Here is a 57671-nt window from a genome sequence, read left to right as displayed (position 1 = left end):
CCAGGGATCTGGCTGATGCGATGGCAGGCCTGGTTCAGCATCTGCCGAACACTGCCATGATCGCTGTCGCACAGCTCTATAATAGCCTGACCCTCAGCGATCAGGGTTTCAGCATTAGCCAGCCTTTGCTGCTCCTCTTCCAGCTGCTGTAGCTCCTGTTCTTCCAGTGCCAGCTGTTCCAGTTCTTCAACCTGATAGCGCAGAAGCTCCAGTCGAGACTGTTGTTCGCTGTCCTGGTTTTTCAGCTGCTCCAGCTGGCGACGGCATTTCTGCCACTGACGAAACAGTTCTGTTTGCTGGGCGACAGGTTTTTGCAGGCGGGCAAATTCATCCAGTAGAGTCAGATGAGTTTCCCGGCGAAGCAGGGACTGGTGTTCATGCTGGCCATGAATATCAATCAGATGGCTGCTGAGCTGTTTCAGTTGCTGCACAGAGCAGGGCTGACCATTAATCCAGGCTTTAGAGCGGCCATTACTATGAATGACCCGGCGCAGAATACATTCACTGCTGTCATCGGTATTCAGCTCATTCTTTATCAGCCACTGGCGGGCCACTTTAAGTGCAGACACATCAAAGTGGGCGTGTATCTCGGCCTTTGGGGTGCCATGACGTACGCTGTCAGCATCGGCCCTGTCTCCCAGAGCCAGTCCCATAGCATCCAGCAGAATGGATTTACCGGCTCCGGTTTCCCCGGTGATGACTGTCATGCCTGCCGGAAGATCCAGTTCCAGTTGCTCTACAATTGCAAGGTTGTTAATTGCCAGATAGGTCAGCATCAGGGCTTCCTCTTACCGGTCTGCTCAGAATTGATGTGGGTATTTATACAGTATTTTGTCGTATGGGCAATAACGGTGACCGTTTTTTTACATAAAAGTTTAATGACAGAACATGGCAGGGGTTGAAAAAAAAATCAGGGAACCAATATAGGCAAGCAGTTGGTGATAAACACTTCTTACGTGAGAGAAACATAAGCTATGACGACAGAAGAGCAGAAAAATACCGGGCAGGCTGAACTGGATCAGGAAGCGCAGGCTGCATCAGCTGTAGAAACTGAAGCAGAGCAGCAGGCAACCGAAGGTCAGGAGACCGTAGATTTTGCTGCCAGTCTGGCTGAGCTTCAGGAACAACTGGAACAGGCGAAAGATCAGGCACTGCGTGCTCATGCTGATGCTCAGAATGCCCGTCGCCGTGCAGAGAAAGATGTTGAGAATGCTCATAAGTTCGCACTGGAAAAATTCTCGAAAGAGCTGTTGCCGGTTGTAGATAGTCTTGAGCGTGCGCTGGAAACCTTTGCGCAGCATGATGTGGCTGACGCGGTAAAAGAAGGGGTCGAGATGACCCTGAATATGTTTATCAGCACGCTGAATAAATTTAATGTGGAACAGATTGATCCCGTAGGGACGCCATTTGACCCACAGTTCCATGAAGCGATGTCAATGGTGCCGAACCCGGATGTTGAGCCGAATACCGTGATTGCCGTGATGCAGAAGGGTTATCTGCTGAATGGTCGTCTGGTGCGCCCGGCCATGGTGATGGTGGCAAAAGCACCTTAACAGGCTGTTTTTAAAGCCTTGTCTGAATGCGCTGAAAAAAAGCGTAAAAAAATTCAGAAGCAGGCCTTGAAAGAAAAACTGAAGGCCTCATATAGCAGTTAAATGCAAAGAAAAGCGGCGAAAGATAAGACAACGTCGCTAAAAAGACAGAATTCAAGATTTAGAAATCGGAGATAGTTATGGGTCGCATTATCGGTATCGATCTGGGTACAACCAACTCTTGTGTTGCAGTAATGGACGGTGATAAGGCTAAGGTGATTGAGAACGCTGAAGGCGATCGCACCACCCCGTCTATCATTGCTTTCACTGACGATAACGAAACTCTGGTTGGTCAGTCTGCAAAGCGTCAGGCTGTGACGAACCCGAATAATACTCTGTTCGCTGTTAAGCGTCTGATTGGTCGTCGGTTTGAAGACGATGTTGTTCAGAAAGACATCAAAATGGTGCCTTACAAAATAGTTAAAGCGGACAATGGTGATGCCTGGGTTGAGGTAAAAGGCGAGAAGAAAGCGCCACCTCAGATCTCAGCAGAAGTTCTGAAGAAAATGAAGAAAACAGCTGAAGATTACCTGGGTGAACCAGTAACAGAAGCTGTGATTACTGTACCAGCCTACTTTAACGATTCTCAGCGTCAGGCGACAAAAGATGCGGGTAAAATCGCGGGTCTGGAAGTAAAACGTATCATCAATGAGCCAACAGCTGCGGCACTGGCTTATGGTATGGATAAGGCGCGTGGTGACCGTACTGCAGCAGTTTACGATCTGGGTGGCGGTACTTTCGATATTTCTATCATCGAAATTGCTGAAGTAGATGGTGAGCATCAGTTTGAAGTGCTGGCAACTAATGGTGACACCTTCCTGGGTGGTGAAGATTTTGATCTGGCGCTGATTAACTACCTGGCTGATGAGTTTAAGAACGAGTCCGGTATTGATCTGCACAATGATCCACTGGCGCTGCAGCGTCTGAAGGAAGCAGCAGAAAAAGCTAAAATTGAGCTGTCCAGCAGCCAGCAGACGGATGTGAATCTGCCTTATATTACAGCTGATGCGACAGGTCCTAAGCACCTGAATGTTAAGGTCACCCGTGCTAAGCTGGAGTCTCTGGTGGAAGAGCTGGTGAGACGTTCTCTTGAGCCTTGTGCCACTGCTCTGAAAGACGCGGGTCTGTCTGCATCTGAAATTGATGATGTGATCCTGGTGGGTGGTCAGACCCGTATGCCTATGGTTCAGGCCAAAGTAGCTGAATTCTTTGGTAAAGAGCCTCGTAAAGATGTTAACCCGGACGAGGCGGTTGCTATCGGCGCTTCTATCCAGGGTGGTGTACTGGCCGGTGACGTAAAAGACGTACTACTGCTGGACGTAAGTCCTCTGACGTTGGGTATCGAGACTATGGGTGGTGTTGCTACACCGCTGATCGATAAGAACACTACGATTCCGACTAAGAAGTCTCAGGTGTTCTCAACAGCTGATGATAACCAGACTGCAGTAACCATTCACGTGGTACAGGGTGAGCGTAAGCAAGCGCAGCAGAATAAATCTCTGGGTCGTTTCGATCTGGCAGATATTCCTCCTGCACCACGAGGCGTGCCTCAGATTGAAGTAACGTTCGATATTGATGCCAACGGCATTCTGAACGTATCAGCTAAAGACAAAGCGACAGGCAAAGAGCAGTCGATTGTGATTAAAGCGTCTTCTGGTCTGAGCGATGATGAAATCGATCAGATGGTAGCGGATGCGGAAGCGAACGCTGAAGAAGATAAGAAGTTTGAAGAGATGGTGCAGGTGCGTAACCAGGGTGACAGCATGCTGCACGCCACTAAGAAGACGTTAGAAGAAGCAGGCGACAAAGCGACGGCTGAAGAGAAAGATAAGATTGAATCAGCAATCAGTGCCCTGGAAGAAGCACTGAAAGGTGATGACGTCGAAGACATTAAAGCGAAAACCAATGCACTGACAGAAGCCTCTGGTGAGTTGGCTCAGAAACTGTATGCTGAGCAGGCGCAGCAAGGTCAGGCTGGCCCAGGTGCAGCAGGCGCTGCCGGTGGCGAGCAGGCGTCTGCAAAAGCAGATGATGTGGTTGACGCTGAGTTCGAAGAAGTGAAAGACGACAAGAAATAAGATTGTCTTCTGATCAGGACAATCCATGCGCGGGATAGCCAGGCTGTCCCGCGTTCTTGTATAAGCAGGCTGTTTTCATAATTTTCTTCTTTCAGACCAGATGGTTAGTTAGCAATGTCAAAGCGTGATTATTACGAAGTACTGGGTGTTTCCAAAAGCGATGATGAAAAGGCGATAAAAAAAGCCTACCGTCGTCTGGCGATGAAGTATCACCCGGACCGTAACCCGGACGATGAAGAAGCGTCAGAAAAGTTCAAAGAAGCCACGGAGGCTTATGAAGTTCTGACCGATTCATCCAAGCGAGCGGCTTATGATCAGTACGGCCATGCTGGCGTCGATGGGCAGGCCGGCTTTGGCGGCGGCGGCTTTGGCGGTGGTGATGGTGGCTTTGGTGACATCTTCGGGGACGTGTTCGGTGATATTTTCGGCGGTGGCGGCGGTCGTCAGCGCAATCCGAACGCACCTCAGAGGGGTTCAGATCTGAGATACCGTCTGGATCTGGATCTGGAAGAGGCCGTTCATGGCACTACTGTCAGTATTAAAGTACCGACAATGGTGGAGTGTGACTCCTGTGATGGTACAGGCTCTGCTGACCAGTCAGCCCCTGTTACCTGTTCTACCTGTGGTGGACATGGTCAGGTACGCATGCAGCAGGGGTTCTTCTCTGTTCAGCAGACCTGTCCCGCCTGTCATGGTCGTGGGACTCAGGTTAAGAATCCTTGTCGCAGCTGTCATGGTGAAGGTCGCAAACAGGATCAGAAAACCCTGTCGGTTAAAATTCCGCCAGGTGTGGATACCGGTGACCGCATTCGTCTGTCCGGAGAAGGTGAAGCCGGTGTTAACGGTGGTCCGGCGGGTGATCTGTATGTACAGGTCAGTGTGCGTCAGCATGCTATCTTTGAGCGTGATGGCAAGGATCTGTACTGCGAAGTGCCGGTTTCTTTTGTTGATGCGGCACTGGGTGGTGAACAGGAAGTCCCGACGCTGGATGGACGCGTTAAACTGAAAATTCCGGCTGAGACACAATCCGGAAAGATGTTCCGTCTGCGCAGCAAAGGGGTGAAACCTGTGCGTGGAGGTTCTCAGGGCGATCTGATGTGTAAGGTTCAGGTTGAAACGCCCGTTAATCTGACTGAGCGTCAGAAAGAGCTGCTGAGAGAATTCCAGAGTAGTATGGAAGACACCAGTGATAAGCATTCACCGAAGAAAAGTAACTGGTTCGATTCAGTGAAAAACTTCTTTGAAGACTTTAAAAGCTGATTAAACGGTTGTGTCCCTGAATCGTGTTGCACGTTCGGGAGATACCATATCGAATCAGTTCTGGTAGCAGGAAGTGGCTTTCGTGTACTCTGATGCACAGGAGCCCTTCCTGTTTTTGTTTCTGCCGGAGTCAGGCAGAATAGTATGTTTTTTTACCCACCTGAAGCAAATGCAAAGGTTGTTTTTATGGCACCTATCCCGATTGATAAGTCCGCTCTCTGGCAGGGGATACAGGATGAAGCGCGTCAGGAGGCTGAGCGTGAACCCTTTCTGGCCAGTTACTTTCATTCTACCATTATCGGTCACTCGGATCTGGCCAGCGCATTATCCTACCTGCTGGCGGTGAAGCTGGCGGATGATGTGATGCCGGCTGTTAGTCTGCGTGAACTGATCGAAGAGGCATTTGGCAGTAGCTGTCAGATTATTGAGTCGACCTGTCAGGATTTGCTGGCGGTGCGAGAGCGTGATCCGGCCATTGGGCAGTTATCCACTGTCTTGCTGTACCTGAAAGGCTTTCATGCTTTACAGGCCTATCGTGTTGCTCACTGTATGTGGTGTCATGGGCGACGTTCTATGGCTCTTTACCTACAGAGTCGTATCAGTTCTGTTTTCCAGGTAGATATTCATCCGGCTGCCAGAATCGGCAAAGGTGTCATGTTTGACCACGCGACAGGTATTGTGGTGGGTGAGACCTGTGTTATTGAAGATGATGTGTCTATTCTGCAGAACGTTACCCTGGGAGGGACGGGTAAAGAGTGTGGTGACCGCCATCCGAAGATCCGTGAGGGTGTGCTGATTGCTGCCGGGGCTAAGATCTTTGGTAATATTGAAATCGGCGCTGGCGCTAAAGTCGGAGGCGGATCGGTTGTGTTGGATAATGTGCCGCCTCACACGACGGTTGTGGGGGTGCCTGCAAAGATTGTTGGTCGTCCGGAATGCGCAAAACCTGCACTGGATATGAATCAGCGAATCACAGCAGAAGAGAACCCTGATAATAATGCTGCTTAAGCAAGAGTAATGAAAGGAAAGAACAGATTATGATCCGAGTAGCCGTAATAGGTGCTGCAGGGCGCATGGGCAAAACCAATATTGAAGCTGTCACTCTGGCAGAGGGTGTCGCTCTGGGAGCTGCAATTGTCGAGCCGGATAGCTCTCTGATTGGTGCAGATGCCGGTGAAGTAGCTGGTGTTGGTAAACTTGATGTGGCCATTACAGGCAGTCTGGCGGATGCCAAAGATGATTTTGATGTGCTGATCGATTTCACCTCACCACAAACCACGCTGGCGAATCTGGCTTTCTGCGCAGAATATAACAAGCAGATTGTTATTGGTACGACTGGCCTGAATGATGCGGAAAAAGCTGAACTGGAATCCTATGCGGATAAAGTCGCCATTATGTTTGCGCCTAATATGAGTGTAGGGGTTAATGTGACGCTGAAGCTGCTGGAGCTGGCAGCGAAGACGCTGGGTGATGATTATGACGTTGAGATCATCGAAGCACATCACCGTCATAAAGTGGATTCACCATCCGGTACGGCAATTCGTATGGGTGAGGCTGTGGCTGATGCGCTGGGTCGTGATCTGAAGGAGTGTGCGGTGTATGGCCGCGAGGGACAGATTGGCCCGCGTACTCAAAAAGAGATCGGCTTTGAAACTATTCGTGCTGGTGATGTAGTCGGTGATCATACGGTATTGTTTGCCACTGAAGGTGAGCGGGTTGAAATCACCCATAAAGCGTCCAGCCGTATGACCTTTGCAAAAGGTGCGGTGCGGGCCTGTAGCTGGCTGGCAGATAAAGAGACTGGTTTGTTTGATATGCAGGATGTTCTGTCTCTGAAGTAATGTCAGCTTCATACTGGCTGTCTTTTTTATGACTTTCTGCCAGGCTTTACACATTCTGCAATTCGCACAAGTGCTGGCAGGATACAGAAATTACTGTAAGTAAGGAGGGAAGTCGTGGACAGGCAGGGGGCAAATTGCATAAAATACGGCAGATTACTGGCCAGTGTATGGGCCAACAATCACACCGAATAATAAAAAAGCGAGATGAAACATTGTTTCATCTCGCTTTTTTGCAGCTATAGCCCAGAGTTTTCAGATCAGAATCGCGTGACGGGAGGAGGTTGACTTGACTAGACCAGCCATATTGGCCCTGGAAGACGGCAGTGTTTTTAAGGGTGTTGCTATTGGCAACGACGGCATCACCAGTGGCGAGGTGGTATTTAATACATCGATGACCGGATATCAGGAAATCCTGACCGATCCATCTTATACCAAACAGATTGTAACCCTCACTTACCCTCATATCGGTAATACAGGTACTAACAGCGAAGACGTTGAATCCGAAAACGTTTGTGCTTCCGGCCTGATTATCCGTGACCTTCCTCTTTTAGCCAGTAACTTCCGTAACCAGAAATCTCTGGATGATTACCTGAAGGAAAATGGCATCGTTGCTATCGCTGATATCGATACTCGTCGTTTGACCCGTATTTTGCGTGAAAAGGGTTCTTTGCGTGGCGCTATCGTAGCAGGCAGTGATATCTCTGAGGCAGCAGCACTGGACGCTGCGAATGCTTTCCCTGGTCTGAAAGGCATGGATCTGGCTAAAGAAGTGACTACCCGTCAGTCATACCGATGGAACCAGTCCGCATGGGAACTGGGTGAAGGCTATATCCACCGTGATGACAGCGAGCTGCCATTCCACGTAGTGGCTTATGACTACGGTGTGAAACACAACATTCTGCGTATGCTGGTCGAGCGCGGTTGCCAGCTGACGGTTGTACCGGCGCAAACGCCTGCCAGTGAAGTGCTGGCGCTGAATCCGGACGGTGTTTTCCTGTCCAATGGTCCTGGTGATCCGGAACCATGCGATTACGCAATTGCGGCGATTAAAGAGATCCTGGAAACTGATATTCCTGTCTTTGGTATCTGTCTGGGTCACCAGCTGCTGGCTCTGGCCTCTGGTGCGAAGACTGAGAAGATGAAGTTTGGTCACCACGGTGCCAACCACCCGGTTCAGAACCTGGATGATAAGACGGTAATGATCACCAGTCAGAACCACGGTTTTGCGGTAGAAGAAAGCAACCTGCCAGCTAATCTGCGTGCGACCCACAAGTCTCTGTTTGATGGCTCTCTGCAGGGTATTGAGCGTACTGATAAGAAAGCGTTCAGCTTCCAGGGCCACCCTGAAGCAAGCCCGGGGCCACGTGATGTGGCACCTCTGTTTGATCGTTTTATCGAAAACATCAAGGCTTTTACCGAGCAGCGCGGTTAACAGCACACCAGGTGTCCGCCCGGAAACTGGCGGGCACCAGAGGCTGAACCTGTTATCAATCTGATTTTTAGTGTGTGAGTTACCATGCCAAAACGTACCGACATAGAAAGTATTCTGATTCTGGGTGCCGGCCCGATCATTATTGGTCAGGCTTGTGAGTTCGATTACTCAGGCGCTCAGGCGTGTAAGGCGCTGCGTGAAGAGGGTTACCGGGTTATTCTGGTGAACTCTAACCCTGCGACCATTATGACTGACCCTGCCATGGCTGATGCGACTTACATCGAGCCGATCACCTGGCAGACAGTGGCTAAGATTATTGAGAAAGAGCGCCCGGATGCAGTACTGCCGACCATGGGTGGCCAGACCGCGCTGAACTGCGCCCTGGATCTGGAAAAGCACGGTGTGCTGGAAGAGTTTGGCGTTGAGATGATCGGTGCCAATGCCGACACCATCGATAAAGCTGAAAACCGTGAGCGTTTTGACCAGGCGATGAAAAACATCGGTCTGGAGTGCCCACGCGCTGATATCGCCCATACCATGGAAGAAGCCTGGGAAGTACAAGCCAAGCTGGGTTTCCCATGTATTATTCGTCCTTCTTTCACTATGGGCGGCACCGGTGGCGGTATCGCGTATAACAAAGAAGAGTTTGAAGAAATCTGTACCCGCGGTCTGGATCTGTCGCCAACTAGCGAGCTGCTGATTGACGAATCCCTGATCGGCTGGAAAGAGTACGAGATGGAAGTTGTGCGTGATAAAAACGACAACTGCATTATCGTTTGTGCCATTGAAAACTTCGATGCTATGGGTGTACACACCGGTGACTCCATCACGGTTGCACCGGCACAGACTCTGACCGATAAAGAATATCAGATCATGCGTGACGCCTCTCTGGCGGTACTGCGTGAGATCGGTGTTGAAACCGGTGGTTCCAACGTACAGTTCGGTCAGTGTCCTAAGACCGGCCGTATGGTTGTGATCGAGATGAACCCGCGTGTATCCCGTTCCTCTGCTCTGGCCTCTAAAGCGACCGGTTTCCCGATTGCTAAGATCGCCGCTAAGCTGGCAGTGGGTTACACCCTGGATGAGCTGCAGAACGATATCACTGGTGGTAAGACTCCGGCGTCGTTTGAGCCATCGATCGATTACGTAGTAACTAAGATTCCTCGTTTCACCTTCGAGAAATTCCCGCAAGCCAATGACCGTCTGACCACTCAGATGAAGTCTGTAGGTGAGGTGATGGCGATTGGCCGTACTATTCAGGAATCGATGCAGAAAGCACTGCGTGGCCTGGAAGTGGGTGCAAGTGGTTTTGATCCAGTGCTGGATACTACGGCTGAAGATCATCTGGAAGTGCTGAAAGGCGAGCTGCAGAATCCGGGTGCTGAGCGTATCTGGTATATCGGTGATGCTTTCCGTCTGGGTATGAGTGTTGATGAACTGTACGCCATTACCGGTGTTGACCCCTGGTTCCTGGTACAGATCGAAGACATCATCAAAGATGAGCAGCGTGTAGCCAGGATGGGCATGGCGGAGCTGAATGAAGATGTGATCTTCCGTCTGAAGCGTAAAGGCTTCTCTGATGAGCGTCTGTCCACTCTGCTGGACGTATCAGAAAAAGAGTTCCGTAAGCTGCGCCAGAAGCTGGGCGTACGTCCGGTTTATAAGCGCGTTGATACCTGTGCGGCTGAATTCGCGTCTGATACCGCTTACATGTACTCCACTTATGAAGAAGAGTGTGAGGCTGATCCGAGTGATCGTGACAAGATCATGGTGATTGGTGGCGGCCCTAACCGTATCGGTCAGGGTATCGAATTCGATTACTGCTGTGTACACGCGGCGCTGGCAGCCCGTGAAGACGGTTACGAAACCATCATGGTGAACTGTAACCCAGAGACGGTTTCTACTGATTACGACACCTCTGACCGTCTGTTCTTCGAGCCGATTACGCTGGAAGACGTGTTGGAAATTGTCGATAAAGAGAAACCAAAAGGCGTGATCGTGCAGTTTGGTGGGCAGACGCCACTGAAACTGGCCCGCGAGTTGGAAGCGGCGGGTGTACCGATTATTGGTACGACGCCTGATGCGATTGATCGTGCGGAAGACCGTGAGCGTTTTCAGAAGATGATTGAACGTCTGGAGCTGGAACAGCCGCCTAATGCCACGGCGCGTAGCCTGGATGAGGCACTGCTGCTGGCTCAGAAGATCGGTTACCCTCTGGTGGTACGTCCTTCCTATGTACTGGGTGGTCGTGCGATGGAGATCGTCTACAGCGATGAAGAGCTGAACCGTTATATGAATACTGCGGTACAGGTGTCTAACGACAGCCCTGTTCTGCTGGATCACTTCCTGAATGCAGCGATCGAAGTGGATATCGATGCGGTATCTGACGGCAAACAAGTGGTGATTGGCAGCATTATGCAGCACATTGAGCAGGCCGGTGTTCACTCTGGTGACTCTGCATGTTCTCTGCCGCCATACAGCCTGCCGTCCGATGTTCAGGATCAGATGCGCGATATGGTTAAGCGCATGGCGCTGGAACTGGGCGTTGTCGGTCTGATGAATGTTCAGCTGGCCTGGCAGGACGGTGTGATCTACGTGATCGAGGTGAACCCTCGTGCTTCCCGTACCGTACCGTTTGTGTCCAAGTGTATCGGCACCTCTCTGGCTAAAGTGGCTGCACGTTGTATGACAGGTATCTCTCTGGAGGAGCAGGGCTTCACTAAAGAGATCGTACCGACACTGTACAATGTGAAAGAAGCGGTGTTCCCGTTCAATAAATTCCAGGGTGTTGATCCGATCTTAGGCCCTGAAATGAAGTCGACCGGTGAGGTGATGGGTACCGGTGAAAGCTTTGCTGAAGCCTTCCTGAAAGCCCAGCAGGGTGCCGGTGAGCAGATGCCTGCGAAAGGTGGTCGTGCTATCCTGAGTGTTCGTGAGGCTGATAAAGCCGGTGTGGTGGATGTGGCTAAGACGCTGCAGAAACTAGGCTTTGAATTACTGGCGACACGAGGTACTGCAGCTGTACTGGAAGCGGCTAATATTCCGGTTAAAGCTGTAAACAAGGTCAGTGAAGGTCGTCCTCATATTGTAGATATGCTGAAAAATGACGAAGTGGATTATGTAGTGAACACTACGGAAGGGCGCAAAGCCATTGCGGACTCTTCTACAATCCGCCGTACTGCACTTCAGCACAAAGTGCCTTACACTACTACACTGGCTGCGGCGAAAGCCGTATGTATGGCACTGGAATATGGTGATGAGATTAATGTTCGTCGCCTGCAGGAAATCCATTCAGGAGTAAATGCATGAACCGTTTTCCGATGACAGTGGAAGGTGAACAGCGCCTCAGAGAGGAACTGGAAGACCTGAAAACTGTTCAGCGTCCACGGGTGATCGAAGCGATTGCTGAAGCCCGTGAACACGGTGATCTGAAAGAAAATGCTGAGTACCATGCTGCCCGTGAGCAGCAGGGGTTCATCGAAGGCCGCATTCAGGAGCTGGAAGGCAAGCTGTCTACCGCTCAGGTGATCGATGTCACAACCATCAGTAAAACTGGTAAAGTGATTTTTGGTACCACGATTGACCTGATTAATCTGGATACTGACGCAGAGGTGCGTTATCAGATTGTGGGTGATGACGAAGCGGATATCAAAGCGGGTAAAATATCCGTTAATTCTCCTATTGCCCGTGCTCTGGTTGGCAAAGAGGAAGGTGATATTGCTGTGGTAATAACACCAGGTGGCGAAGTGGAGTACGAAATTTCAGAAGTGCATCACATCTGATATAGTCGTAAAAAAGGGGGCTTTGTGCCCCCTTTTTTATTTTCTGTCTGAAAACTGTATTGATTCAGACTATTCTTCTGTGCTTATCAGCGGTTCAGGTAATGCTCATAACGAACCAGATTAGACAGGCGGGCATTCTGCTCATCAGCGGCCCGGAATAATACTGCCATTTTGCCGATGGTCTGTACCAGCTCTGCATTGGTCAGGCGGCGAATTTCTTCGATAAGCAGATTCTTGCTTTCGCGATCTGCTACGCTGATGCGAACTTTAATCAGCTCATGGTCGTTAAGTGCACGATCAACTTCAGCAATCAGGCCGTCACTCAGGCCGTTTTCTGAAACGATCACTACCGGATCCAGATGATGTGCGATAGAACGGTACTGTTTTTTTGTAGCAGATGTCAGAGGCATAAAACTTCCAGAACTAATTGCCTTGAATTTGGCAGAAATTAAACCCACATTGTAGCTAAGAGCAAGTCAGTTGATAATAACTGACAACATCTATGTTAGCAGGAATTTTTTGTGGCCAGATCAAAATCCAGTGCAGGCTGGTTAAAAGAACATTTTGATGATCAGTACGTCCAGAAGTCCAGGCAGGATGGCTATCGTTCCAGAGCCAGTTATAAGCTGGTTGAGCTGGATCAGAAGGATAAGCTGTTCAGACCAGGCATGACGGTTGTTGACTTGGGGGCGGCACCGGGAGGCTGGTCTCAGGTGGCAGTTGAAAAAGTTGGTGATAATGGCGTCGTCATTGCCTCTGATATTCTGGAGATGGAGGCTATTCCGGATGTTACCTTTATTCAGGGAGACTTTACGGAAGATGAGGTTTATGAACAGATTATGTCTGCGATTAATGGTCGGCCCGTTGATCTTGTGATTTCTGATATGGCCCCTAATATGAGTGGTATGTCGGCAATCGATCAGCCAAAAGCGATGTATCTGGTTGAGCTGGCCCTGGATCTGGCGACCAGAACACTTAAGAAAGACGGCGTTTTTCTGGCAAAAGTGTTTCAGGGTGAAGGCTTTGAGGAGTATCTGAAGCAGATCCGTGATAACTTTAAAACCGTAGTAACACGTAAACCCGAAGCATCCAGAGCCCGTTCCCGGGAGGTTTATCTGCTGGCAAAGGGATTTAAAGGCTAAACCCTGGTCGGATAGTTGAACCGAACAGAGTATAGTATGGTCTGATACAATTACCTGGGTTTCAGGTAAGCAAAGCGGTCAAACAGAGGGTGAGCCCTTGAACGATATGGCAAAAAATTTAATTCTGTGGCTGATTATTGCTGCAGTCTTACTGACAGTATTTAACAATTTCAGCGTCGACTCTTCGCCGCTGCGTCTGAACTACAGCGATTTTATCGAGGAAGTTCAGCAGGATCAGATACGTAAGGTTGTGGTCGATGGCTATACCATTCATGGTGAGCGTATTGATGGCAGCCGTTTTGAAACGATTCGTCCTGCGGTACAGGATCCGAAACTGATGGATGACCTGATTCGTCATCAGGTCACAGTAGAGGGACGTCAGCCTGAACAGCAGAGTATGTGGTCCCGTTTACTGGTGGCCAGTTTCCCTATTCTGATTATTCTGGCTATCTTTATCTTCTTTATGCGCCAGATGCAGGGCGGCGGCGGCGGCGGCAAAGGTCCTATGAGCTTTGGTAAGTCCAAGGCTCGCCTGCTGACGCAGGATCAGATCAAAACGACTTTTGCTGATGTAGCCGGTGTTGATGAAGCAAAGGAAGAGGTAAAAGAGCTGGTGGACTTCCTGCGTGATCCGGGCAAATTTCAGCGTCTGGGCGGTAAGATTCCTCGTGGTGTTCTGATGGTGGGTCAACCGGGTACCGGTAAAACCATGCTGGCAAAAGCGATTGCTGGTGAAGCCAAAGTACCTTTCTTCACCATCTCAGGTTCTGACTTTGTTGAAATGTTTGTGGGTGTGGGTGCTTCCCGTGTACGCGACATGTTTGATCAGGCTAAGAAGCAGGCACCCTGCATCATCTTTATCGATGAGATCGATGCGGTAGGTCGTCACCGTGGCTCTGGTATGGGCGGTGGTCATGATGAGCGTGAGCAAACCCTGAACCAGCTGCTGGTTGAGATGGATGGTTTTGAGCCGAACGACGGCATTATCGTGATTGCAGCGACTAACCGTCCGGATGTACTGGACCCTGCTCTGTTGCGTCCCGGTCGTTTTGACCGACAGGTAACTGTAGGTCTGCCTGATATCCGTGGTCGGGAGCAGATCCTGAAAGTACATATGCGCAAGGTGCCGATTGCAGAAAATGTGAATGCGGCCATTATTGCCCGTGGTACGCCAGGCTTCTCCGGTGCTGATCTGGCGAACCTGGTTAACGAGGCGGCCCTGTTTGCAGCCCGTGCGGATCAGCGTCTGGTTGGTATGAAAGAGTTTGATCTGGCAAAAGATAAGATCATGATGGGCACTGAGCGTAAGTCCATGGTGATGTCAGAAAAAGAGAAGCTCAATACCGCTTATCATGAAGCGGGTCACGCTATTGTGGGGCGTGTAGTGCCAGAGCACGACCCTGTGTATAAGGTGAGTATTATTCCCCGTGGCAGGGCATTGGGTGTCACTATGTTCCTGCCAGAGGAAGATCGTTATAGCCAGAGTCGTCAGGCTTTGCTGAGTCAGATTTGCAGCCTGTATGGTGGCCGTATTGCTGAAGAGATGACCCTGGGCTTTGATGGTGTGACAACTGGTGCGGCTAATGATATTAAGCGTGCCACAGAAATTGCTCACAGCATGATTACTAAATGGGGGCTGTCTCGTGAGCTGGGCCCTCTGATGTATAACGAAGATGAGTCTCATCAGTTCCTCGGTGGATCTGGTGGTGGTGGTGCAGGTAAATTCGGCTCTGCAGAGACCTCCAGTAAGCTGGATAAAGAAGTACGTAAAGTGATTGATGAGTGTTATGAGCGTGCTTTTACCATTCTGACTGAAAATCGCGATAAGCTGGATATGATGGCTGATGCGCTGATGAAGTATGAGACGATCGATTCCAAACAGATTGATGCTATTATGGATGGCCGCATACCGGATGCTCCGGAAGGCTGGACAGAGAAGCATGCTGAAGCTGAGCCGGTTAAATCGGCCTCGGAACAGGTTGATGATGTCAAGTCTGTGGATTCTCCCGATGATAACCGGGATGACAGAAATAATGATGAGGATGATCAGGATCAGAATAAGCTGCACTGATTAGGTTGCCTCATCTGCAGGGCGTGATTTAAAGTGTCTGATTTTCAGATTGAGTTACTCTGATGTCAGCACCTGAATCACGCCCTTTTTTATTTGCCGGTCATACGCTTGATCTGGCAGAACCCCATGTCATGGGAATTCTTAATGTTACCCCTGATTCGTTTTCTGACGGTGGCCAGAATGCCGGGCTGGATGAAGCGCTCAGGCATACTGAGAGAATGCTGTCAGAAGGCGCTGCTTTTATTGACGTTGGCGGAGAGTCTACCCGGCCGGGTGCTGCTCTGGTCAGTGAGCAGGAAGAGCTGGACCGGGTTATTCCGGTGGTAGAAGCGATCTGTCAGCGCTTTGATACAGTAGTGTCTCTTGATACCAGTACTGCTGTTGTGATGCGTGAAGGCGCTCAGGCAGGTGCTGGACTGATTAATGATGTCAGGGCATTACAACGTCCTGGAGCATTAGAAGCAGCAGCGATCTCTGGTTTACCGGTCTGTCTGATGCATATGCAGGGTAAACCAGAAAGTATGCAGGACAATCCTGATTATCAGGATTTGCTGACGGACATTATTTCTTTTTTCCATCAGCGTATTGGTGCCTGTCAGCAGGCTGGAATTGATGCACAGAATATTATTCTTGATCCCGGATATGGTTTTGGTAAAACCGTGGCCCATAATTACAGTCTGATTAAGCATCTGCCTGAGGTGCTGGCTCTGGGGTATCCCGTGCTGACTGGCACGTCAAGAAAAAGCATGCTGGGAGCCGTTACCGGACGCGAGGTGCAGCACCGGCTGGCTGCCAGTGTTGTTTCCGCTGCTTTATGCGCGGAGCGGGGAGCCAGCATTCTTCGTGTCCATGATGTAGCTGAAACGGTGGATGCTCTGAAAGTGACTCAGGCTTTACTGAGTGCAGAATAATTCGGAATTTGATAGGCGGAAACATGAGTCGCAAATATTTTGGCACCGATGGTATTCGTGGAAAGGTTGGCGAGTACCCTATTACCGCTGATTTTGTTCTTAAGCTTGGCTGGGCTGCAGGCAAAGTATTTCGTCAGCAGGGACGTAACCGGATTCTTATCGGAAAAGATACCCGGATTTCTGGTTATATGTTTGAGTCAGCGCTTGAAGCCGGGCTTGCTGCAGCTGGTATGGATGTTTATTTGCTGGGGCCTATGCCGACTCCGGGTATTGCTTATCTTACCCGGACATTTCACGCCCGTGCGGGTATTGTGATCAGCGCATCGCATAACTCTTATGCTGATAATGGCATCAAATTTTTCTCTGCAGAAGGTACCAAGCTTCCGGATGAAACCGAGCTTGAGATTGAAGCGATGCTTGATCAGCCTATGGAAACGGTCGGAGCGGCAGAGCTTGGAAAAGCCCGGCGTATTGATGATGCTGCCGGGCGTTATATCGAATTCTGCAAGAGTACCTTTCCTAACGGTTTTAGTCTGAACGGGCTTAAGATTGCTGTCGATTGTGCTCATGGTGCGACCTACCATATTGCACCGGCTGTATTTACTGAATTAGGTGCAGATGTTGTGCCTGTGGGCGTTGCTCCGGATGGCCTGAATATCAATCATGGTGTCGGATCAACCCATCCTGAGGCACTGAAAGCTGCAGTGCTGGCACATAAGGCAGATCTGGGAGTCAGCTTTGATGGTGATGGTGATCGCCTGATTATGGTTGACGGTACAGGACGTATCCTGGATGGGGATGACCTGCTGTGGATTGTTGCATCGGATATGCAGCGTCAGGAGATACTTCAGGGAGGGGTTGTCGGCACGCTGATGACTAACTTTGGTCTGGAGCAAGCACTGGCGGAGAAAGAAATTCCTTTCCTGAGAACGAAGGTTGGTGATCGCTATGTGATGGAAGGGCTGGCGGAAAAGGGCTGGTTGCTGGGTGGTGAGAACTCAGGTCATCTGGTATGCCGCCATGTACAGACAACCGGTGATGGTATTGTCTCTGCGCTACAGGTACTGGCGGCGTTACAAAGAGCGGATGTCTCATTAGCTGAAGCGATGTCTGGTATGAATAAACTGCCGCAGGTGCTGATTAATGTGCCTCTGGCGGAAAAATCGGCGGCTGATGTCCAGGCCGCAAATGCGGTTCAGGCTATGATACAGCAAACCGAAGCCGCGCTGGCCGGACGAGGTCGTCTGTTACTCAGACCTTCAGGCACAGAGCCTTTAATTCGGGTGATGACTGAAGGTAAAGATGAAGTTGAAATTCGTCAGTTAGCTCAGGCGCTGGCGGAAGTGATTGAAGAGGAAGTGGCCCGTATTCCGGCGGTCTGACTTGTCACAACGGGTTGCTTGAAGTAATATTCTGCGCCCTGAATTACTGGAATTGCTATGCGTAAAAAAATTGTTGCTGGTAACTGGAAGATGAATGGCTCGCCTGAGCTTGCCAATACTTTACTGCCACGTCTGGCGGAAGTTGCCAAAGATATTCAGGCTGATGTTCTGGTATGCCCTCCGACGGTATTTGCTTCTCTGGCAAAAAATGTTGCTGGTGAGTCTGTCGCTATCGGGGCACAGAATTGTAGTGATAAAGCGTCCGGTGCCTACACGGGTGAAGTTTCAGTAGCTATGCTCTCTGAAATCGGGCTGAGCCACGTTCTGGTCGGGCATTCGGAGCGAAGAGCAATTTTTGGTGAAACAGATGAGCTGATAGCTGCTAAAGTTGCTGCTGCAATTGAGGGTGGCCTGACAGCGGTTCTCTGTGTTGGTGAAACACTGGATGAGCGTGAGTCAGACAAAACTCTTGAGATTGTACTGGGTCAGGTTAAAGCGGTTCTGGATACTCTGTCGGCAGAGCAATGGACTCAGCTGGTTATTGCTTATGAGCCGGTCTGGGCGATTGGTACAGGTAAAACAGCGACCAGCGATCAGGCTCAGGAAGTACATCAGGCAATCCGTAACTGTCTGGCGGAGTACAGCGCAGACGGAGCTGGTGAGATGTCTCTGTTGTACGGTGGCAGCGTGAAAGCGGCTAATGCTGGTGAGTTGTTTGCTCAGCAGGATATTGATGGTGCTCTGGTGGGTGGTGCTTCACTGGATGCCGATGAATTTATCGCAATCTGCCGTCAGGCAGGTTAACTGAAGGCGAGAGATTGAGATGGAAACAATTATTCTGGCAGTCCATGTTCTTTTGTCCGTTGCTCTGATTGGTCTGGTAATGATCCAGCAGGGTAAGGGTGCAGAGGCGGGGGCTTCTTTTGGTGGCGGTGCGTCACAGACAATTTTTGGTAGTACAGGAAATACTAGCTTTTTAGGTCGGATTACGGCTATAATTGCTGCCCTGTTTTTCGCAACAAGTCTGACGCTGGCTGTTTATGCCAGTCAGAAAGCTAAAAGTACCAGTTCTGCCGCTACCAGTGGTATCGTGACAGAGCAAGCGATTGAAGAATCGAAAAGTACTTTGCCAGCTCTGGAAGAAAGTGCGCCTGCTGACAGTGATGTACCTGCTGATCAGTAATTGTTGTGACAATAAGTTATTTGCCGAAGTGGTGGAATTGGTAGACACGCCATCTTGAGGGGGTGGTGACCTTATGGTCGTGCGGGTTCAAGTCCCGCTTTCGGCACCACAGTTCATTACATGAAGAATGAACTGACCTGGAAATTGATGCGGGGTGGAGCAGCCTGGTAGCTCGTCGGGCTCATAACCCGAAGGTCGTCGGTTCAAATCCGGCCCCCGCTACCAATTATGATTCCTTCTGGGAGTCAAAAAAACACGTTTCTGACGCGTGTGACAAAATGTCAGTCTGTATTGATGCGGGGTGGAGCAGCCTGGTAGCTCGTCGGGCTCATAACCCGAAGGTCGTCGGTTCAAATCCGGCCCCCGCTACCAATTCAATATCTAAGCACTTTTATTGACTTAAGCTATAATGGTCAGTAGAATGTGCTCCTTCTTGATGCGGGGTGGAGCAGCCTGGTAGCTCGTCGGGCTCATAACCCGAAGGTCGTCGGTTCAAATCCGGCCCCCGCTACCAATTTTTATATAACAAAAAGCCCCTTTTTAAAGGGGCTTTTTGTTAGCTGCAAAAAAAGTTTCAGCTTTTCTTTTTGGGGTGGATGATGGCAAAGAAAGAGACTTTGCTGGTCGAGCTGGCGAAGCCAGTCGTCGAAGCACTGGGGCTGGAATTCTGGGGGCTGGAATATAAGCCTCAGGGTAATCATTCATTGCTGCGCGTTTATATTGACAGCCCGGACGGCATTAATGTCGACCAGTGTGCTGAAGTCAGCCGTCAATTCAGTGGCGTTCTGGACGTAGAAGATCCTATCAGCAGTGAATATACCCTGGAAGTCTCATCTCCCGGAATGGACCGCCCTCTGTTCACCATTGAACAGTTCGCGAAATATAAAGGGCATAAAGTAAGTTTACGATTGAATCTGGCCTATGAAGGGCGCCGTAAATTTACCGGAATTCTTAACGGCATTGAAGGTGATGATGAGGTGCTGTTGATTGTCGATCAGGACGAATATTGTTTCCCGATTGAAAATATCGAGCAGGCCCACGTGGTGCCGCAGTTTAATAATTAAGGACTTTTTGTTGAGGCAATGGCATGAGTAAAGAAATTCTTCTGGTAGCAGATGCCGTTTCAAACGAGAAAGGTGTTTCTAAAGAAGTGATTTTTGAGGCAATCGAACTTGCTCTGGCAAGTGCCTCCAAAAAGCGTCTTGAAGATGAAGAGGCAGACGTATACGTTTGCATCGATCGAAAAACAGGTGATTACGAGACATTTCGTCGCTGGGTTGTCGTTGAAGATATTGATCTGGATGATCTGGATTATGAGATTTCTCTGACAAATGCCCGTAAACAGCAGCCAGAACTGAATGCTGGCGAGTATATCGTTGAAAAAATTGAGTCAGCTGAATTTGGTCGTATTGCGGCTCAGACGGCTAAGCAGGTCATTGTTCAGAAGGTCCGTGAAGCCGAACGTGCGGAGATTGTGCGCCAGTATGCAGAGCGTCAGGGTGAAGTCGTCAATGGTACTGTCAAGAAAGTGACCCGTGACGGTGTTATTGTCGATCTGGGCAATAATGCAGAAGGTTATCTGGCGCGTGACGAAATGATTGCTGGTGAAAAATACCGCATCAATGATCGGGTACGTGCTTTGTTGATGGAAGTACGTCCTGACGCAAGAGCTTCTCAGCTGATTCTGAGCCGGGCCTGCCCTGAATTTCTGATTGAGCTTTTCCGCATTGAAGTGCCGGAAATTGCTGAGCAGCTGATTGAAATTCGTGGCGCTGCTCGTGATCCTGGTCTGCGAGCTAAAATAGCCGTTAAAACGAACGATAAACGTATTGATCCTGTCGGAGCCTGTGTTGGTATGCGTGGTTCCAGGGTTCAGGCTGTATCTTCAGAACTGGGTAATGAGCGGGTTGATATTGTTCTGTGGGACGATAATCCTGCTCAGCTGGTAATCAATGCAATGGCGCCTGCTGAGGTAGGCTCCATTATTGTTGATGAAGATAAGAATGAAATGGATGTGGCGGTTCAGACCGATAACCTGGCACAGGCTATTGGCCGTAACGGACAGAATGTTCGTCTGGCCAGTGAGCTGACTGGCTGGAAACTGAATGTCATGACCGAAGAAGAAGCAGAAGCCAAACAGGGCGAAGAGTTTGACAGCATTGTTCAGCTGTTTATCAGCCATATGGACGTTGACGAAGAGCTTGCCCGTGTTCTGGTTGAAGAAGGCTTTACCTCTCTGGAGGAAGTCGCCTATGTGCCTATCGATGAGATGCTGGATATCGAAGGCTTTGATGAAGATTTAGTTAAAGAACTGCGCAGCCGCGCGAAAGATGAGCTGTTGAATCTGGCCATCGCGACTGAAGAAAAGCTGGAAGATTCTGAACCAGCTGAAGATCTGCTGAATATGGATGGTATGGATAAACACCTGGCTTTTGTTCTGGCCAGTAAAGGTATCTGTACGATGGAAGATCTGGCAGAACAGTCTATTGAAGACCTGCTTGATATTGACGGTATGTCGGAAGAGAAAGCCGGTCAATTGATTATGACGGCCCGTGCGCCATGGTTTGAAAGCGGCGAGTAAGCGCAGCAAAGTCACAGGAGAAGAGTGAATGGCAGAAACAACTGTAAAAGAGTTTGCCGAAAGTGTTGGTCGACCTGTGGAACGTTTGCTGGAGCAGATGAGCGAAGCAGGCCTGCCACATAAACGCCAGGAAGAAAATGTTTCAGAAAAAGATAAGCAGACTCTGCTGACTTTTCTGAAGAAGAGTCATGGCGGTGAAACGGCTGAGCCAGGCAAGATTACGCTGAAACGCCGCACAACCAGTAAGTTGAAAACAGGCGGCGGTAAAAAGACTGTCAATATCGAAGTGCGAAAAAAACGCACTTATGTGAAGCGTAACGAAGCGGAACTGGCTGAAGAAAAGCGTAAGGCAGAAGAAGACGCTAAGCGCAAAGAGGCAGAAGAGGCTAAGCGTAAAGCAGCAGAAGATGCTAAGCGTAAAGAAGCAGAAGATGCTAAGCGTAAAGAAGCAGAAGATGCTAAGCGTAAAGCTGAGCAGGAAAAAGCGCCTGCTAATGCAGGAGCGAAATCTGCTGAAGATAAGCCAGCCCGTCAGCGTACATTCCGTGATGCTCCAGCTGCACCGGCTAAACCTGCCGGTAAAGGCAAGAAAACACACGGCAAGCCTGAGTTTTCTAAACGCGCCGAGGGCGGTGATGATAGCCGTCGTAGCGGCCGTAAAGATCGTGGCGGTAAGAAAGGTGGCAAGCGTGGTGGCAATGATCGTCGTGGTTCTCAGGCGAATGGGCCTAAGCGTGAACACGGTTTTGAAAAACCAACAGCACCTATCGTACGCGAGGTAGCAATTCCTGAAGCGATCACAGTCAGTGAACTGGCTGAGAAAATGGCTGTTAAAGCCGCTGAAGTGATCAAGGTTATGTTTAATATGGGCGCTATGGCGACCATTAACCAGGTGATCGATCAGGATACTGCTCAGCTCGTAGTAGAAGAGATGGGCCACAAGTTCAAGCTTATCAACGATAACGCTCTGGAAGATGACTTCCTGGATGCGATCAGCTACGAAGGTAAGGAAGTAACCCGAGCTCCAGTTGTGACTGTAATGGGCCACGTTGATCATGGTAAAACTTCCCTGCTGGATTATATCCGTCGTGCCAAAGTTGCTGATGGCGAGTCTGGAGGGATTACCCAGCATATCGGTGCTTACCATGTGGAAACCGGTCACGGCATGGTTACTTTCCTGGATACTCCAGGTCACGCTGCCTTTACTGCGATGCGTGCCCGTGGTGCTAAAGCCACTGATGTTGTAATCCTGGTTGTGGCGGCTGACGATGGTGTAATGCCTCAGACAGAAGAAGCGATTCATCACGCAAAAGCAGCAGGCGTGCCGATTGTTGTTGCAGTGAACAAGATCGATAAGGAAGCAGCTGACCCTGATCGTGTAAAAACTGAACTGGCAGCCAAAGAAGTGATCCCTGAAGAATGGGGTGGCGATGTTCCTTTTGTTCATGTATCTGCTAAAGCGGGTACGGGTGTTGATGAGCTGTTGGATGCGGTACTGCTGCAGGCTGAAATTCTGGAACTGACGGCAGTACCGGAAGCGCCGGCGAAGGGTGTGGTAGTTGAAGCTCGACTGGATAAAGGTCGTGGTCCTGTTTCAACGGTAATGGTTCAGAACGGTACCCTGCGTAAAGGTGATATGGTTCTGGCTGGCGTTCACTATGGTCGTGTACGTGCACTGATTGATGAAAATGGTCATCAGACAGAAGAAGCTGGCCCTTCTATTCCAGTTGAAATTCTGGGTTTAGATGGCACGCCTGATGCGGGTGATGAGTTCACTGTGGTTAAGGATGAGCGTAAAGCCCGTGAAGTTGCTCTGTTCCGTCAGGGTAAATTCCGCGATGTGAAACTGGCTCGTCAGCAAGCAGCTAAACTGGAGAACATGTTCGAGAACATGGGCAAAGGTGAAGTGGCTAATCTGAACGTCGTACTGAAAACCGACGTACGCGGTTCCCTGGAAGCAATCAGTGCAGCACTGCAAGACTTGTCTACCGATGAAGTGAAGGTGAATATCATCTCCTCTGGTGTGGGTGGTATTGCGGAAACTGACGCGAACCTGGCTCTGGCATCTAATGCGGTACTGGTTGGCTTTAACGTTCGTGCAGATGCTTCTGCTCGTACAATTGTTGAGCGTGAAGAGATTGACCTGCGCTACTACAGTGTGATCTATGAACTGATTGATCACGTGAAACAGGCCATGACCGGTATGCTGGCACCTGAGTTTAAAGAAGAGATTGTCGGTATCGCCGAAGTACGCGATGTCTTCCGCTCTCCGAAACTGGGTGCAATTGCAGGCTGTATGGTGGTTGAGGGTACGGTTTATCGCAATAAGAAGATCCGTGTACTGCGTGATAACGTGGTGATCTACGAGGGTGAACTGGAATCTCTGCGTCGCTTTAAAGATGACGTTAATGAAGTCCGTAACGGCGTAGAGTGTGGTATCGGCGTGAAGAACTATAACGATGTGAAAGAAGGCGATAAGATCGAAGTCTTTGACAAAGTTAAAGTAGAACGCACACTGTAATTCTGACTGAGGATTGCACTGAATGTCCCGTGAGTTTAAACGTACGGACCGGATTGGTGAGCAGCTCCAGAAGGAGCTGGCTCAGCTGATCCAGTTCCAGGTAAAAGATCCTCGTCTGGGTATGGTAACGGTAAATCATGTTCGCATCAGTCCTGATCTGGGTCATGCGGATGTTTTCGTGACCGTGCTGGGCAAGGATTCTGAAGCCGAGGCAAAAGATGATCTGGCTGTGCTGAATAGTGCAACCGGTTTTCTGCGCAGAGAAGTCGGTAAAGCGATTAAAATGCGTGTTCTGCCTCAGCTGCGTTTTCGCTATGACACCAGTCTGGTTCAGGGACAGAAGCTGTCCAGCCTGATCGAGAAAGCAGTGTCAGAAGACAAGGCGCGTAACCAGGACGATAGTGCTGATCAGAATCAGCAAGAGGACTGAGTTCGTGGCCCGACGTCGTAAAGGGCGGAACATTTCAGGTGTTCTGCTACTGAATAAGCCGAAAGGCATTTCCAGTAATGGCGTGTTACAGCGTGTACGCGCCATGCTGAATGCCAGTAAAGGTGGTCATACGGGTAATCTTGATCCGATGGCCACTGGCCTGCTTCCTCTCTGTTTTGGTGAAGCGACCAAGTTTTCCAGTTATCTGCTGGATGCCGATAAAGCCTATATTGCTTGCGCCCGTCTGGGACAGGTTTCAGACACTGGCGATGCTGAAGGTGAGATTATCCGTGAACGTCCTGTTCCTGAGCTGACTGAGCAACAGATTCTGGATGTGATGGCGCGCTTTACTGGCAATATTGAACAGATTCCTCCGATGTATTCTGCTCTTAAGCAGAATGGACAGCCACTTTATAAGTTGGCACGGGAAGGGAAGACTGTTGAGCGGAAGCCTCGTCCGGTGACGATCTTCCAGATTGAACTGATCCGCTGGCAAAGCCCTGATCTGACCTTCTCTGTACGTTGCTCAAAAGGCACTTATGTGCGTACTCTTGCAGAAGACATGGGAGAGGCTCTGGACTGTGGTGCTCATCTTATCAGTCTGCACAGAACCCATACTGGTGGTTTTGATGCTTCGGGCATGATTGATTTCGATCAGTTACAGACAGAGAAAGATAGCGGCCAGTCTCTTGATGGTCATTTGCTCAGCGCTGACATTTTAGTTGAGCATTTTGCAAAGAAACATTTGTCAGAAGCAGAAAGCAAGCGTATCCTGCACGGCCAGGATATTACCAATGACGGAGATTACTCCGGCATGGTGAGATTATATGATGTGAACAGCCGTTTTATCGGACTGGCTGAGGCATCAGCATCGGGACGTTTACAACCCCGGCGGTTAATTATAACCGACGAGGGGGAGAGCTGAACGATACCCGCCTGTGAGCAGTGATCCTGAGCACGGGCTTTTTAATTTGTTGTCTGTTACCAATCGGTAATCAGACGCATTAGGATAACTGTAAATATGCGCGGTTATCCCGAATTTATTGATCGCATATTTTTTACTGGAGAGACATCATGGCACTGTCTGCAGAAACTAAAGCAGAAATCGTAAAAGAATACCAGCTGGCTGAAGGCGATACCGGTTCTCCTGAAGTTCAGGTTGCACTGCTGACTCATAATATCAATGGTCTGCAGGGTCACTTCAAAGCGAACAAACAGGATCACCACTCTCGTCGTGGTCTGATTCGCATGGTTAACCAGCGTCGTAAGCTGCTGGACTACCTGAAGAAGAAAGATCTGGGCCGTTACAGCTCTCTGATCAAACGTCTGGGTCTGCGTCGCTAATATTAGCTACGTTGTCCACAGGACATATGGCACTTTGTTGTTGAGCATTTTGCTCATTGACAATTGATTGCCCTTTGAAGCCCGCTATCGCTTTGATAGCGGGCTTCTTTGTGTGAAAATAGCGCGCACATAGAAAGCAATAGATATTGGAAGGAAATCACCGTGAATCCGGTTACTAAGACTTTTACGTACGGCAATGAGACCGTAACGCTTGAAACGGGTCGTATTGCCCGTCAGGCCACTGGCGCTGTAATGGCTACTATGGGTGGCACCTCTGTGCTGTGTACTGTTGTTGCTAAAAAAGATGCAGCACCGGACGCGGGATTTTTTCCACTGTCTGTTCACTATCAGGAAAAAACTTACGCAGTAGGTAAGATCCCTGGTGGTTACTTTAAGCGTGAAGGTCGTCCCACTGAAACTGAGACACTGACCTCTCGTCTGATTGACCGTCCGATTCGCCCTCTGTTCCCAGACGGTTTTATGAATGAAGTGCAGGTAATCTGTACGGTGATGTCTGCGGATAAGGTTAATAACCCTGATATCGTAGCTATGATTGGCACCTCTGCAGCCCTGGCTGTATCCGGTGTACCTTTCAGCGGCCCTGTAGGTGCAGCTCGTGTAGGTTTCTCTGATGATGAAGGCTACTTGCTGAACCCAACCAGTGAGAAACTGGAAGAGTCTCTGCTGGATATGGTTGTAGCCGGTACCGAAAGTGCGGTACTGATGGTTGAGTCTGAAGCAGAAGAACTGACAGAAGACGAAATGCTGGGTGCAGTACTGTTTGCTCATAAAGAGATGCAGGCAGTCGTTCAGGCAGTACGTGAGTTCGCCGCTGAAGTAGCAACTCCAGCCTGGGACTGGCAAGCACCGGCTGAAGATACTGAAACCAAACAACTGGTTTCTCTGGCTTACGCCGACAAGATTAAAGATGCTTACAAGATCACGATCAAGCAGGACCGTTATGCGGCTCTGGGTGAACTGAAAGCTGAAGCGGTTGAAAAACTGGCTAACGAAGAGACCGGCCCATCTGCGGATGCGATTAAGTCCGCCTTCAGCAGCCTGGAAAAACAAACCGTACGTCAAACTGTAGTAAACGGTGAGCCGCGCATCGATGGTCGTGACCAGGATACTGTGCGTGGTATTAACGTTGAAGTGGGCATGCTGGCTAAAACTCACGGTTCTGCTCTGTTCACCCGTGGTGAAACTCAGGCCATCGTTACTGCGACTCTGGGTACAGCCCGTGATGCACAGATGACAGAAACGCTGGCCGGTGAAGTACGTGATCCGTTCATGCTGCACTATAACTTCCCTCCATACTCTGTCGGTGAAGCTGGCTTTATGGGTGGTCCTAAGCGTCGTGAGATCGGTCACGGCCGTCTGGCCCGTCGCGGTGTGCAAGCGGTTCTGCCAACTGAAGAAGAGTTCCCATACTCTATCCGTGTGGTTTCTGAAATCACTGAATCCAACGGCTCCAGCTCTATGGCGTCTGTCTGTGGTGCGTCTCTGGCTCTGATGGATGCGGGTGTGCCTCTGAAAGCACCGGTTGCCGGTATTGCAATGGGTCTGGTTAAAGAGGATAACGGCTTTGCTGTTCTGACCGATATTCTGGGTGACGAAGATCACCTGGGTGATATGGACTTTAAAGTTGCCGGTACTTCCGAAGGTATCACTGCCCTGCAGATGGATATCAAGATCGAAGGTATCAACGAAGAGATCATGGAAGTGGCTCTGAATAAAGCTCTGAATGCGCGCCTGCACATTCTGGGTGAGATGAATAAGGTGATCAGCACTGGTCGTGAGACTCTGTCTGAAAATGCACCGGCAATGACATCTCTGAAGATCGATCCTGAGAAGATTCGTGATGTGATCGGTAAAGGTGGTGCAACCATCCGTTCTATCTGTGAGCGTACCGGTGCGTCTATCGATATCGATGATGACGGTACCGTTAAGATTTATGCAGAAAACAAAGCTGCAGCACAGATGGCGATCGACGAAGTCGCAGGCATCACGGCTGAAGCTGAAATCGGTGCGGTATATAAAGGTACTGTGGTACGTCTGGCTGACTTTGGTGCCTTTGTTAACTTCCTGCCTGGTCAGGATGGTCTGGTACACATCTCTCAGATTGCACAGGAGCGTGTTAACGCAGTGAGCGATTACCTGAAAGAAGGTGATGTGATTGCCGTTAAGGTTCTGGACGTGGACAACCGCGGCCGTGTGAAACTGAGTGTGAAAGAAGTATCTGAAGAAGAGAAGACCGCTACTCTGGCAGAAGCCGAGTAAGCTTTTCTTCACAGAAGGCTTTAAAAAACGGGTCGCTTTATGCGGCCCGTTTTTGTTTCTGTTTGTTTATCCCGTTCTGTCCCAAAGAATGACACTGGTTTTCGGATGAGCTGAGCAGGAAAAGAAAACAGATGGGGAAAACTGTAATCAATAAAAAACCGAAGCCATAATGACTCCGGTTTCAGTATTTCACTTTTGGGTATCAGATTGAGTGAGCGCTTAACCTGTACCAAAAAGCTCTAGCGGGTATTAGTCACGCTCAACTGCCAGGGCAACACCCAGACCACCGCCGATACACAGAGTCGCCAGACCCTTCTTCGCATCTTGCTTGATCATTTCATGTACCAGAGACACCAGGATACGGCAGCCGGAAGCACCAATTGGGTGACCGATTGCGATAGCGCCACCATTAACGTTCACTTTCGACGTGTCCCAACCCAGCTCTTTGTTTACACTCAGTGCCTGAGAAGCAAAGGCTTCGTTCGCTTCAACCAGATCCAGCTCATCCAGACTCCAGCCTGCTTTTTCCAGGCAAGCACGGGTTGCAGGCGCAGGACCGATACCCATGATCTCTGGATTAACACCTACGTTAGAGTAGGCTTTGATCTTAGCCAGCACAGGCAAGCCCAGCTCTTCAGCTTTCGCTGCGCTACACAGGATTACTGCAGCTGCACCATCGTTAATAGTAGAAGCATTACCTGCAGTTACGGTACCGTCTTTCTTGAATGCAGGACGCATGCTGCTCAGCTTTTCAGCCGTTGTACCGAAGCGAGCGTTCTCGTCAGTATCAAAGACAACTGGATCGCCTTTACGCTGAGGGATAGTTACCGGGATGATTTCATCAGCAAAACGGCCACCTTTGATCGCTTCTTCCGCTTTCTGCTGAGACAGTGCTGCAAATGCATCTTGTTCTTCACGGGTTACCGAGTATTTCTCTGCCAGGTTTTCTGCGGTAATACCCATATGATAATCGTTGAACGCATCCCATAAACCGTCAACAATCATGCTGTCCTGCAGGTTCCAGTTACCCATGCGCTGGCCATTACGAGAATTTGGCAGTACGTGGGCAGACAGAGACATGTTTTCCTGGCCGCCAGCGATAATGATATCGGCATCGCCCAGACGGATAGCCTGAGTGGCCAGGTGCAATGCTTTCAGTGCAGAACCACAAACTTTGTTGATGGTCATGGCTGAAGTCGTTTCAGGCAGACCGGCTTTGATTGTTGCCTGACGCGCTGGGTTCTGACCGCAGCCTGCTGTCAGTACCTGACCCAGGATGACTTCATCAACCTGGCTACCTTCGATTCCGGTTTTTTCCAGCAGACCCTTGATTACTGTAGCGCCCAGGTCGCTTGCAGCCACAGAGCTCAGTGTTCCATTAAAACTACCAACAGCGGTACGACCCGCAGCAACGATTACAACGTCTTGCATAGGTATTTCCTTTTATCGAATCGCGAATTTTTTGTGCTTTGCAATATGCATTATGTTACAAACCACATAAGAAGAAAATAACCTTAAAAGATGACAAAAAAAAAGCTGACATGATGTCAGCTTTTTTACGAAGGTAATGTTCAGCAGTTAAGCGACCTGAACAGGAATCGCATTGCTGGTGTGAGACACCTCATTGCCTTCTTTCATGTAAATCAGTGCAGGCTTGAAGTTAGCCAGTTCTGCTTCGGTGTAGTTGGCGTAAGCGCAGATAATTACACGGTCAGCTGGTTTTGCCAGGTGAGCTGCTGCCCCGTTGACAGAAATAATACCTGAGCCTTCTTCACCGCGAATTGCGTATGTTGTAAAGCGCTCACCGTTTTCAATGTTATAAATCTGGATCTGCTCGTATTCACGGATGCCGGCCATATCCAGCAGGTTGCCGTCAATAGCGCAGGAACCCTCATACTCCAGTACTGCGTGAGTAACACGTGCCTGATGCAGCTTTGCTTTTAGCATGATGGATTGCATGATTATTAACCCTTGACCACTATTTACCTGATGCCAGAGCATATGCGGGTTTGCTGCAAAATCGAAGCAAAGTTGCGCAGTATGTCCAGCTTTTTTTAATGATTCAACGCAAATGCGATGTTGTCGATCAGTCTTGCTGAACCCATATAAGCGGCTGCGAGAATGACCAGAGAGTCATCACCTGTCTGTGCAGGTTTAAGATCTGACTGGCGTCTGACATTGAGATAGTCTGGTTTGAAGCCTGCTTTACTCAGTGTCTGTTTACCCTGATGGCATAGTGTATCAAAATCTTTATTGCCACTTTCGATAGCCTGTCGGATTTCGACTAATGTCTTGTAAAGCGCCGGAGCTGCAGCCCTTTCTGTCTCGCTCAGATAGCCATTTCGGGAACTGAGAGCCAGTCCGGAGTCAGCTCTTACGGTAGGAACACCGATAATATCGATTGGCATACACAGATCTGCTGCCATTTTACGAATGATAGCCAGCTGCTGGAAATCTTTCTGGCCGAACAGCGCTGTATCCGGCTGAACGATATTGAACAGTTTAGTAACGACCGTTGTTACCCCGGTAAAATGCCCTGGACGACTGGCACCACATAGTTCATCTCCCAGATCGGGGACATCGACCTGTGTCTGTACTCCGGTACCATTGGGATACATTTCGCAGGCATTGGGGGCAAAGAGGATATGGCAACCCGCTGCTGTCAGTTTTTCTGTATCGGTTTCCAGAGTACGTGGATAGGACTCCAGATCTTCATTGGGGCCAAATTGCATTGGGTTGACAAAAATACTGCATACCACAGTATCGGATACCTTATGCGCTTCATGTATCAGCTGGATATGGCCTGAATGCAGATTGCCCATCGTAGGAACGAAGCCAATGCGCAGACCATCCTGTCGCTGGCGGCTAAGATGTTCTCTGAGTTCTTTAATACTATGTATGACGATCATTGGAAACAGTGCTCCTCCGCCGGGAAAGTATTATCTTTAACTTCCTGGTGGAAACGGCTGATTGCCGCAGGGATAGAATCTGTCTCGGTCATAAAGTTTTTCACGAATCTGGCTGTACGCCCCATCGTCACGCCCAGCATGTCGTGTAATACCAGTACTTGTCCGTCAGTATAGGGGCCTGCACCAATGCCAATCACCGGAACCTGCACTGCCTCTGTTACCAGGCGACCAACTTCATTCGGCACGCACTCCAGAAGAATAACACTGGCACCGGCATCCACCAGAGTTTGACTGGCAGCAATAATTGCCTGAGCGGCTTCTTCTGTTTTACCCTGAACCTTATAGCCTCCGAACTGGTTCACCATCTGAGGGGTCAGTCCCAGATGGGCGCACACAGGAACGCCTCGACGGGTCAGTTCCCGGATACCCTCAGCCAGCCAGGCTTCGCCTTCAATTTTGACCATGTGGGCACCGGCCTGCATCAGTTTTCCGGCATTGATCAGCATCTGCTCCATGGATGCGTTACTCATAAATGGCATATCAGCCATAACGAGTGAACCTTTGTTACCTCGCGCGACACACTGAGTGTGGTAGGCGATGTCATCAACACTGACTGGAAGTGTGCTGTCGTGTCCCTGAAGGACCATACCCAGAGAGTCGCCAATCAGCATGACTTCTACGCCCGCTGTGCTGATCTGACTGGAGAAAGTCGCATCGTACGCTGTCAGGCAGCTGAATTTTTCGCCAGCCTGTTTCAGTTTATTCAGGGTACTGATTGTCACTGTCTTCATTGTTATCTTCCGCCATTACAATAACGCCCACTGCTTTTGGCGGTGGGCGTTTCGGAATGTGTTACTTTGACGTTACCTGCATCATAAGGTAACAAGCTGGGGTAACTTTACTCTGTATTTGTCAGTATCTGCAAGTCATCTGTCGCAATATTACGCAGAATGTCTGTAATCAAACCTTTACCCGGTAACACTATGTCAGGTGAAATTTCGCTTAATGGTAACAGAACAAAGCCTCTTTCATGCATAAAGGCATGCGGTACAGTTAAACGTTCTGTTTTAATAAAATCTTCATTAAACAAAAGAATATCCAGATCCAGTGTTCTTGGCCCCCAGTGTCTTTCTCTGATCCGACGGTGTCCCTGTTCAAGGGCCTGCAGAGCATCCAGTAGTGTATGAGCATCCAGCTCTGTTTCCAGGCAGGCTACTGCATTAACGAAGTCAGGCTGGTCCTGAGGGCCGACGGGTTTGCTGCTATAAAGAGAAGATGCCCTGTATACATGCGTTGCAGGAAGATTATCCAGTTCCTGCAACGCTGTCAGAAGCTGTTGAACAGGATTTTCCAGGTTGCTGCCCAGGCCAATGTAAACCGTATTCATCATGATGACTTATTGCGTTTCCGGTTATTACGATAACGGGAGCGGCGGCGTTTTTTCGGTGTGCCTTCTTCTCCGGTATTCTGCAACAGGTTTTTTCTGCCGTGGGAATCGGTATCCTGGAATGAAGTCCACCAGTCAGCCAGTGCTTTTACCTCTTCGCCGGATTCTGCCCGCAAAACAAGAAAATCATAAGCTGCACGAAAACGCGGGTGCTCTGCTGTCTGGAATGCGCGTTTTCCCTGGCGCCTTTCCAGTCTTAATTGAAATTCCCAGATTTCCCGCATAGGCTGGCTGAAACGCTTGGGTATTGACGTAAAGTCGGATTGGGCAAAGAGTACCTGTTGCCCGGCCTGCTGCATAGCTGGTACCGGTGGAATACCTTCTTCCATCAATTCCCTGAATGCGTTCTGTATCACTGGCCAGAGTATTGCGGCAAACAAAAAGGCCGGAGTAACAGGCTTATTTGCTAAGATCCGTCGGTCCGTATTTTCCAGTGCTCTGATAATAAAATCTTCTTTTTCCGGGTGAAGGCTGAGTTGCTCGCTGGTATAAGGAAACAGCTGCTGTAGTAGCTGATATTCCTTCAATAGCAGAAAGGTTGCCGCAGCCTGACCGGACAGGAAGAGTTTCAGAACCTCTTCAAACAGACGAGCCGCAGGAATCTGACGCAGCAATTCGGCCATTGGCCGGATAGGGCTTGCGGTTTCTGGGGCTATGCTGAAATCGAGTTTAGCCGCAAAGCGGATGGCTCTGAGCATTCGCACAGGATCTTCACGATACCGGGTTTCCGGGTCGCCAATCATACGAATACAGCGCTGATTGATATCCCGGATACCGCTGGCGTAGTCATAGATCGCAAAATCCCTGATATTGTAATACAGGGCGTTAATTGTGAAGTCTCTTCGCAGTGCATCCTCTTCAATGGTACCGTAGACATTGTCTCTGACTAGCAGGCCATTTTCAGTCTGAGAAGAATGGGAGCGCGCCGTACTTTCCTCAGGTGGTGCCCGGAAAGTTGTAACTTCAATAATTTCCCTGCCGTAACGTACGTGTACGATACGAAATCGACGACCAATAATGCGGGCATTATGGAATAGGGATTTTACCTGTTCCGGAGTCGCATTAGTGGCGACGTCAAAATCTTTCGGATGCAGATCAAGCAGTGCGTCGCGAACGCAACCACCTACCAGAAAAGCATCAAAATTGGCTTTTTTCAGTCGATAAAGCACCTTGAGTGCATTGTCTGAAATGCCGGAACGGCTTACAGGATGTTCGTCACGGGAGACAATACTCAATTCATAAGGAGCGGAATTGGATTGAGGCGAACTGTCTGTTCTGAGCAGTTGCCGGATAGTCTTGCCGGGACGCTTTAGAAATGAAGGAATTCCTTTTAGCATCTCAGGATCTTGAATCTGTGAATAGGAGCAAAGAGTGTACCCTAAAATAAAAACGGGGCCAAACTAGTGGCCCCGTTGAATAACTGCCCGCTTCCATGCAGACGATATGTCAGACTTCGGTAAATCGCTCTGAATACGCAATGACAGTCTATCGGTGGACAAACCCTGGTGGCTAAACCTGTTATTTTTGTTTTCCAGTACGAAGTATCACTACTTCTGGTCTGGACCGCCTCGTATTCAAAACAATTATCCAATGATGATTCTTTTCTGCCCGCTGTTGTTTTTATTTTCAGGCATGCATCTTTACAGCGTTGTTTTATTGTTATTGTTACAAGCTTGGATGCGTGAGTTCGCTACGGTTAATCTTTTTGACCTGGCTTTTTATTGTTGTTCCAGGTTTGGCTTCGTTCAGGCTTTGTTTTTGTTTTTACCTTCAGCTGCCAGATTGTTTCAGACTCTTATTATTTTTGTTGGGTGAGTCTGTTAATGAGTTGCCGCTTATTGTTTTTATTTCGGCGAGAACGTTAACCGTCGTTCTTGTTGTTCTTGATATAAGATATAGCATTTGATGTGCCATTTTTTTAAAAATTCTTTTAAAACAATTGCTTATGGTTTTTTTGCTTGAGGTGGTGATATCACAGATATCAGATTGTTACCTGTGAAACCATTTTTTTGGGGGGAGTCTGTGTGTTACGGTAACACTCGGTTCATTTACCGAGTGTTACGATGTTTTTGTCAGATTTGTGAACTCAGCCTCGTTTTTTCTGGCCGGACTTTCGACGTGGAATACCCAGACGCTGGCGCCTTTCCCACAGACACTTCCGACTGATTCCCAGCTTTTGTGCCAGTTCTGTTTCGCTCATCTGATCCTGATGCTCCAGTACAAAATGCTGGAAATAGTCTTCAAGAGACAAGTCATCCGGTGCTTTAGTTCCATCATTTCTGGGAATTGAGCGTTGTGGGCCTCCAATTGAAGGTAAAGCAGACTGAGCTCCGGGAGCTGATTGAATACTGACAGGTGGTTGACGTTCTGGTGGCTCTATACCCAGGTCGTCCAGGTGTATCAGATTACCTTCTGCCAGAATCACACCTCGTTCAATCGCATTTTCCAGCTCGCGGACGTTACCTGGCCAGTTATACTTGCTAATAGCATCACAGGCATGGCGGGATAATCTGAGATTGCCCTTTTCCATCCGGGTGCAGGCTTTTCCCAGCAAAAATTCGGCAATCTCCAGAATATCATCGCCACGCTCTTTCAGAGCAGGCAGTGCAATCTCCATCACATTCAGCCGGTAGTACAGATCCAGACGAAATTCCCCTTCGCTGGATAACTTCTTCAGATTTCTGTGAGTTGCTGCGACCAGACGGACATTGACCTTTTTGGATTGAACCGATCCAATCCGACGGATTTCACCTTCCTGGAGAACACGCAGCAGGCGAGCCTGAGCTTCCAGTGGCAGTTCACCAATTTCATCCAGAAATAGCGTACCGCCATCAGCGGCTTCGACCAGGCCGCTACGATTGGTATTGGCACCGGTAAACGCTCCTTTCTCGTAGCCAAATAGTTCAGACTCAATCAGGGTTTCAGGAATAGCGGCACAGTTAACAGAAATCAGAGGGGCATTTTTGCGGCTACTCTGGTTATGAATCGCTTTAGCTACCAGCTCTTTACCTGTCCCTGACTCGCCCTGAACCAGTACCGTGGCATCGGTTGGAGCCACTTTCCGTATTCTGTGATAGACCGCCTGCATCGAAGGACAGTTACCTATCATGCCCATATTACCCGGTTCAGATGCTTCTTCTTTCGTAGCCAGGTCTGATGGTTCGTCATCAGGCGTGCCTGCTTTCTTACCTCTCTGACTGAGTATCCGGTTAACCGCTTCCAGCATTTCGCCATGATCGAAGGGCTTGGCAATATAATCAACCGCACCCATTTTCATCGAATCTACCGCGGAACGCAGACTGGCATAGCTGGTCATGATCAACACAGGTATACCTTTTGCCAGTTCGATCAGATCCGTCCCCGGCGTTTTTGGTAAACGCAGATCTGAGATAATCAGTTCAAATTCGTTCAGCCGGAAACTTTCCAGTGCCTCGTCAACAGAGGCTGCTTCACTGACCTGGAAATCATTTCTTTCAAGAAGACGTTTCAGTGCAGTGCGAATAATATCTTCGTCTTCTACTACCAGAATTTTGGTCATAGTTATGTCCACGCGGATTCGCTTTTGGCTTCAGCATGATGCTGGGGCAGGGTGATATTGACCTGAGTACCCCGATTCTGTATCCGGTCTGCCGGGCTGACGATGTGTATCTGGCCGTAATGTTCCTCAACAATACTGTATACCAGAGCCAGCCCCAGGCCGGTCCCTTCTCCCGGTTCTTTGGTGGTAAAGAAGGGTTCAAAAATATGCTCTAACTGATCTTCAGGAATACCACAGCCGTTGTCTGTTACCGAGACTGTTACCGTGTTTTCCTGACAGGTAGCAGTAATAGTAACACTTTCTCCTGCCTCTGAGGCATCCCTTGCGTTGCCCAGCAGGTTGACGAACACCTGAATCAGTTTCTGAATGTCACCGATCACCTGTAACTCTGGGGAACACTCATTAATAAAGTCGATGTCTTTGCCTTTAGAGGTCAGGGATACCAGGCTGAGGGCCTCATCAATGGCTGCACGGATATGCATGGGTTCCTGCTGGTCCTGACCGGTATGACGCCCCGCATGAGCAAAGCTGACCAGGGAGTGCACGATGCGGCTGACCCTTTTCGTTAGCTGCAGGATCTGCTCTGCTGTTTCTTCAATAACTTCCGGATTGTCCGTTTCGTACTTAAGATTCTGAACCAGAGACGATATGCCGGTAATCGGATTACCAATTTCATGGGCAACTCCGGCAGCCAGTCGCCCGATACTGGCCAGCCTTTCACTATGTACCAGTTCTTCTTCCAGTTGCTGGGTCTCAGTATGATCTTCCAGCAGAATAACAGAGCCATCCATATGGGATAAGGGTTCTTCAATATGGGCCTGATGCAGGGAGAACCAGCGATGCTGGCCATTATCCTGGGTAACCTTCTGGAAAATATGGGGCTGATCCGGCTGGCTGATAAACTCTCCCAGAAGGGTATACCAGGGCTCAGGTAGCGCATCAAAACTAGAGCCTACTACTTCCTGTGCGGAAATACCGGTCAGCTGTACCATACTGTGATTCCACATCAGAATTTCTCTGTCATTGCCCAGTGAACAGACGCCAATTGGCAAGTATTCCAGTGTCTGACGGTGATAGCGCCGAAGACTATCCAGTTCCTTGGCCAGACCTGTTAGCTGAGAGCGATAGTTTTCCAGACGGGTTTCAACAAAATGAATATCTTCCGAGTGGCTCTGATGATTACCGGGTTGCCAGGGCAGGTACTGATCAACAATTTCCTGAGCAATGGCAGGGCCCATCAGGCCTGACAGGTTAGCCTGAATCCTGTCTCTCAGGCGGCGTAAAGCGTAGGGTCTGTCATCACTGGCTTCCAGCTTCAGATCCTTCAGTGCCGTTTCAACTTCCCGAGCGGCGGTGGCAGGCCCAAGGGGGACAGTCAGGAAGCTGACAAAATCCTGACAGGTTCTGGCTTTTAGCTGCAGTCTGTGGGGTCTGGATAAAGCATCAACAGTACAGGCACTGGCTCCTTCTTTTTCAGCCTCGCTGGGCTGAATAAATAATGATGTGCAGATGAAGACAATGATGTTGGCCGTAACAGACGTAAGAGCAACCTGATACCAGCCATCACTGCCAGAATGGAATACCAGGTTTGAGGCTGGAAGTGTCACCTGGTCCAGGTTGTAGAGTAACGGAATAACCTGACCGAAGATCCATATACCGATACCGGTACAGAGCCCGGCTACCAGGCCGATACGATTCGCCGTAGGCCAGTACAGCACTGCGAGGATACCTGGCAAAAACTGTAATATGCCAACAAATGAGGTCAGCCCCAGACTAGCCAGATCATGTTTAACACCCAGAGTCCGGTAGAACAGATAGGCAGCGATAATAATGGTGCCTATCAGCAAACGGCGGAACCAGAGCAGCCAGTTGTAAATATCAAAGCGGGCACCGGGCTGGTAAACGGCCAGCACCAGATGGTTCAGTGTCATAGCTGCCAGCGCCATAGTGACCAGAATTATAGTGCCACTGGCAGCAGACAGTCCGGCAACAAACACCAGTATTCCCAGCCAGCCATCAGTCGCTTCCTTCCCGATACCCAGAATCATATATTCTGGACGCAGACTGAGACCTTCTGCCATGCCTGCCCATAAAATAACAGGTACCGGAAGGCTCAGTAGTAACAGATAAAGCGGCAGAGCCCAACTGGAACGGAACAGTACCTCAGTGGACTGGTTTTCAGTGAAAATAATATGGAACATGTGGGGCATAGCGACAGCAGCAGCAAAAAATAGCAGTAACATAGTACGCCACTGGCCTGCCTGTAAGGGTTGTTGCAGAGCTTTCAACTGATCACTGTGATCCTGTAACCACACCTCTAGTCCCTGATACCCGCCGAAAATGATGAAGAATGCATAACCGCCAATGGCCAGCATCAGGACGAGCTTGATAACAGACTCAAAAGCAATGGCGACCACCAGACTCTCATGTTTTTCCCGCAGTGAGGTGTGGCGGGCACCGAACAGAATAGCAAAGGTAGTAATCACCAGGCAGAATGCCAGTGCCAGAGTGTGAGGGGAGGACTCATTGGTCAGAATATAGATAGAGTCTGCCACTGCCTGAATCTGCAAGGCCAGAAGAGGCAGAGCACCCATTAACATAAAGACAGTTACCAGGCTGCCAATCCATCGGCTTCGGAAGCGGAATGCAAACAAATCGGCCAGAGAGGATAGCTGATAAGTGCGAGTGATGCGCAGAATCGGAACCAGCAAAACCGGTGCCAGAACAAAGGCTCCGGCAACGCCCAGATAATATGACAGAAAGCCGTAACCGTGCTGATTGGCAAGCCCGACAGAGCCGTAAACAGCCCAGGCACTGGCATATACTCCCAACGATAGTACATAGACTACCGGGTGCCGGGTCAGTTTTCGGGGGAGCCACTGTCGTTCTGTGGCGTAAGCGCACAGAAACAGAATCAGCAGATAACCGACGCCAATGGCAAAAATTTGCCCAAGACTGAAACTAAAGCTCATCAAGTTTTCTCTTCTGTTCTAACCATACGGAAATACCTATCAGAGCAGCCCAGACCAGATAAGGCCGATACCAGCTGCCGTTACTATCACCCCACCAGTCCATCAGCACGGGAGAAAAAAGGTAACCGGCAAACACCAGAAACAGAATAAGACGGTAAATATACATAGAGGCCTCTCTGGAAAGGCTGAGTTACGGAGTGGATGTGAACGGATAGCCTGTAAGGCATCAGAACGTTTAATCGGGTTGTGCTGAATAACCAACCCTGCGATTGCAGATGATATCAGCTTTCAGGGCATAGCTGCGTGACAGGAATACCGGCACAACCCGGTATCCGGTCAATATCCCAGTGTTTAATCGCCCACTCCATGACGGCCTGGTAGCCACAGCTGGTAACTGATGAATCTGCGGTATGTCCAAGCGCATTCAGTGCGGCTATCAGAAGGGAAAGGCGCTCATCGGCCTGAATTGCCGGTGCCAGGTTCTGTTTACTCAGTTTCTGGCCATCGGGATTAACAATGACAGGAATATGCGCATATTGAGGCACAGGCAGATCCATATGGCTGAGCAGTTGTAGCTGGCGAGGAGTGCTGTCCAGAATATCAAACCCCCGGACGACCTGATTAACGCCCTGATCGTGGTCATCCAGTATGACTGCCAGTTGATAAGCAAACAGCTTATCTCTGCGCTGTATAATAAAATCCCCGATGTCTGCCATATTCCAATGGCAATAGTCCTGGATACGATCCTGGATTTGAAACTGACCTGACGTTATAACGCGTATCGCACTATCCTGAGTATCAGGGGAATGTTCACGACACCAGCCAGGGTAAACCGGATAATCCCGTAATTGTTTGCGGCTGCAGCGACAAGGATAGGCCAGATGACGCTGCTGTAACAATTCCACGGCGTATTGATAACGTTCATTCTGCTGGCTCTGATAAAACACGGGGCCATCCCAGAATAGCTCGAAGGCTTCCAGTGTACGCAGGATCTGATCGGCGGCACCGGGTTGTTCTCTGGGTGGATCGATATCTTCAATACGTAACAGCCAGTGCCCACCAGCCGATCTGGCATCCAGATAGCTGGCCAGTGCGGCAACCAGAGAGCCAAAGTGCAGAGGACCTGATGGTGTAGGCGCAAAGCGCCCGATATAAGAATGGGATGCAGACATGCCCGTTACTGAGTCGGTTGTCAGAACAAAGGCCAGTAAGGCTGGCCTTTATCGGTTTATCAGGCGGTTATCAGCCACCAATCTGGCGTTCTTTAATCTCTGCCAGGGTTTTACAGTCTACGCATAAGGTAGCTGTCGGGCGGGCTTCCAGTCGGCGAATACCGATCTCAATACCGCAGGACTCACAGTAGCCGTAATCACCGCTGTCGATGTCTTCCAGCGCTTCATTGATTTTTTTGATCAGTTTACGTTCACGATCACGGGTACGCAGCTCCAGGCTGAATTCTTCTTCCTGGGTAGCACGGTCTGCGGGGTCAGCAAAGTTGCTCGCATCTTCCTGCAGATGCTGAACAGTACGATCAACTTCCTCCATCAGATCCTGTTTCCACTGCTGGAGAATCTGGCGGAAATGCTCGAGCTGATTATCATTCATATACTCCTCGCCATCAGCGGCGTTATATGGAACGAAAGCTTGCTCTGTATTGTTGGTTGCATTGTCTGGCATATGACTGCCCCATATTAGTGTTATTGATTGATTCTGGGGATACCTGCCGATTTCTCGTCCTTAACTGGCACCCTCAGCAACATGACCCACCTGGTCACGTTTTTGAAAGCTTTGCTTATTTATCGGAAAAGTATGAGAAATGCAACTTGAAAAAGAAATTATAGAAGGTATTCCTCACTTTTGCCTGGTTCTGATCGTCCGGTAAGGTGCATGAATCCATGCTTTTATCTATTATGTCTGGTTATTGTTACTAAATTTAATATCCGGAGTAGTTTATGTCTCTGTCAGGTTTTCAGTGGGCAGCCAGGGTTTCCCAAATTGCCCCTTTCCATGTAATGCAGCTACTGGCACGAGCCCGGCAGCTTCAGGCTGAAGGGCGGGATGTTATTCATATGGAAGTCGGAGAGCCTGATTTTCCGACGGCTGCCCCGGTTATTCAGGCGGGACAGGATGCTCTGGCAAAAGGTCTGACGCAATATACTCCGGCCGCGGGTTTACCTGAGCTAAGAGAAGCGATAGCCGGCCATTACCAGACAGCCTATGGCGTGGATATTGATCCAGGGCGAATTATTGTGACACCCGGGGCTTCCGGCGCTCTTTTGCTGATTGCAGCCCTGCTGGTGAATCCGGGGGATAAAGTGATGATGGCTGATCCAACTTACCCCTGTAATCGCAACTTTATGCGTTTATTTGAAGGGGAGCCGCAACTGATACCGGTGGGGGCTGATAGCGAATATCAGCTGAACGTCGGGCATATTGAACAGCATTGGGATGATCGGACCCGTGCTGCTATGCTGGCTACACCTTCCAATCCGACCGGAACTCTGGTGGGTAAAGAGGCTTTGCAGGCTATCAGTCAGGCAGTTTCTGCCAGAAATGGTGCGCTGATTGCGGATGAAATCTATCAGGGGCTGACTTACGGCGTGAACGCTATGACTGCGCTGTCTGTGAATGATGAGGCGTTCGTGATCAATAGCTTCTCAAAATATTTCGGCATGACCGGCTGGCGCCTTGGCTGGCTGGTAGCGCCGGATAATGCGGTGTCAGAACTGGATAAGCTGGCACAGAACGTATTCTTGTCTGCACCGACTCCATCTCAGTATGCGGCACTGGCCGCTTTTCAGCCAGAGACTATTGCCATTCTGGAAGAGCGCCGGGCGGAGTTTGCACGTCGCAGAGACTTTCTGTTACCGGCATTGAGAGAGCTGGGGATGTCTGTACCTGTGACGCCTGAGGGGGCTTTTTATATCTATGCCGGTGTTGATCATCTTACTGATGACAGTTATCAGTGGTGTCAGGATTTGCTGGAACAGGAGTTTGTAGCGACCACTCCGGGACTGGACTTTGGCTTAAATGGCGCCCGGAAAACCGTTCGTTTTGCTTATGCGACAGATATAGAGCAGCTGGAGCAGGCTGTAGAACGTATCGCTCGTTTTATCCGACAGAGCTGATTTTCTGGCTGGATGATTTTTACTGTTACTGAGCCGGAGCAATCCGGTTCTTTTCTCTGAGGATAACTAATGCAATGGGTCTCTGAACTCCAGCCAGCCACGCTGATTCGTCGTTATAAACGCTTTATGGCTGATGTCCAACTGGAAGATGGCTCTGAGATAACTTTACACTGTCCGAATACCGGCTCTATGAGGAACTGTATGGCTCCGGGCTGGCGAGTCTGGTATTCCGATTCCGGTAATCCGAAGCGTAAATATCCCTGTACGTGGGAGCTGTCAGAAACACCGGATGGACAGCTGATCTGTGTGAATACCGCTCAGGCTAATAAACTGATATATGATGCTTTACAGCATGATCTGATTCCTGAGTTAACCGGTTATGACGCTATCCGGCCAGAGGTCCGGTATGGTGAGGAGAACAGCCGGATTGATTTTTTATTAACAAAAGATCAGCAACAGTGCTATGTCGAAGTGAAAAGTGTCACTTTGCTGGAGCAGGAACGGGCGCCGGGTGCTGGCTTTTTTCCGGATGCAGTCAGTCAGAGAGGCAGTAAGCATCTGAGAGAGCTGACAGAAATGGTACGACAGGGACATAGGGCTGTACTGCTGTTCTGTGTCAATCACACAGGAATTCATTCAGTCAGTCCGGCAGAGCATATTGACCCTGAATATGCTGTGGCTCTGCGTGGGGCGGCAGAGCAAGGGGTGGAGGTGCTGGCTTATTGCAGCCGGTTGCAGACAGATGAACTGATTATTGAGTCTGCTCTGCCAGTGCAGGGGTTGTAATCTGGAGGCATATTTCATTCTGACTGTTGATTTCAAAAGGAACGGGTCTGAGGTTCTGCCCTTTACAGGGGCCGTGAATGCACTCACCTGTTTTTATCAGAAACTGTGCGCCATGCATGGCACACTGGATCAGTTGTTTACTGGTATCCAGAAACTGGTCGGGTACCCATTCTAGATTGATTCCCATATGAGGACATTCATTGGCGTATAAATAAACTTTTTTCTTTTTTCTGACGGCGAATATGGGACCTAATGGACTCTGAAAACCTTTGCTGCTATTACTTTCAAGAGCATCAAGGGAACACAGAACGTACATAATAACCTCCCCGGGATAAGTACAGGCTTCAGGCTGTTGTTGTACAAGCAATCCTATGACTGTTTTTTCCGGAACAATAAAAAAGCCGCTTGCAAATGCAAACGGCTGAAAATACGGTTAGTAAACTAACCTCGAACACTAGATAACCCCTGTTCGGACAAGCGCATTATGGCTATCCGCTGTGACATTAAGATGACAGTGATACCGCAATTTTCAGATACCATTCTGACAAGGGTTTCCTGCTGTATATTATATCTTTCAGCTGTTATAGCGCATCCGTATGCCGTGATTCATCGACAACAGCAGTTCATCTGCAGATAGTTCCTTCGGGAAGTAACAGCCTGAAATATTGGCCCCGGCAATGCTGCTACCTTCCAGGCGACAGTGAGTGAAGTCAATGCCACGCAAATCTGATCCCCGGAAGTAGGCATTACTCATATCCAGACCATCCGCATTCAGACCTCGCAGATCCAGACCTCTGAAATCACCACAACGCAGATCAGTGGATATACCTTGAGCCCTGGCTTCGTTAAAGCCTTGTATATTTTCATCCCGGAGCAACTGATAAAGCGGGTCTTGCAGGATTTTTGGTGCACTCATAGCCATGCCCTCTATGTCTTCCGTAAACAAAAGATGCTTTTAAATGCTAACCCCCTTCTCTGGCTTTGCACAGACTGAAAATGTATCGGACTGTGAGTGCGCCAGAGAAATAATTAAAGAAAACAGATAGTTATCTGCGCTCTCTGTCTGGGGCTGTGTTACCAGGATAAAATACTGGCCCGGTAACACTTGCTTACCCGTACATTCAACTGGATAAGCCGTCAGGTCACTGGCGCATGTCTGCTTAATTGCACAGACCAAAATGCCGACGGATACTGGCCAGAAGATTCTGGGTTGCACTGTCTTCGTCAGTATTAATAGTTACAGTATAGTGGGTCTCTTCAGAAGAGATAGCTTCTTGCTGCTGTAACTGCTTTGCCAGTACTTCCAGTCCTGCTTCAGAGGCATCATCACCCTGTACCTGACGTTTTTTCACCCGACGACGCAGTGTCTCTTCACTGGCGGTGAAAGACAACGTTAATGCAGAAACTCCGAGTTGTTCTGCTTTTTCTCGCAGAGCATCCCGTTGCCAGCGTTTCAGATTGGTCGCATCAATAATAACCGGAGTGGCAGAATGTACAATAAAGTCAGCCAGTTCTGTCAGACGGGCATAGGTTTTTTCTGTGGCTTCCGGAGTATAAATGCCCTGATCCAGTTCTGAATGACTGCGTTCTGAAGCGTCCAGGCCAAACAGGCGTTTACGCTCGACATCGGAACGAATGCGGATAACGCCCAGTTCCTGAATCACATCGCGGCTGATTGAACTCTTCCCTGAACCGGATACGCCATGAGTAATCAGCATAAAGGGCTGTTCAAATACGGTATAGGACTCCGCCAGATCAATGTAGCTCTGATAATCCTGTTCCAGCGTTTCACGCTGAGAATCATCAATGCCCGGATCCAGTAGCATAAAGCGTGTGACTTTAGCCCGTACCATCGACCGGTAGCTTTTGTAGAAGCTTAGCAGTTGTATGCCTTCGTAATCGCCGGTCAGTTCAAGATACAGATTACTGACATGACGAGCCAGTTTATTTTCTCCACGGGCTTCCAGGTCCATCACCAGAAAGGCGATATCACTGATCACATCAATCCAGCGGAACTCATCATTGAATTCGATGCAGTCGAACAGGGTGACGTCATCACCGATCAGCACCGCGTTGCCCAGGTGGATATCACCATGGCACTCCCGTACCATACCCTGTGCTTTTCGACGGGCGAATAATGGTTGTAAGCGGGTAAAGGTATCCTGCATCCAGCCTTCCAGCTGTGCCAGCTGATTCAGTGCTTCTTTATCGCTGAGCATTTCTTTGATCTGATCAAAGTTCTGCTGAGCCGGTGCCAGTACTTCTTCCGGATTACCCAGAACGGTGCTGTCATCGGCTTTAGCGATACGGTTGTGGAAGTCGGCAATCTGGTGGGTCAGGGAGTCCATGTGGGCCTGAGTCAGGCCATTATCTGCCTGTAATACACTCAGCAGCTTATCATTATCAAACTGACGAACTTTAATCGCATATTCAAAAGGAGCGCTGTCATCGCCCAGTTGCGGGGCTTCTTCGCTGCCTGAGATCGGCAGTACATCCAGATAAAGCTCCGGGGCCAGGCGCTGGTTCAGCTTCAGTTCCTGTTGACAGAAGAATTGACGCTTTTCCAGAGTAGTAAAATTCAGAAAACCAAAGTCCATCGGTTTTTTGATCTTATAGGCGTATTCACCGGTCAGCAGCACCCAGGAAATATGGGTCTGATACAGTTTGAATTCCGTTACCGGGTGATCATATAAGGCCGGATTCTGCAGCGCCTCAATCAGCGTCTGGCTCACAGGCGTTCTCCTGTCTATCTGTTAATCCGGCAATATTAATTTTCTGCCGGGTGTGTACGTGCGGGTTCATGCCTGAACCCGCGTGTTATATCAGCTCAGTTTTGCAAACGCTTTGCGAGCTGCTGCAAGGGTTTTATCAAGATCTTCGTCAGTATGTACTGAAGACACAAAGCCGGCTTCGTATGACGCCGGGGCCAGATAAACCCCTTCTTCCAGCATGGCATGGAAGAACTGATTGAACTGATCCAGGTTGCAGTTCATTACTTCGGCAAAACCGTTAATGGCCGGTTTATCTGTGAAGAAGATACCGAACATACCGCCGACTTTCTGAGTAATAAAGGGAACACCGGCTTCTCTGGCTGCTTCTTCAAGCCCTGCACAGAGTTTATCGACTTTTGCACTCAGTTCTTTATGGAAGTCCGGCTCTGTAATACTGTCCAGCAGGGCCAGACCCGCAGCCATAGCCAGAGGATTACCAGACAGTGTGCCTGCCTGATAAACCGGACCCAGAGGAGAAATATGAGACATGATCTCTTTCTTGCCGCCAAAGGCACCAACTGGCATACCACCACCAATGATCTTACCCAGTGTGGTCAGATCCGGCTTGATATTAAAGTGGGCCTGAGCACCACCCAGAGCCACACGGAAACCGGTCATAACTTCATCAAAGATCAGTACTGAGCCGAATTCGTCGCAGACTTCACGCAGGCATTCCAGAAAGCCCGGTACAGGTGGGATACAGTTCATATTACCTGCGACAGGCTCTACGATAATACAAGCGATCTGGTCACCAATCTGACGGAAGCATTCACGTACATTCTCGATGTCGTTGTAAGTCAGAGTAATCGTATGCTCAGCAAGAGCAGCCGGTACGCCAGGAGAGTTAGGCTCTCCAAAGGTCAGAGCGCCTGACCCGGCTTTTACCAGCAAAGAGTCAGAATGCCCATGATAGCAGCCTTCAAATTTTACAATCTTGTCACGACCGGTATACCCGCGAGCCAGACGAATGGCACTCATGGTTGCTTCGGTGCCTGAGTTCACCATACGAACCATTTCAATATTTGGCATCAGCTCGCAGATGCGTTCTGCCATCGTTGTTTCGATAGCCGTTGGCGCACCAAAGCTCATACCATAGTCCAGACGGTCTTTAACTGCCTGAAGGACTTTCGGGTTAGCGTGGCCCGTGATCATAGGTCCCCAGGAGCCTACGTAGTCAATATACTGCTTATCATCCTCGTCATAGAGGTACGCACCCTGGGCGCGTTTGATAAAGACCGGAGTACCACCCACACTTTTGAAGGCACGGACCGGAGAGTTTACACCACCAGGGATAACCGCCTGAGCTTTGTTAAATAGCTGTTCTGACGTGGACATCGAATTTCCTATCGTTTCTGGAAAATAAAACAAAAATGTAAGGAATACCTTATGCAGACTCTACCTTGTTCAAGGTGTGCTGCAAACGGTAAACCTGCTGATCCGGTTGATCTGAAGCAAAAACCGTATGCACTACAGCCACAAAATCTGCCCCCATTTCTGTGACCTGACGGGCATTGTCCAGATTGATGCCTCCAATGGCAACAATCGGACAGTCAAAGCGGGCCCTGGCTTCTGTTAGCAGGCTTAAAGGTGCAGGAGATGCTCCGGGTTTTGTGTTTGATGGAAAAAAACGGCCGAAGGCAATATAACTGGCTCCATCCTGAATCGCCTGCTCAGCCAGTTGCAGCGAATCATGGCAGGTAGTTCCGATAATTTTATCGTTTCCCAGACGCTGGCGGGCCTCTTTAAGTGAGCCGTCGCTCTGGCCCAGATGGACACCATCGGCATCAATAGCCATTGCCAGTTCCAGATCATCATTAATGATCAGAGGCGTCTGATACTGGCGACACAGTGCCAGTAGTTGTCCAGCTTCGTGCTGGCGCTCATCTTCTGTTCCTCCTTTACGACGGTACTGCAGAAAAGCCAGTCCGGCCTGTAAGGCCAGCTCTGATTTCTGAATCAGGTGCTCTCCTGGCATCAGCTGGCTATCGGTGATGGCATAGATCTGCTTGTTGCCTGTTGCAGAGGAAAGGGCGGATGTGTTGTCAGGTGCGTTCAAGAATGACTCCAGAAAAGTCGGTTAGGCAGGTATTGCCCCTTACCCAGGTGATATGCTTGTTTCAGGCTGTTCCAGGTAAATTGTTGCGCCATCTCTGTGGCGTTACAGATATCGGCACCTTGTGCCAGTAAAGCGGCGGCGGCGGCGGCAAACGTGCAGCCACTGCCGTGATATTCCCCAGGCAGGCGTGGCCAGCTTTTTTGCTGCACTTCACCATGAGAGCTGTAAAGGGTGTTGATGACATCCTGTGTTCGGGCATGAGTACCGGTTACCATGACATAGCGGCAACCCTGTTCAATCAGGTACTGACATCGGGCCTGGTCCGAATCGGCATTAGGACTTAACCGGACCAGTTCCTGAGTATTCGGGGTCAGTAAAGTGGTATAGGGCAGTAATAATGTGGATATAGCTTGTACCATATCGTCACTGCTGAGTGATTTGCCGCCACCGGCTCTCAGAATAGGGTCCAGTACTACGGGTATATCCGGGTAATCTGTCAGCAGGGTATGAATGGCTTCTATATTCTCTACACTGGCCAGCAGGCCAATTTTAATTGCGGATATCGGAACATCATCCAGAATGGCTCTGGCCTGGGTGATCAGATCCGTGGCATTCACCGGATGAATCGACTGAACATTAACGGTGTTCTGACAGGTTGTTGCTGTGATGACACTGCAGGCATAGCCGCCAAGAGAGCGTATGGTTTCTATGTCGGCCTGAATACCTGCCCCTCCGGAAGGGTCATGCCCCGCCAGAACCAGGGTGACATCAGGCGATGCTGTATGAGATTCGCTCATGGTTACTCCTGTATTCTGTATCACTATCAGCCTGAGAACGGTTTCACGACAACCAGGATAATGACACCAATTAATGCCAGAACCGGTAATTCATTGAAAACCCGGAAGTACACATGACTTTTCTGGTTATTATCGTTGGCGAACTGTTTCAGGTGATAGCCACAGAAAAAATGAAATACAATCAATAGAGTGACCAGTAACAGTTTAGCGTGCATCCAGGGTTGGGACATATAATAGGCTGGATTCAGGCTCAGCAACGCTATACCAAGACCTATGACAACGACCATTGACGGTGTTGTAATCCCCCGGTACAGCTTACGCTCCATAACCTTAAAGCGTTCATTGCCTTCGGTGTCTCTGGTTTCTGCATGATAAACAAACAGTCTGGGCAGATAGAAGAGGCCACTGAACCAGGTAACAATGGCCATAATATGAAAGGCTTTCAGCCATAGGTAATCCATTTCTTTCTCCTGGATAGTTCTGTGGGTAATGGTGCGTATTACAGGGTGTTGTATAGCGTCAGCGATAATAATTTTCGATCATCTGCCGGGTGATGACACCACGGGGCTGATGGCTTTGATCGGTGACATATAAGGCTTCATTACGTAGATCTGCAATCATCTGATCAGCCTGTGCCAGAGTGGATCTGTGATCAATAGCCACTGCGTTCAGACGCTCCTCTGACGGTATTTCAGATAATAATATTGTCAGGTCATGGCCTGTTTCCGATAGCTCGTCCAGATAACTGACCACTTCGGCGACCGGCATCATACATACCTGCTCTGAATCTGTATCTTTATAGAGTAACCAGACAGGTTTTTGTTGTAGCCGGTTTTTTAATGAGGCCAGACTGATCTGGTGCTCACACCAGATAAATTTCTGGTTCATTACGGCAATGACCCCGGCTCGACTCAGAGTATGGCTGATCAGTGTATGACGGGTATCGAGCCCTCTCAGTGCCAGAATATAACGGAAAACAGAAGGTTCTCTCTCTGTCAGATACTGGCAGGCCAGAATAGCTGAAACAACGGCCAGCATGCCTGGCATGATGATATTCGGATTATTCGTAAGTTCCAGCAGAGCCATCAGAGCGGCCAGAGGGGCGTTTAAAGTGGCGGCCATCATTGCTGCCATACCTATCATGGCATAAACACTGATATCGGATACCCGGGTATCTACCAGAAAGGCTCCGACATGTCCCATAGCGGCACCGAATAACCCTCCAACAACAACCAGAGGGCCCACTATGCCAACAGGGACACCCAGGCCGAATGTCAGTGCTGTCAGTAGCAGTTTACCACCTGCCAGAATTAACAAAAAATTCAGAGAAAGTTCACCGGTAAAGGATTGATTGACCAGATCATAGCCAGTCCCCATCAGTACTGGCAGTAACCAGGCTGCCAGCATAGTAGCGGCTGCGACGAGGCTGAACCGGATTGCCAGAGGTTTACTTTGCAGAATAAATAAACGTCCGGCCATGACAATAAAGCCAGCGGATAAAATACCGGTCATGATACCGCTGGCTGCTACCCAGGGCAGTTCAGCCAGTGAATAAAGTTCGACCGGAGTGGCATCAAACAGAACCGGTTCACCCAGCAACCACTGACTCAGAGCGGTACCACTGACCGACGCCAGAATAATAGGTGTAAATCCGACCAGAGTATATTCCGCCATAATCACTTCCATGGCAAAAATGACCCCGGCAATAGGCGTATTGAACGAAGCACCTATGGCGGCAGCAGAGCCACAACCGACCAGAATTCTCAGGCTGTTATTAGGTAAACGCAGTTTTACTCCCAGAATGCTGCTTAAGGCGGCTCCCATGTGTACAGCAGGCCCCTCCCGACCTGCAGATAAACCGGATGCCAGGGCGATCAGTACGCTGAAAAATTGATGGATTGCATTAGGCCAGGGCATATGCCCCTGGTTAAAAGAAAAGCGCTCCATCACATGGCCTATACCCTGTGCTCTCCAGGCAGCAGGAATAAACCAGAACATCAGCCCCAGTAGCAGGCAGCCAATTGCCGGGCCTGCCAGTCGGATATACAGCGGCAGGCTTTCATAGTTTTCAGAGTGTGTGCCCAGCAACAGCAGAGACAGGTAATCCAGTATGCTCAGAAAAATCACGATGACCGCACCGGTAAATAAACCAGACAGCAGGCCAAGTAAGGCCAGCTGGGGCAGAGCATCAAGATGTGCCAGGCGTTCACGGAAATGATCTATCGTGAAATGGCTTAACCATTGCTGAAGTTTCTTGTTCTTTCTCAATATGGATAATCCTTACGGAGGCAGTGCGCTACATAAGCCATAACTTTTGTGTATTATAACGGCATTCGATTTAAGAGGTTATAACGGAGAGCGAACGTGATTAAAGTTGGTATTGTAGGTGGTACGGGATACACCGGTGTTGAACTGCTCAGATTGCTGGCTCAGCACCCGGAGGCGCAGGTCGAAGTGATTACCTCTCGTTCTGAAGAAGGTGTGGCTGTTGCTGATATGTATCCGAACCTTCGAGGCCATTATGATTTGTGTTTCTCTGTACCAGATGTCGCTCAGCTGGCTGCCTGTGACGTCGTCTTTTTTGCTACGCCTCATGGTGTAGCTCACAGTCTGGCTGGTGAAATTCTGGAAAATGGCGGACGGGTGATTGATTTATCTGCAGATTTTCGTATTCGGGATCCAGAACTCTGGGCGCAGTGGTATGGTCAGGATCATGGCGCTCCTGATCTGCTGAATGAAGCCGTTTATGGTTTGCCGGAAGTCAATCGTGAAACGATTCGCAGTACACGCCTGCTGGCTGTTCCGGGCTGTTATCCAACGGCAGTACAGTTAGCGGCTATTCCTTTACTGGAGGCGGGTTTAATCAGACCAGAAGGCATTATTGCTGATTGTAAATCAGGTGTCAGTGGTGCTGGTCGTGGCGCTAAAGTGGGGTCCCTGCTATGTGAAACCAGTGAGTCTATGATGGCATATAGTGTGGCTGGTCACCGGCATTTACCTGAAATTTGTCAGGGATTAAGTGATGCAGCCGGACAAGCGGTTGATCTGACTTTTGTACCTCATCTGACGCCTATGATTCGCGGAATACATGCTACAGTTTACTCTGAACTTAAAAGTCAGGATGCTGGTGATCTGCAAGCGTTATTTGAACAGCGTTATGCCAATGAACCTTTTGTTGATGTCATGCCTGCCGGGTCACATCCTGCAACGAGAAGTGTCCGGGGTGTAAACATGTGTCGTCTTTCAGTACACCGTCCAGGGAACGGCAATCGCGTTGTGGTATTATCAGTAATTGATAATCTGGTAAAAGGTGCATCTGGTCAGGCAATCCAGAATATGAATCTGATGTTTGATTTAGAAGAAACGACAGGCCTGAATCAGGTTGGCCTGATGCCCTAGTCATTGACCGATAAAAGGATACTCAGAGTTACCCGTATGGCTATGGTGAAAGAGAGTAAACAGGAAAGGCTGAAAATTGTTTCTTACAGCCCAAGGCAGCGCGTTCTTAATTTCGTTATAAGAATATTTATGATCATCTTTCTGATCATTGCTGTACTGGCCGGGTATGGTTATGGCCAGTATCAGGGTTGGGAGGAGCGTCGCCAGGCAGTAGCTGAGCTGAATAAACTCCGATTATCTTCGGGTGATTTTTTTCGTGAAAACGAAGAGCTGAGACAGAAAGTAGCAGTGCTTTCTCAGAGCAATGTTGTTGATCAGAAAGCTTATGCTGAAGTGCGTCATACGATTACAGAGCTGAATGCCAGGATTGCTCAGCTGGAGAATGAAGTATCCTTTTATAAACGGGTCATGGCTCCTACAACAGAGGATAAAGGGTTAAGAATTGAAAGCTGGGATGTTTCCGGAACACTGGATCCAGCACGATTTGAGTACAATCTGATGCTGACGCAGGTAGCCAGTAATAATGATTACGTGGAAGGTCGGGTTCTGGTCAGTGTGATAGGTAATCAGGGAGATACCCGCAGAGCTTTGCCACTCAGAGATATTTCTGAAAAAGTAAAAGACCTTGGTGTGCGTTTCCGTTTCCGTTTCTACCAGAATGTCAGAGGCGAGATGACACTGCCAAAAGGTTTTAAGCCTGAGAAAGTAGAAGTGATTCTGCAATCAACTGGCCGCAAGGCGATGAGAGTAGAGAAAAACTATGAATGGTCAGTTCAGGAGTCGACTTAGTTATGTTTGGTGGTAATAACAGCAATAAGGGTAGCAATAGTAAACCCAGTAGCAGTCATCACTTTGATACCCTGATCTCAGCCAAAGCAGAGATTGTGGGTGATATGCACTTTGCGGGAGGCTTGCATATTGATGGCAAAATCTTTGGCAATATCATTGCTGAAGATAACTCGGGTGCTATTGTGCGCATTAGTGAAAATGGAGTTGTCGTTGGTGAGATATCCGCCCCTCATGTGGTTGTTAACGGCAGTGTAACTGGCGATGTACATGCCTGTGAGCATCTGGAGCTGGCTTCTAAGGCGAAGATCAAGGGTGATGTTTTCTATAACATGATTGAGATGGTTATGGGGTCTCAGGTCAGTGGGCAGTTGAAGCACTCTTATCGTGGTAAACCAGAAGACCGACCTGAAATGCCAAAACACGTGACTCAGGAAAAGCCTGTTCTGGAATCTGAAACGGACCCCAAGGTAAAAGCTTTGCCTGTGAAGAAAGCTTCCGGATCTGTGCCAAATCAGAATAAGGATGCGGCTACAGGTAAACAGCCTCCTGCGGGGGCTGAAAAAAAGCCCTGATAAAAACTTAAGTTGACTGTTTTAGTGGGTTAAGCTGATAATTCACTTTCAGTGTGTTAATCCGGAGCCAGATATGACCGCGGATGTGTTTACCCCTCAGCCAATGATTCTGAGTGATGCCGCTGCAGAGAAAGTACGTGAACTGATCGAAACTGAACAGAACCCTGAACTGAAGTTACGTGTTTATGTAACTGGTGGTGGATGTTCAGGGTTTCAGTACGGTTTTGACTTTGATGAAAGTTCACAGGATGATGATGCTGTAATCAACAATAATGGCGTCAGAATGGTTGTTGATGCTATGAGTTATCAGTATCTTGTTGGATCAACGGTTGATTATCAGGAAGGCTTACAAGGGGCTCAGTTTATTGTAAAAAATCCTAATGCAACCACGACTTGTGGTTGTGGAGCATCTTTTACAGTCTGACCTTCGTAAGATAAAAAAGCAGCGTTCGCTGCTTTTTTTATACCTCTGTTACCCCCTTCCCATACTCACGCCGGATAGACCGCTCCGAGAATACGATCTCCGATTGCCCCGGTAACTGCCGGAAGGTTTCCTGTAAGTTTATTGACCGTCTGGTGAGCCAGCCAGGCAAAAGCCGACGCTTCTACCCAGTCCCCGCTTAAACCGAGTTCGCTGGTCAGTGCTGTCTGTATGCCTTCTGCTTCAGCCAGCGATGTCAGCCTTTCCCGAAGCAATGTGTTATGGACTCCGCCACCGCATAGAAAAAGATGCCTGCATTTGTGCCGTACCGCTTCGGAGATGATGCATCGGGCTGTCAGTTCTGTCAGTGTCCGGCTGATGCTTTTCCAGTCTGCTGTTTCCGGGCATTTTTTCAGATAATGCTGCAGCCATGTCATATTAAAGTATTCGCGCCCGGTACTTTTAGGGGCTGGTTTTACAAAATAAGGATCAGCGACCATCTTTGCCAACAGATTGGGTAATAAATTGCCCTGTAATGCCGATAAGCCTTCGCTATCAAATGGTTCATCAGTGTGTTGCTGGTGCCAGCTATCAAGCAGGCAATTTCCCGGACCACAGTCGTATCCGGCACAGGCCTTATTCTGCTGATTAAGCACCGTTATATTGCTGATACCACCGATATTAACAATAGCTGAGTGTGCAGGGGCCGACTGAAATATCCATTGATGGAAGGCTGGGACCAGAGGTGCACCTTGCCCACCTGCTGCGATATCTCTGCTACGGAAGTCTGCTATGCAGGTGATGCCGGTCAGTTCCGCCACTCTGGCATGATTACCTATCTGAGTGGTATAAGGTGTCTGACTGTTCGGTGCATGATCGATAGTATGGCCATGACTACCAATAGCTGTAATCTGAGCCGCTTGAAGCTTATTCTGCTTGATCAGATGCCGGGCTGCGGTACTGAAATAGCCTGCCAGGTAGAAGCCTGTTTCCCCAAGAGCTTGTTTACTGACCTGTTCTGAAAGAGCCAGTTCCAGTAAATGTTTGCGAAAATGTTCCGGATAAGGCGTTGCGAAAGTATCCAGTACCCGGAACTGAAATGGCATACTTATTTCGGCCAGAACAGCATCAACGCCATCAGCGCTGGTGCCTGACATCAGGCCGATATAAAGTGATTTCATTCTGATGTATCCAGTTTTGCAACCTGTGTCTGGCTATAAGATTCAAAGCTGCTCAGCAGGTTGCTTGCATACTGATCAAAACGTTCTCTTTCCTTTTTAGCAATTGGATCAGCATCAGGTAGCTTCACTGTCACCGGATTTTTGTGAATACCGTTGACACGGAACTCGTAATGCAGATGTGGACCTGTTGCCAGCCCCGTACTGCCAACGTAACCAATGACCTGGCCCTGGCGTACCTTCGTCCCTTTACGTATTCCTTTTCCGAATGCATTCATGTGCGCATATAAGGTGGTATAGCGCTGGCCATGCTGAAGAATGACATGCTTACCATAGCCTCGACTGGTACTGGCTCTGATGACTTTGCCTGTCCCTGTGGCTTTAATAGGAGTGCCGCGTTTGGCTGCGTAATCTGTTCCTTTGTGAGAACGGAATTTATGCAGAACGGGGTGATAACGGCGTGTGGTGAAATGGGAAGAGATGCGGGTAAAATCCATTGGTGAACGCAGGAATTGCTTTTTCATACTGCGGCCATCTTCAGAGTAATAATCCGTGTTTCCATTCTGGTCTGTGTAACGGATTGCCCGGTATGTTCTCCCCTGATTGGTGAATTCTGCAGCCAGGATATCGCCATCGCGATAATATTGACCATCCAGGTGTTCCTGATAATAAAGCACCTTAAATGTGTCACCTGGACGCATATCCAGAGAGAAATCGATATCCCAGCCAAAGACAGATGCCAGGGACATAACAGTCTGGTGACTCAGTTCCGCATCCTTACCTGCATTAAAGAAGGAGTCCTTAATCTGGCCTTCTGAATATGTCAGTTCTTTAGTTGTATCCCTGGTCAAAATATTTTCAGAAAAACTACCAGAATCCTGACGTTCAAACATAGACAGGCGGGTTTTTGAATGATCCAGTCTGACCATCTGTAGCTTCTGTTCATCATCCAGCTGGAAGTGCAATTGCTGTCCAGGCTTCAGTCGGGCCAGATCAGTATCCAGTTCCGGGCTGTTTATCAGTGAGTACAGATCATTGGTTCTTAAGTCTGCCCTGGAAAATAACTGAGACAGTGTTTCTCCGCGTTTGACGGTGTAAGTCTGCCATTGCTCATCCAGCTCTGGCCAGTCAGAGCTGTCTGCTGAAGGTTCGGCGTCTTTTTTCTGTGGCGTCGTTTTGACCTGTAAATCCAGTGGTACATCAATACGTTTTGCGGAAACATCCTGACTGGAGATCAGGGCAGTGATCAACCCGATAGAGATAATCGTACCCAGTGCTAAGTGATGCTTCATTTTAGATACTTTTAACGGCATAAACTGAACCAGAATAGTTTGAAATTGTTGGGTGTCGTCTGGCGAATGCTATAATGTACGCTATTTTTCCCAAGATACAATTGGTGAAAGACAATTGATCTTAAGTTGCTCTGGACAAAACAGGATAATTTGATGACTTCCGTTGATGAAGCGTTGGCGCTGATTAAGCGTGGTACTGAAGAAATACTGGTAGAAGAAGAACTGGTAAAAAAACTGGAAAGCGGTCGGGTGCTTCGCATCAAAGCGGGTTTTGATCCAACGGCTCCAGATTTACATCTGGGGCATACAGTTCTGATTAATAAGCTGCGTCATTTCCAGGAGCTGGGTCATCATGTCATGTTCCTTATTGGCGATTTCACCGGGCGTATTGGTGATCCCACAGGCAAGAATGTTACGCGTAAGCCTCTTTCAGAGGATGATGTTGCTCGTAATGCAAAAACTTATACTGAACAGGTTTTCAAAATCCTGGACCCGAAAAAGACAGAAATCTGCTTTAACTCGACCTGGATGGGGCAGATGAATGCTTCCGAGATGATTCAGCTGGCCGCTCAGCAGACTGTCGCTCGTATGCTGGAGCGGGATGATTTCAGTAAGCGTTATAAGAATAACCAGTCCATCTCTATTCATGAATTCTTGTATCCGCTTGTTCAGGGGTATGACTCAGTGGCAATGAAAGCGGACGTAGAGCTGGGCGGTACTGACCAGAAATTTAACCTGTTAATGGGACGTGAATTGCAGAAAGGTGCCGGTCAGGAACCTCAGATTTGTATTACAGTGCCTATTCTGGAGGGGCTGGATGGTGTTCAGAAGATGTCAAAGTCTCTGGGTAATTATGTAGGGATTAACGATGCACCGGGAGAAATGTTCGGTAAAATCGTCTCTATGCCTGATTCTCTGATATGGCGTTATTACGAGTTGTTGAGCTTCCGCCCAATGAGTGAGATTGATGAGCTTAAAGCTTCTGTTGAAGCTGGGGCTAATCCTCGTGATGTCAAAATTGAGCTGGCACGTGAGCTGGTTGCTCGTTTTCATGGTGAAGAGGCAGCAGCAAATGCTCATAAAGGTGCCGGTAATCGTCTGAAGGACGGCGAGTTGCCGGAAGACTTACCTGAAGTTACTGTTGACTTTGGTGAGCAGGTCGAAGTGCCGGTCACTGCAGTAATTAATAAAGCAGGTTTAACAAAAAACTCCAATGCAGCTCGTGATATGTTAAAGGCTGGCAGTATTAAAGTGGACGGTGAAGTTGCTGAAGATGGACTGAAGCTGAAAAAAGGCGGTACTTACGTCTGTCAGGCTGGTAAAAAGCAGTTCGCTAAGATTACTCTGGCATAAGCTACTCTGCTAAAAAACAGATGATTGTCATGCTTAAAGCCCCGCAGTGCGGGGCTTTATCGTGCTTTTGCTAACCCTCTGATTTCCCTGCTTTTGCTGCTCGTTTCAGAGCTGCTGTAACTTTTTTACAAAAAATGCACTTATTTTTGCTCAGGGGGTTGTACTCTGCTTCCGGGTGCGTATAATACGCCCTCGCTGTCAAGGGGTGACCCGATGAGCAGCAGTAACCAATTGTTTTTACTGAGTTTTACTTTTAAGTCTCTCTCAGGTTCTTTTCTCTCTTCTCAGGAAGAATCGGAAAAAAGATTAAAAAATGATTGACTCTGAGGTCTGCTTCTGTAAAATACGCAGCCTCGGTTGAGCGAGACGAGTTCATCGCTTAACCTGCTCTTTAAAAATTCAGTCAGATAATTCGTGTGGGCGCTTGCTGTGA

Annotated in this window: 51 protein-coding genes and 4 tRNA genes (1 of these 55 running past the window's edge); 32 read left to right on the top strand and 23 right to left on the bottom strand. The window is 49.1% G+C overall.

Annotated elements, in window-relative coordinates; translation table 11 throughout:
• A protein-coding gene (gene recN, locus H4O21_RS16025) for a DNA repair protein RecN (RefSeq protein ID WP_182809885.1) crosses the window boundary here: on the bottom strand, positions 1 to 776 show its start. It extends 901 nt beyond the left edge of the window; the window shows 776 of its 1677 coding nt (coding positions 1-776); it begins with the start codon at positions 774 to 776; the stop codon falls past the left edge of the window.
• 198 nt (positions 777 to 974) lie between these two features.
• On the opposite strand from recN, the gene grpE reads away from it, so the two are divergent.
• The 8 genes from grpE (at position 975) to greA (ending at position 11985) form a co-directional block, all read left to right on the top strand.
• Complete coding sequence (gene grpE / locus H4O21_RS16020; RefSeq protein WP_182809884.1) at positions 975 to 1553, top strand: nucleotide exchange factor GrpE; 579 nt, start codon at positions 975 to 977, stop codon at positions 1551 to 1553.
• Between the two features lie 179 nt (positions 1554 to 1732).
• Positions 1733 to 3670, top strand: coding sequence for a molecular chaperone DnaK (gene dnaK, locus H4O21_RS16015; protein WP_182809883.1), 1938 nt, complete (start codon positions 1733 to 1735; stop codon positions 3668 to 3670).
• 114 nt (positions 3671 to 3784) lie between these two features.
• Entirely contained in the window at positions 3785 to 4930 is a 1146-nt protein-coding gene (dnaJ, locus tag H4O21_RS16010) for a molecular chaperone DnaJ (RefSeq protein ID WP_182809882.1), read from the top strand.
• A gap of 186 nt (positions 4931 to 5116) precedes the next feature.
• On the top strand, positions 5117 to 5938 hold the full coding sequence (gene cysE, locus H4O21_RS16005; RefSeq protein ID WP_182809881.1) for a serine O-acetyltransferase: 822 nt from the start codon (positions 5117 to 5119) through the stop codon (positions 5936 to 5938).
• A gap of 29 nt (positions 5939 to 5967) precedes the next feature.
• On the top strand, positions 5968 to 6771 hold the full coding sequence (dapB, locus tag H4O21_RS16000; protein WP_220495692.1) for a 4-hydroxy-tetrahydrodipicolinate reductase: 804 nt from the start codon (positions 5968 to 5970) through the stop codon (positions 6769 to 6771).
• A gap of 286 nt (positions 6772 to 7057) precedes the next feature.
• Positions 7058 to 8203, top strand: a complete 1146-nt coding sequence (gene carA, locus H4O21_RS15995; RefSeq protein ID WP_182809880.1) for a glutamine-hydrolyzing carbamoyl-phosphate synthase small subunit — start codon at positions 7058 to 7060, stop codon at positions 8201 to 8203.
• A gap of 84 nt (positions 8204 to 8287) precedes the next feature.
• On the top strand, positions 8288 to 11512 hold the full coding sequence (carB, locus tag H4O21_RS15990; protein WP_182809879.1) for a carbamoyl-phosphate synthase large subunit: 3225 nt from the start codon (positions 8288 to 8290) through the stop codon (positions 11510 to 11512).
• The gene (gene greA / locus H4O21_RS15985; RefSeq protein WP_182809878.1) at positions 11509 to 11985 is read left to right on the top strand and encodes a transcription elongation factor GreA; all 477 of its coding nucleotides are present in this window, start codon (positions 11509 to 11511) and stop codon (positions 11983 to 11985) included. Before carB ends, greA begins: the two co-directional genes overlap by 4 nt.
• 86 nt (positions 11986 to 12071) lie before the next feature.
• Here greA and yhbY read toward each other — a convergent pair whose 3' ends face one another.
• A complete protein-coding gene (gene yhbY, locus H4O21_RS15980) occupies positions 12072 to 12395 on the bottom strand; it encodes a ribosome assembly RNA-binding protein YhbY (RefSeq protein ID WP_182809877.1) in 324 nt (107 codons plus the stop codon).
• Positions 12396 to 12506: 111 nt separating this feature from the next.
• On the opposite strand from yhbY, the gene rlmE reads away from it, so the two are divergent.
• The 17 genes from rlmE (at position 12507) to pnp (ending at position 27830) form a co-directional block, all read left to right on the top strand.
• Entirely contained in the window at positions 12507 to 13127 is a 621-nt protein-coding gene (rlmE, locus tag H4O21_RS15975) for a 23S rRNA (uridine(2552)-2'-O)-methyltransferase RlmE (protein WP_182809876.1), read from the top strand.
• Between the two features lie 97 nt (positions 13128 to 13224).
• Entirely contained in the window at positions 13225 to 15198 is a 1974-nt protein-coding gene (gene ftsH, locus H4O21_RS15970; RefSeq protein ID WP_182809875.1) for an ATP-dependent zinc metalloprotease FtsH, read from the top strand.
• Positions 15199 to 15260: 62 nt separating this feature from the next.
• Positions 15261 to 16109 carry a dihydropteroate synthase gene (folP, locus tag H4O21_RS15965; protein ID WP_182809874.1) on the top strand — a complete coding sequence of 283 codons (849 nt, stop codon included), beginning with the start codon at positions 15261 to 15263 and terminating at the stop codon, positions 16107 to 16109.
• 23 nt (positions 16110 to 16132) lie between these two features.
• The gene (gene glmM, locus H4O21_RS15960) at positions 16133 to 17491 is read left to right on the top strand and encodes a phosphoglucosamine mutase (protein WP_182809873.1); all 1359 of its coding nucleotides are present in this window, start codon (positions 16133 to 16135) and stop codon (positions 17489 to 17491) included.
• Positions 17492 to 17548: 57 nt separating this feature from the next.
• Positions 17549 to 18295, top strand: a complete 747-nt coding sequence (tpiA, locus tag H4O21_RS15955; protein WP_182809872.1) for a triose-phosphate isomerase — start codon at positions 17549 to 17551, stop codon at positions 18293 to 18295.
• Between the two features lie 19 nt (positions 18296 to 18314).
• Positions 18315 to 18674: a preprotein translocase subunit SecG gene (gene secG, locus H4O21_RS15950; RefSeq protein WP_182809871.1), complete on the top strand. Its 360-nt coding sequence runs from the start codon at positions 18315 to 18317 to the stop codon at positions 18672 to 18674.
• 22 nt (positions 18675 to 18696) lie between these two features.
• Positions 18697 to 18783, top strand: a tRNA-Leu gene (locus tag H4O21_RS15945).
• A 39-nt stretch (positions 18784 to 18822) separates the two neighbouring features.
• Positions 18823 to 18899 (top strand) — tRNA-Met (locus H4O21_RS15940).
• 70 nt (positions 18900 to 18969) lie between these two features.
• A tRNA-Met gene (locus H4O21_RS15935) sits at positions 18970 to 19046 on the top strand.
• Positions 19047 to 19111: 65 nt separating this feature from the next.
• Positions 19112 to 19188: transfer RNA gene (locus H4O21_RS15930), tRNA-Met, on the top strand.
• Between the two features lie 85 nt (positions 19189 to 19273).
• Complete coding sequence (rimP, locus tag H4O21_RS15925) at positions 19274 to 19738, top strand: ribosome maturation factor RimP (protein WP_182809870.1); 465 nt, start codon at positions 19274 to 19276, stop codon at positions 19736 to 19738.
• A gap of 23 nt (positions 19739 to 19761) precedes the next feature.
• On the top strand, positions 19762 to 21255 hold the full coding sequence (gene nusA, locus H4O21_RS15920; protein ID WP_182809869.1) for a transcription termination factor NusA: 1494 nt from the start codon (positions 19762 to 19764) through the stop codon (positions 21253 to 21255).
• Between the two features lie 28 nt (positions 21256 to 21283).
• The gene (gene infB / locus H4O21_RS15915; protein WP_182809868.1) at positions 21284 to 23776 is read left to right on the top strand and encodes a translation initiation factor IF-2; all 2493 of its coding nucleotides are present in this window, start codon (positions 21284 to 21286) and stop codon (positions 23774 to 23776) included.
• A gap of 22 nt (positions 23777 to 23798) precedes the next feature.
• A complete protein-coding gene (gene rbfA, locus H4O21_RS15910; protein WP_182809867.1) occupies positions 23799 to 24206 on the top strand; it encodes a 30S ribosome-binding factor RbfA in 408 nt (135 codons plus the stop codon).
• A gap of 4 nt (positions 24207 to 24210) precedes the next feature.
• The gene (truB, locus tag H4O21_RS15905; RefSeq protein ID WP_182809866.1) at positions 24211 to 25131 is read left to right on the top strand and encodes a tRNA pseudouridine(55) synthase TruB; all 921 of its coding nucleotides are present in this window, start codon (positions 24211 to 24213) and stop codon (positions 25129 to 25131) included.
• A 149-nt stretch (positions 25132 to 25280) separates the two neighbouring features.
• A complete protein-coding gene (gene rpsO / locus H4O21_RS15900; RefSeq protein ID WP_182809865.1) occupies positions 25281 to 25550 on the top strand; it encodes a 30S ribosomal protein S15 in 270 nt (89 codons plus the stop codon).
• A 162-nt stretch (positions 25551 to 25712) separates the two neighbouring features.
• Positions 25713 to 27830, top strand: a complete 2118-nt coding sequence (pnp, locus tag H4O21_RS15895) for a polyribonucleotide nucleotidyltransferase (protein WP_182809864.1) — start codon at positions 25713 to 25715, stop codon at positions 27828 to 27830.
• Between the two features lie 249 nt (positions 27831 to 28079).
• Here the strand turns inward: pnp and H4O21_RS15890 are convergent, their stop codons facing one another.
• The 11 genes from H4O21_RS15890 to dksA form a co-directional block, all read right to left on the bottom strand.
• Positions 28080 to 29261: an acetyl-CoA C-acetyltransferase gene (locus H4O21_RS15890; protein ID WP_182809863.1), complete on the bottom strand. Its 1182-nt coding sequence runs from the start codon at positions 29259 to 29261 to the stop codon at positions 28080 to 28082.
• Positions 29262 to 29408: 147 nt separating this feature from the next.
• A complete protein-coding gene (gene panD, locus H4O21_RS15885) occupies positions 29409 to 29789 on the bottom strand; it encodes an aspartate 1-decarboxylase (RefSeq protein WP_182809862.1) in 381 nt (126 codons plus the stop codon).
• 95 nt (positions 29790 to 29884) lie between these two features.
• Positions 29885 to 30739 carry a pantoate--beta-alanine ligase gene (gene panC, locus H4O21_RS15880; protein ID WP_182809861.1) on the bottom strand — a complete coding sequence of 285 codons (855 nt, stop codon included), beginning with the start codon at positions 30737 to 30739 and terminating at the stop codon, positions 29885 to 29887.
• On the bottom strand, positions 30736 to 31530 hold the full coding sequence (gene panB, locus H4O21_RS15875; protein ID WP_182809860.1) for a 3-methyl-2-oxobutanoate hydroxymethyltransferase: 795 nt from the start codon (positions 31528 to 31530) through the stop codon (positions 30736 to 30738). The genes panC and panB overlap by 4 nt, the downstream gene beginning before the upstream one ends.
• A 107-nt stretch (positions 31531 to 31637) precedes the next feature.
• Positions 31638 to 32126: a 2-amino-4-hydroxy-6-hydroxymethyldihydropteridine diphosphokinase gene (gene folK, locus H4O21_RS15870; protein ID WP_182809911.1), complete on the bottom strand. Its 489-nt coding sequence runs from the start codon at positions 32124 to 32126 to the stop codon at positions 31638 to 31640.
• A complete protein-coding gene (pcnB, locus tag H4O21_RS15865) occupies positions 32126 to 33523 on the bottom strand; it encodes a polynucleotide adenylyltransferase PcnB (protein WP_182809859.1) in 1398 nt (465 codons plus the stop codon). The genes folK and pcnB overlap by 1 nt, the downstream gene beginning before the upstream one ends.
• Positions 33524 to 34272: 749 nt before the next feature.
• On the bottom strand, positions 34273 to 35724 hold the full coding sequence (locus H4O21_RS15860; RefSeq protein WP_182809858.1) for a sigma-54-dependent transcriptional regulator: 1452 nt from the start codon (positions 35722 to 35724) through the stop codon (positions 34273 to 34275).
• A 2-nt stretch (positions 35725 to 35726) separates the two neighbouring features.
• Entirely contained in the window at positions 35727 to 38696 is a 2970-nt protein-coding gene (locus H4O21_RS15855) for a sensor histidine kinase (protein WP_182809857.1), read from the bottom strand.
• Entirely contained in the window at positions 38686 to 38862 is a 177-nt protein-coding gene (locus tag H4O21_RS15850; RefSeq protein WP_028299614.1) for a hypothetical protein, read from the bottom strand. The genes H4O21_RS15855 and H4O21_RS15850 overlap by 11 nt, the downstream gene beginning before the upstream one ends.
• 115 nt (positions 38863 to 38977) lie before the next feature.
• Positions 38978 to 39868, bottom strand: a complete 891-nt coding sequence (gene gluQRS / locus H4O21_RS15845) for a tRNA glutamyl-Q(34) synthetase GluQRS (RefSeq protein WP_182809856.1) — start codon at positions 39866 to 39868, stop codon at positions 38978 to 38980.
• 70 nt (positions 39869 to 39938) lie between these two features.
• Complete coding sequence (dksA, locus tag H4O21_RS15840; protein ID WP_182809855.1) at positions 39939 to 40373, bottom strand: RNA polymerase-binding protein DksA; 435 nt, start codon at positions 40371 to 40373, stop codon at positions 39939 to 39941.
• 275 nt (positions 40374 to 40648) lie between these two features.
• On the opposite strand from dksA, the gene H4O21_RS15835 reads away from it, so the two are divergent.
• Positions 40649 to 41824: a pyridoxal phosphate-dependent aminotransferase gene (locus tag H4O21_RS15835; RefSeq protein WP_182809854.1), complete on the top strand. Its 1176-nt coding sequence runs from the start codon at positions 40649 to 40651 to the stop codon at positions 41822 to 41824.
• 69 nt (positions 41825 to 41893) lie between these two features.
• Positions 41894 to 42610, top strand: a complete 717-nt coding sequence (sfsA, locus tag H4O21_RS15830; protein WP_182809853.1) for a DNA/RNA nuclease SfsA — start codon at positions 41894 to 41896, stop codon at positions 42608 to 42610.
• Here sfsA and H4O21_RS15825 read toward each other — a convergent pair.
• The 8 genes from H4O21_RS15825 to H4O21_RS15790 all read right to left on the bottom strand — a co-directional run bounded on the left by H4O21_RS15825 (position 42576) and on the right by H4O21_RS15790 (position 50502).
• On the bottom strand, positions 42576 to 42926 hold the full coding sequence (locus H4O21_RS15825) for a Rieske (2Fe-2S) protein (protein ID WP_182809852.1): 351 nt from the start codon (positions 42924 to 42926) through the stop codon (positions 42576 to 42578). The genes sfsA and H4O21_RS15825 overlap by 35 nt on opposite strands.
• 258 nt (positions 42927 to 43184) lie before the next feature.
• Positions 43185 to 43526: a pentapeptide repeat-containing protein gene (locus tag H4O21_RS15820; protein ID WP_182809851.1), complete on the bottom strand. Its 342-nt coding sequence runs from the start codon at positions 43524 to 43526 to the stop codon at positions 43185 to 43187.
• A gap of 244 nt (positions 43527 to 43770) precedes the next feature.
• Positions 43771 to 45342 carry a bifunctional aminoglycoside phosphotransferase/ATP-binding protein gene (locus H4O21_RS26330; protein WP_182809850.1) on the bottom strand — a complete coding sequence of 524 codons (1572 nt, stop codon included), beginning with the start codon at positions 45340 to 45342 and terminating at the stop codon, positions 43771 to 43773.
• A 90-nt stretch (positions 45343 to 45432) separates the two neighbouring features.
• Entirely contained in the window at positions 45433 to 46716 is a 1284-nt protein-coding gene (gene hemL, locus H4O21_RS15810) for a glutamate-1-semialdehyde 2,1-aminomutase (protein WP_182809849.1), read from the bottom strand.
• Positions 46717 to 46765: 49 nt separating this feature from the next.
• The gene (thiE, locus tag H4O21_RS15805) at positions 46766 to 47437 is read right to left on the bottom strand and encodes a thiamine phosphate synthase (RefSeq protein WP_255487332.1); all 672 of its coding nucleotides are present in this window, start codon (positions 47435 to 47437) and stop codon (positions 46766 to 46768) included.
• Complete coding sequence (thiD, locus tag H4O21_RS15800; protein ID WP_182809848.1) at positions 47434 to 48234, bottom strand: bifunctional hydroxymethylpyrimidine kinase/phosphomethylpyrimidine kinase; 801 nt, start codon at positions 48232 to 48234, stop codon at positions 47434 to 47436. The genes thiE and thiD overlap by 4 nt, the downstream gene beginning before the upstream one ends.
• Positions 48235 to 48260: 26 nt before the next feature.
• Entirely contained in the window at positions 48261 to 48695 is a 435-nt protein-coding gene (hemJ, locus tag H4O21_RS15795; RefSeq protein ID WP_182809847.1) for a protoporphyrinogen oxidase HemJ, read from the bottom strand.
• Positions 48696 to 48753: 58 nt separating this feature from the next.
• On the bottom strand, positions 48754 to 50502 hold the full coding sequence (locus tag H4O21_RS15790) for a chloride channel protein (RefSeq protein ID WP_182809846.1): 1749 nt from the start codon (positions 50500 to 50502) through the stop codon (positions 48754 to 48756).
• 96 nt (positions 50503 to 50598) lie between these two features.
• On the opposite strand from H4O21_RS15790, the gene argC reads away from it, so the two are divergent.
• From argC to erpA, 4 genes are all read left to right on the top strand, one after another.
• Positions 50599 to 51633 (top strand): N-acetyl-gamma-glutamyl-phosphate reductase, encoded by a 1035-nt coding sequence (argC, locus tag H4O21_RS15785; RefSeq protein ID WP_182809845.1) that lies wholly within the window; start codon positions 50599 to 50601, stop codon positions 51631 to 51633.
• A gap of 129 nt (positions 51634 to 51762) precedes the next feature.
• Positions 51763 to 52422, top strand: coding sequence for a DUF6776 family protein (locus H4O21_RS15780; RefSeq protein WP_182809844.1), 660 nt, complete (start codon positions 51763 to 51765; stop codon positions 52420 to 52422).
• Between the two features lie 2 nt (positions 52423 to 52424).
• Positions 52425 to 52994: a bactofilin family protein gene (locus tag H4O21_RS15775; RefSeq protein ID WP_182809843.1), complete on the top strand. Its 570-nt coding sequence runs from the start codon at positions 52425 to 52427 to the stop codon at positions 52992 to 52994.
• Positions 52995 to 53067: 73 nt separating this feature from the next.
• Positions 53068 to 53418, top strand: coding sequence for an iron-sulfur cluster insertion protein ErpA (gene erpA / locus H4O21_RS15770; RefSeq protein ID WP_182809842.1), 351 nt, complete (start codon positions 53068 to 53070; stop codon positions 53416 to 53418).
• Positions 53419 to 53483: 65 nt separating this feature from the next.
• On the opposite strand, the gene H4O21_RS15765 is transcribed toward erpA, so the two are convergent.
• Positions 53484 to 54596, bottom strand: coding sequence for an anhydro-N-acetylmuramic acid kinase (locus H4O21_RS15765; protein WP_182809841.1), 1113 nt, complete (start codon positions 54594 to 54596; stop codon positions 53484 to 53486).
• Positions 54593 to 55906 (bottom strand): OapA family protein, encoded by a 1314-nt coding sequence (locus H4O21_RS15760; protein WP_182809840.1) that lies wholly within the window; start codon positions 55904 to 55906, stop codon positions 54593 to 54595. Before H4O21_RS15760 ends, H4O21_RS15765 begins: the two co-directional genes overlap by 4 nt.
• 132 nt (positions 55907 to 56038) lie before the next feature.
• Here H4O21_RS15760 and tyrS point away from each other — a divergent pair, with 132 nt between their 5' ends.
• Entirely contained in the window at positions 56039 to 57238 is a 1200-nt protein-coding gene (gene tyrS, locus H4O21_RS15755) for a tyrosine--tRNA ligase (protein WP_182809839.1), read from the top strand.
• Positions 57239 to 57671 lie beyond the last annotated feature (433 nt).

The sequence above is a fragment of the Oceanospirillum sediminis genome (assembly GCF_014164585.1).
Lineage (GTDB): Bacteria > Pseudomonadota > Gammaproteobacteria > Pseudomonadales > Halomonadaceae > Oceanospirillum > Oceanospirillum sediminis.
Note: the sequence above shows the minus strand (reverse complement) of the source record. Positions and strands in the feature narration are given on the sequence as shown.

Coding starts and splice junctions, on each gene's coding strand:
- H4O21_RS15835 (WP_182809854.1), top strand. CDS start 40,649: ATGTCTCTGTCAGGTTTTCAGTGGGCAGCCAGGGTTTCCCAAATTGCC.
- folK (WP_182809911.1), bottom strand. CDS start 32,126: ATGAATACGGTTTACATTGGCCTGGGCAGCAACCTGGAAAATCCTGTT.
- hemL (WP_182809849.1), bottom strand. CDS start 46,716: ATGTCCACGTCAGAACAGCTATTTAACAAAGCTCAGGCGGTTATCCCT.
- tpiA (WP_182809872.1), top strand. CDS start 17,549: ATGCGTAAAAAAATTGTTGCTGGTAACTGGAAGATGAATGGCTCGCCT.
- pcnB (WP_182809859.1), bottom strand. CDS start 33,523: ATGCTAAAAGGAATTCCTTCATTTCTAAAGCGTCCCGGCAAGACTATC.
- H4O21_RS15775 (WP_182809843.1), top strand. CDS start 52,425: ATGTTTGGTGGTAATAACAGCAATAAGGGTAGCAATAGTAAACCCAGT.
- dapB (WP_220495692.1), top strand. CDS start 5,968: ATGATCCGAGTAGCCGTAATAGGTGCTGCAGGGCGCATGGGCAAAACC.
- yhbY (WP_182809877.1), bottom strand. CDS start 12,395: ATGCCTCTGACATCTGCTACAAAAAAACAGTACCGTTCTATCGCACAT.
- hemJ (WP_182809847.1), bottom strand. CDS start 48,695: ATGGATTACCTATGGCTGAAAGCCTTTCATATTATGGCCATTGTTACC.
- H4O21_RS15820 (WP_182809851.1), bottom strand. CDS start 43,526: ATGAGTGCACCAAAAATCCTGCAAGACCCGCTTTATCAGTTGCTCCGG.
- dnaJ (WP_182809882.1), top strand. CDS start 3,785: ATGTCAAAGCGTGATTATTACGAAGTACTGGGTGTTTCCAAAAGCGAT.
- rpsO (WP_182809865.1), top strand. CDS start 25,281: ATGGCACTGTCTGCAGAAACTAAAGCAGAAATCGTAAAAGAATACCAG.
- cysE (WP_182809881.1), top strand. CDS start 5,117: ATGGCACCTATCCCGATTGATAAGTCCGCTCTCTGGCAGGGGATACAG.
- dksA (WP_182809855.1), bottom strand. CDS start 40,373: ATGCCAGACAATGCAACCAACAATACAGAGCAAGCTTTCGTTCCATAT.
- infB (WP_182809868.1), top strand. CDS start 21,284: ATGGCAGAAACAACTGTAAAAGAGTTTGCCGAAAGTGTTGGTCGACCT.
- H4O21_RS15760 (WP_182809840.1), bottom strand. CDS start 55,906: ATGCCGTTAAAAGTATCTAAAATGAAGCATCACTTAGCACTGGGTACG.
- erpA (WP_182809842.1), top strand. CDS start 53,068: ATGACCGCGGATGTGTTTACCCCTCAGCCAATGATTCTGAGTGATGCC.
- dnaK (WP_182809883.1), top strand. CDS start 1,733: ATGGGTCGCATTATCGGTATCGATCTGGGTACAACCAACTCTTGTGTT.
- carB (WP_182809879.1), top strand. CDS start 8,288: ATGCCAAAACGTACCGACATAGAAAGTATTCTGATTCTGGGTGCCGGC.
- H4O21_RS15765 (WP_182809841.1), bottom strand. CDS start 54,596: ATGAAATCACTTTATATCGGCCTGATGTCAGGCACCAGCGCTGATGGC.
- rbfA (WP_182809867.1), top strand. CDS start 23,799: ATGTCCCGTGAGTTTAAACGTACGGACCGGATTGGTGAGCAGCTCCAG.
- panC (WP_182809861.1), bottom strand. CDS start 30,739: ATGATCGTCATACATAGTATTAAAGAACTCAGAGAACATCTTAGCCGC.
- H4O21_RS15890 (WP_182809863.1), bottom strand. CDS start 29,261: ATGCAAGACGTTGTAATCGTTGCTGCGGGTCGTACCGCTGTTGGTAGT.
- H4O21_RS15855 (WP_182809857.1), bottom strand. CDS start 38,696: ATGAGCTTTAGTTTCAGTCTTGGGCAAATTTTTGCCATTGGCGTCGGT.
- panB (WP_182809860.1), bottom strand. CDS start 31,530: ATGAAGACAGTGACAATCAGTACCCTGAATAAACTGAAACAGGCTGGC.
- secG (WP_182809871.1), top strand. CDS start 18,315: ATGGAAACAATTATTCTGGCAGTCCATGTTCTTTTGTCCGTTGCTCTG.
- gluQRS (WP_182809856.1), bottom strand. CDS start 39,868: ATGTCTGCATCCCATTCTTATATCGGGCGCTTTGCGCCTACACCATCA.
- folP (WP_182809874.1), top strand. CDS start 15,261: ATGTCAGCACCTGAATCACGCCCTTTTTTATTTGCCGGTCATACGCTT.
- nusA (WP_182809869.1), top strand. CDS start 19,762: ATGAGTAAAGAAATTCTTCTGGTAGCAGATGCCGTTTCAAACGAGAAA.
- rimP (WP_182809870.1), top strand. CDS start 19,274: ATGGCAAAGAAAGAGACTTTGCTGGTCGAGCTGGCGAAGCCAGTCGTC.
- panD (WP_182809862.1), bottom strand. CDS start 29,789: ATGCAATCCATCATGCTAAAAGCAAAGCTGCATCAGGCACGTGTTACT.
- glmM (WP_182809873.1), top strand. CDS start 16,133: ATGAGTCGCAAATATTTTGGCACCGATGGTATTCGTGGAAAGGTTGGC.
- H4O21_RS15860 (WP_182809858.1), bottom strand. CDS start 35,724: ATGACCAAAATTCTGGTAGTAGAAGACGAAGATATTATTCGCACTGCA.
- H4O21_RS15780 (WP_182809844.1), top strand. CDS start 51,763: ATGATCATCTTTCTGATCATTGCTGTACTGGCCGGGTATGGTTATGGC.
- grpE (WP_182809884.1), top strand. CDS start 975: ATGACGACAGAAGAGCAGAAAAATACCGGGCAGGCTGAACTGGATCAG.
- sfsA (WP_182809853.1), top strand. CDS start 41,894: ATGCAATGGGTCTCTGAACTCCAGCCAGCCACGCTGATTCGTCGTTAT.
- tyrS (WP_182809839.1), top strand. CDS start 56,039: ATGACTTCCGTTGATGAAGCGTTGGCGCTGATTAAGCGTGGTACTGAA.
- H4O21_RS15850 (WP_028299614.1), bottom strand. CDS start 38,862: ATGTATATTTACCGTCTTATTCTGTTTCTGGTGTTTGCCGGTTACCTT.
- thiD (WP_182809848.1), bottom strand. CDS start 48,234: ATGAGCGAATCTCATACAGCATCGCCTGATGTCACCCTGGTTCTGGCG.
- greA (WP_182809878.1), top strand. CDS start 11,509: ATGAACCGTTTTCCGATGACAGTGGAAGGTGAACAGCGCCTCAGAGAG.
- H4O21_RS15825 (WP_182809852.1), bottom strand. CDS start 42,926: ATGTACGTTCTGTGTTCCCTTGATGCTCTTGAAAGTAATAGCAGCAAA.